At 72.6% G+C, this 56,928-nt stretch carries 50 protein-coding genes and 1 pseudogene (1 of these 51 only partly in view); 28 read left to right on the top strand and 23 right to left on the bottom strand.

The window, feature by feature from the left end; genetic code table 11:
- The 5 genes in view from E1266_RS04810 to E1266_RS04790 are tightly spaced (at most 11 nt apart) and all read left to right on the top strand, a layout consistent with a single transcriptional unit that may run on beyond the window.
- Positions 1-3,379, top strand: the 3' end of a protein-coding gene (locus tag E1266_RS04810) for a non-ribosomal peptide synthetase (protein WP_132044100.1). The gene continues 4,340 nt to the left of window position 1, outside the view; 3,379 of the gene's 7,719 nt are visible here — the last part of the coding sequence; the start codon falls outside the window, past its left edge; the stop codon is at positions 3,377-3,379.
- Positions 3,376-7,317, top strand: a complete 3,942-nt coding sequence (locus E1266_RS04805) for an amino acid adenylation domain-containing protein (protein WP_243718233.1) — start codon at positions 3,376-3,378, stop codon at positions 7,315-7,317. The genes E1266_RS04810 and E1266_RS04805 overlap by 4 nt, the downstream gene beginning before the upstream one ends.
- Positions 7,318-7,328: 11 nt before the next feature.
- Entirely contained in the window at positions 7,329-7,538 is a 210-nt protein-coding gene (locus E1266_RS04800) for an MbtH family protein (protein ID WP_132044096.1), read from the top strand.
- Entirely contained in the window at positions 7,535-8,257 is a 723-nt protein-coding gene (locus E1266_RS04795; RefSeq protein ID WP_243718232.1) for a GNAT family N-acetyltransferase, read from the top strand. Before E1266_RS04800 ends, E1266_RS04795 begins: the two co-directional genes overlap by 4 nt.
- Positions 8,254-8,994 carry an alpha/beta fold hydrolase gene (locus E1266_RS04790; protein ID WP_132044094.1) on the top strand — a complete coding sequence of 247 codons (741 nt, stop codon included), beginning with the start codon at positions 8,254-8,256 and terminating at the stop codon, positions 8,992-8,994. The genes E1266_RS04795 and E1266_RS04790 overlap by 4 nt, the downstream gene beginning before the upstream one ends.
- A gap of 115 nt (positions 8,995-9,109) precedes the next feature.
- On the opposite strand, the gene E1266_RS04785 is transcribed toward E1266_RS04790, so the two are convergent.
- Together E1266_RS04785 and E1266_RS04780 are read right to left on the bottom strand one after the other, a co-directional pair.
- The gene (locus tag E1266_RS04785) at positions 9,110-10,168 is read right to left on the bottom strand and encodes a S1 family peptidase (RefSeq protein ID WP_243718231.1); all 1,059 of its coding nucleotides are present in this window, start codon (positions 10,166-10,168) and stop codon (positions 9,110-9,112) included.
- Positions 10,169-10,494: 326 nt separating this feature from the next.
- Entirely contained in the window at positions 10,495-11,571 is a 1,077-nt protein-coding gene (locus E1266_RS04780; RefSeq protein WP_132044092.1) for a S1 family peptidase, read from the bottom strand.
- Between the two features lie 304 nt (positions 11,572-11,875).
- On the opposite strand from E1266_RS04780, the gene E1266_RS04775 reads away from it, so the two are divergent.
- The 4 genes from E1266_RS04775 to E1266_RS04760 all read left to right on the top strand — a co-directional run bounded on the left by E1266_RS04775 (position 11,876) and on the right by E1266_RS04760 (position 15,494).
- Positions 11,876-12,862 carry an ABC transporter ATP-binding protein gene (locus E1266_RS04775; protein WP_132044090.1) on the top strand — a complete coding sequence of 329 codons (987 nt, stop codon included), beginning with the start codon at positions 11,876-11,878 and terminating at the stop codon, positions 12,860-12,862.
- 76 nt (positions 12,863-12,938) lie between these two features.
- Complete coding sequence (locus E1266_RS04770; RefSeq protein ID WP_243718230.1) at positions 12,939-13,562, top strand: histidine phosphatase family protein; 624 nt, start codon at positions 12,939-12,941, stop codon at positions 13,560-13,562.
- A gap of 82 nt (positions 13,563-13,644) precedes the next feature.
- Positions 13,645-14,433 (top strand): SDR family oxidoreductase, encoded by a 789-nt coding sequence (locus tag E1266_RS04765; protein ID WP_132044088.1) that lies wholly within the window; start codon positions 13,645-13,647, stop codon positions 14,431-14,433.
- Complete coding sequence (locus tag E1266_RS04760; protein WP_132044086.1) at positions 14,430-15,494, top strand: diacylglycerol kinase; 1,065 nt, start codon at positions 14,430-14,432, stop codon at positions 15,492-15,494. Before E1266_RS04765 ends, E1266_RS04760 begins: the two co-directional genes overlap by 4 nt.
- A gap of 12 nt (positions 15,495-15,506) precedes the next feature.
- Here E1266_RS04760 and E1266_RS39815 read toward each other — a convergent pair whose 3' ends face one another.
- Positions 15,507-18,467, bottom strand: coding sequence for a helix-turn-helix transcriptional regulator (locus E1266_RS39815; RefSeq protein ID WP_279436301.1), 2,961 nt, complete (start codon positions 18,465-18,467; stop codon positions 15,507-15,509).
- A gap of 78 nt (positions 18,468-18,545) precedes the next feature.
- Complete coding sequence (locus tag E1266_RS04750; RefSeq protein WP_132044084.1) at positions 18,546-19,814, bottom strand: glycosyltransferase; 1,269 nt, start codon at positions 19,812-19,814, stop codon at positions 18,546-18,548.
- Between the two features lie 168 nt (positions 19,815-19,982).
- Here E1266_RS04750 and E1266_RS04745 point away from each other — a divergent pair, with 168 nt between their 5' ends.
- Together E1266_RS04745 and E1266_RS04740 are read left to right on the top strand one after the other, a co-directional pair.
- Positions 19,983-20,603 (top strand): histone deacetylase, encoded by a 621-nt coding sequence (locus tag E1266_RS04745; protein ID WP_132044082.1) that lies wholly within the window; start codon positions 19,983-19,985, stop codon positions 20,601-20,603.
- Positions 20,604-20,627: 24 nt separating this feature from the next.
- Positions 20,628-21,077, top strand: coding sequence for a peroxiredoxin (locus E1266_RS04740; RefSeq protein WP_132044080.1), 450 nt, complete (start codon positions 20,628-20,630; stop codon positions 21,075-21,077).
- Positions 21,078-21,080: 3 nt separating this feature from the next.
- Here E1266_RS04740 and E1266_RS04735 read toward each other — a convergent pair whose 3' ends face one another.
- On the bottom strand, positions 21,081-22,724 hold the full coding sequence (locus tag E1266_RS04735; RefSeq protein ID WP_132044078.1) for a CocE/NonD family hydrolase: 1,644 nt from the start codon (positions 22,722-22,724) through the stop codon (positions 21,081-21,083).
- 162 nt (positions 22,725-22,886) lie between these two features.
- On the opposite strand from E1266_RS04735, the gene E1266_RS04730 reads away from it, so the two are divergent.
- Positions 22,887-23,966, top strand: a complete 1,080-nt coding sequence (locus E1266_RS04730) for a mechanosensitive ion channel family protein (protein ID WP_132044077.1) — start codon at positions 22,887-22,889, stop codon at positions 23,964-23,966.
- Between the two features lie 76 nt (positions 23,967-24,042).
- Here the strand turns inward: E1266_RS04730 and E1266_RS39210 are convergent, their stop codons facing one another.
- A complete protein-coding gene (locus E1266_RS39210) occupies positions 24,043-24,891 on the bottom strand; it encodes an ATP-binding protein (protein WP_243718229.1) in 849 nt (282 codons plus the stop codon).
- 150 nt (positions 24,892-25,041) lie between these two features.
- On the opposite strand from E1266_RS39210, the gene E1266_RS04720 reads away from it, so the two are divergent.
- Positions 25,042-25,449, top strand: coding sequence for an organic hydroperoxide resistance protein (locus tag E1266_RS04720; RefSeq protein ID WP_132044075.1), 408 nt, complete (start codon positions 25,042-25,044; stop codon positions 25,447-25,449).
- A 1-nt stretch (position 25,450) separates the two neighbouring features.
- Here the strand turns inward: E1266_RS04720 and E1266_RS04715 are convergent, their stop codons facing one another.
- Genes E1266_RS04715 through E1266_RS04705 form a run of 3 tightly spaced genes read right to left on the bottom strand, consistent with a single transcriptional unit; the run spans position 25,451 to position 27,284 of the window.
- Positions 25,451-26,077 (bottom strand): GPP34 family phosphoprotein, encoded by a 627-nt coding sequence (locus tag E1266_RS04715; RefSeq protein ID WP_132044073.1) that lies wholly within the window; start codon positions 26,075-26,077, stop codon positions 25,451-25,453.
- Between the two features lies 1 nt (position 26,078).
- Entirely contained in the window at positions 26,079-26,357 is a 279-nt protein-coding gene (locus E1266_RS04710; protein WP_207945421.1) for a hypothetical protein, read from the bottom strand.
- A 12-nt stretch (positions 26,358-26,369) separates the two neighbouring features.
- Positions 26,370-27,284: an SPFH domain-containing protein gene (locus E1266_RS04705; RefSeq protein ID WP_132044071.1), complete on the bottom strand. Its 915-nt coding sequence runs from the start codon at positions 27,282-27,284 to the stop codon at positions 26,370-26,372.
- A gap of 134 nt (positions 27,285-27,418) precedes the next feature.
- On the opposite strand from E1266_RS04705, the gene E1266_RS04700 reads away from it, so the two are divergent.
- The 3 genes from E1266_RS04700 (at position 27,419) to E1266_RS04690 (ending at position 29,620) form a co-directional block, all read left to right on the top strand.
- On the top strand, positions 27,419-27,856 hold the full coding sequence (locus tag E1266_RS04700; RefSeq protein ID WP_165965933.1) for a limonene-1,2-epoxide hydrolase family protein: 438 nt from the start codon (positions 27,419-27,421) through the stop codon (positions 27,854-27,856).
- A gap of 66 nt (positions 27,857-27,922) precedes the next feature.
- Positions 27,923-28,366, top strand: coding sequence for a hypothetical protein (locus tag E1266_RS04695; RefSeq protein ID WP_132044069.1), 444 nt, complete (start codon positions 27,923-27,925; stop codon positions 28,364-28,366).
- Between the two features lie 213 nt (positions 28,367-28,579).
- Positions 28,580-29,620: a right-handed parallel beta-helix repeat-containing protein gene (locus E1266_RS04690; RefSeq protein ID WP_132044067.1), complete on the top strand. Its 1,041-nt coding sequence runs from the start codon at positions 28,580-28,582 to the stop codon at positions 29,618-29,620.
- Between the two features lie 66 nt (positions 29,621-29,686).
- Here the strand turns inward: E1266_RS04690 and E1266_RS04685 are convergent, their stop codons facing one another.
- Together E1266_RS04685 and E1266_RS38725 are read right to left on the bottom strand one after the other, a co-directional pair.
- Positions 29,687-30,751 (bottom strand): glycoside hydrolase family 43 protein, encoded by a 1,065-nt coding sequence (locus tag E1266_RS04685; protein ID WP_207945416.1) that lies wholly within the window; start codon positions 30,749-30,751, stop codon positions 29,687-29,689.
- Positions 30,724-31,110 carry a hypothetical protein gene (locus tag E1266_RS38725; protein ID WP_207945415.1) on the bottom strand — a complete coding sequence of 129 codons (387 nt, stop codon included), beginning with the start codon at positions 31,108-31,110 and terminating at the stop codon, positions 30,724-30,726. Before E1266_RS38725 ends, E1266_RS04685 begins: the two co-directional genes overlap by 28 nt.
- A gap of 266 nt (positions 31,111-31,376) precedes the next feature.
- Here E1266_RS38725 and E1266_RS04680 point away from each other — a divergent pair, with 266 nt between their 5' ends.
- From E1266_RS04680 to E1266_RS04670, 3 genes are all read left to right on the top strand, one after another.
- Complete coding sequence (locus E1266_RS04680) at positions 31,377-32,051, top strand: hypothetical protein (protein WP_132044065.1); 675 nt, start codon at positions 31,377-31,379, stop codon at positions 32,049-32,051.
- 76 nt (positions 32,052-32,127) lie between these two features.
- A complete protein-coding gene (locus E1266_RS04675; RefSeq protein WP_132044063.1) occupies positions 32,128-33,129 on the top strand; it encodes a sigma-70 family RNA polymerase sigma factor in 1,002 nt (333 codons plus the stop codon).
- A 60-nt stretch (positions 33,130-33,189) separates the two neighbouring features.
- Entirely contained in the window at positions 33,190-33,594 is a 405-nt protein-coding gene (locus E1266_RS04670; protein ID WP_132044061.1) for an SgcJ/EcaC family oxidoreductase, read from the top strand.
- A 91-nt stretch (positions 33,595-33,685) separates the two neighbouring features.
- Here E1266_RS04670 and E1266_RS04665 read toward each other — a convergent pair whose 3' ends face one another.
- Together E1266_RS04665 and E1266_RS04660 are read right to left on the bottom strand one after the other, a co-directional pair.
- Entirely contained in the window at positions 33,686-34,852 is a 1,167-nt protein-coding gene (locus E1266_RS04665; RefSeq protein WP_132044060.1) for an epoxide hydrolase family protein, read from the bottom strand.
- Positions 34,853-35,018: 166 nt separating this feature from the next.
- Positions 35,019-36,005, bottom strand: coding sequence for a hypothetical protein (locus E1266_RS04660; protein ID WP_132044058.1), 987 nt, complete (start codon positions 36,003-36,005; stop codon positions 35,019-35,021).
- A 29-nt stretch (positions 36,006-36,034) separates the two neighbouring features.
- Here E1266_RS04660 and E1266_RS37785 point away from each other — a divergent pair, with 29 nt between their 5' ends.
- The 3 genes from E1266_RS37785 (at position 36,035) to E1266_RS04645 (ending at position 38,874) form a co-directional block, all read left to right on the top strand.
- Positions 36,035-37,663 (top strand): hypothetical protein, encoded by a 1,629-nt coding sequence (locus E1266_RS37785; protein ID WP_165965932.1) that lies wholly within the window; start codon positions 36,035-36,037, stop codon positions 37,661-37,663.
- A 103-nt stretch (positions 37,664-37,766) separates the two neighbouring features.
- Positions 37,767-38,000, top strand: a complete 234-nt coding sequence (locus tag E1266_RS04650) for a hypothetical protein (RefSeq protein WP_132044056.1) — start codon at positions 37,767-37,769, stop codon at positions 37,998-38,000.
- Between the two features lies 1 nt (position 38,001).
- The gene (locus E1266_RS04645; protein WP_132044054.1) at positions 38,002-38,874 is read left to right on the top strand and encodes a hypothetical protein; all 873 of its coding nucleotides are present in this window, start codon (positions 38,002-38,004) and stop codon (positions 38,872-38,874) included.
- 142 nt (positions 38,875-39,016) lie between these two features.
- Here E1266_RS04645 and E1266_RS04640 read toward each other — a convergent pair whose 3' ends face one another.
- Positions 39,017-39,313, bottom strand: a complete 297-nt coding sequence (locus E1266_RS04640; RefSeq protein ID WP_165965931.1) for an ATP-binding protein — start codon at positions 39,311-39,313, stop codon at positions 39,017-39,019.
- 237 nt (positions 39,314-39,550) lie between these two features.
- Here E1266_RS04640 and E1266_RS04635 point away from each other — a divergent pair, with 237 nt between their 5' ends.
- From E1266_RS04635 to E1266_RS04620, 4 genes are all read left to right on the top strand, one after another.
- A complete protein-coding gene (locus tag E1266_RS04635) occupies positions 39,551-40,402 on the top strand; it encodes a DUF5753 domain-containing protein (protein ID WP_132044050.1) in 852 nt (283 codons plus the stop codon).
- Positions 40,359-40,553, top strand: a complete 195-nt coding sequence (locus E1266_RS04630; protein ID WP_243718228.1) for a DUF397 domain-containing protein — start codon at positions 40,359-40,361, stop codon at positions 40,551-40,553. The genes E1266_RS04635 and E1266_RS04630 overlap by 44 nt, the downstream gene beginning before the upstream one ends.
- A gap of 218 nt (positions 40,554-40,771) precedes the next feature.
- Entirely contained in the window at positions 40,772-41,572 is an 801-nt protein-coding gene (locus E1266_RS04625; protein WP_347876702.1) for an MBL fold metallo-hydrolase, read from the top strand.
- A gap of 231 nt (positions 41,573-41,803) precedes the next feature.
- Positions 41,804-42,796, top strand: coding sequence for an endonuclease/exonuclease/phosphatase family protein (locus E1266_RS04620; protein ID WP_132044046.1), 993 nt, complete (start codon positions 41,804-41,806; stop codon positions 42,794-42,796).
- Between the two features lie 267 nt (positions 42,797-43,063).
- Here the strand turns inward: E1266_RS04620 and E1266_RS04615 are convergent, their stop codons facing one another.
- The 4 genes from E1266_RS04615 to E1266_RS04600 all read right to left on the bottom strand — a co-directional run bounded on the left by E1266_RS04615 (position 43,064) and on the right by E1266_RS04600 (position 46,457).
- Positions 43,064-43,675, bottom strand: coding sequence for a maleylpyruvate isomerase family mycothiol-dependent enzyme (locus E1266_RS04615; RefSeq protein ID WP_132044044.1), 612 nt, complete (start codon positions 43,673-43,675; stop codon positions 43,064-43,066).
- Positions 43,676-43,742: 67 nt separating this feature from the next.
- Positions 43,743-44,717: an RNA polymerase subunit sigma-70 gene (locus tag E1266_RS04610; RefSeq protein ID WP_243718226.1), complete on the bottom strand. Its 975-nt coding sequence runs from the start codon at positions 44,715-44,717 to the stop codon at positions 43,743-43,745.
- 70 nt (positions 44,718-44,787) lie between these two features.
- Entirely contained in the window at positions 44,788-45,858 is a 1,071-nt protein-coding gene (locus E1266_RS39205; protein WP_132044040.1) for a DUF6348 family protein, read from the bottom strand.
- Positions 45,859-45,932: 74 nt separating this feature from the next.
- Positions 45,933-46,457 carry a MarR family transcriptional regulator gene (locus tag E1266_RS04600; RefSeq protein ID WP_132044038.1) on the bottom strand — a complete coding sequence of 175 codons (525 nt, stop codon included), beginning with the start codon at positions 46,455-46,457 and terminating at the stop codon, positions 45,933-45,935.
- A gap of 39 nt (positions 46,458-46,496) precedes the next feature.
- Between E1266_RS04600 and E1266_RS04595 the strand changes: the two genes are divergently transcribed.
- Entirely contained in the window at positions 46,497-47,426 is a 930-nt protein-coding gene (locus E1266_RS04595; protein ID WP_207945420.1) for an EamA family transporter, read from the top strand.
- A 28-nt stretch (positions 47,427-47,454) separates the two neighbouring features.
- Here E1266_RS04595 and E1266_RS04590 read toward each other — a convergent pair whose 3' ends face one another.
- From E1266_RS04590 to E1266_RS04570, 5 genes are all read right to left on the bottom strand, one after another.
- Positions 47,455-48,876 carry a tryptophanase gene (locus E1266_RS04590; RefSeq protein ID WP_207945414.1) on the bottom strand — a complete coding sequence of 474 codons (1,422 nt, stop codon included), beginning with the start codon at positions 48,874-48,876 and terminating at the stop codon, positions 47,455-47,457.
- Complete coding sequence (locus tag E1266_RS04585) at positions 48,873-50,105, bottom strand: tryptophan dimethylallyltransferase family protein (protein WP_132044036.1); 1,233 nt, start codon at positions 50,103-50,105, stop codon at positions 48,873-48,875. Before E1266_RS04585 ends, E1266_RS04590 begins: the two co-directional genes overlap by 4 nt.
- A 45-nt stretch (positions 50,106-50,150) precedes the next feature.
- Complete coding sequence (locus E1266_RS04580; RefSeq protein ID WP_132044034.1) at positions 50,151-53,078, bottom strand: BTAD domain-containing putative transcriptional regulator; 2,928 nt, start codon at positions 53,076-53,078, stop codon at positions 50,151-50,153.
- 89 nt (positions 53,079-53,167) lie between these two features.
- A complete protein-coding gene (locus tag E1266_RS04575; protein WP_132044032.1) occupies positions 53,168-53,857 on the bottom strand; it encodes a DUF4352 domain-containing protein in 690 nt (229 codons plus the stop codon).
- A 17-nt stretch (positions 53,858-53,874) separates the two neighbouring features.
- Complete coding sequence (locus E1266_RS04570; protein ID WP_132044030.1) at positions 53,875-54,747, bottom strand: RNase H family protein; 873 nt, start codon at positions 54,745-54,747, stop codon at positions 53,875-53,877.
- A 185-nt stretch (positions 54,748-54,932) separates the two neighbouring features.
- On the opposite strand from E1266_RS04570, the pseudogene E1266_RS04565 reads away from it, so the two are divergent.
- Positions 54,933-56,926 (top strand): annotated as a pseudogene (locus tag E1266_RS04565) (N-6 DNA methylase).
- Positions 56,927-56,928 lie beyond the last annotated feature (2 nt).

Raw genomic sequence — 56,928 nt, 5'->3', positions numbered from 1 at the left:
CCTCTTCGACCCCGACACCGCCCTGTCCGTCGCGGACCGCTTCGTGCGGCTCGTCCGCGAGCTGGTCGCCGACCCCGACGCGCCCATCGGCGCCGCCGAGATCCTGGACCGCGCCGAGCGCCGCACGATCCTGCGCAAGTGGGCGGGCGGCAAGGGCGGCGGCACCGAGCGGACGACGATTCCGGCGCTGTTCGAGGCGCAGGCGGCGGCGCGTCCGGACGCGCCCGCGGTGACGTGCGACGGCGTGTCCTGGACGTACGGCGAGGTGAACGCGAAGGCCAACCGCCTGGCGCACTGCCTCATCGAGCAGGGCGCCGGCCCCGAGCAGTTCGTGGCGCTGTCGCTGCCGCGTTCGGCGGACCTCGTGGTAGCGCTGTTGGCGGTGCTGAAGACGGGTGCGGCGTACGTGCCGATGGATCCGGACTATCCGGAGGACCGCATCGCGTACATGGTCGAGGACGCCCGGCCGGTGCTGACCATCGGCCCGGACGACCTCGACGCACCCGGACGCCCCGACACCAACCCCGGTGTCGCCATCGACCCAGAGCACCCGGCTTACGTCATCTACACCTCCGGTTCGACGGGTCGGCCCAAGGGCGTCGTGGTGCCGCACCAGAACGTGGTGCGCTTGCTCCGCTCGACCGAGCAGTGGTTCGACTTCGGCCCGGACGACGTGTGGACGCTGTTCCATTCCTACGCGTTCGACTTCTCCGTCTGGGAACTCTGGGGTCCGCTCCTCTATGGCGGTCGTCTTGTCGTCGTCCCCTACGAGACCTCACGTTCGCCGCAGGACTTCCTGAAGCTGCTGGTGGACGAGCGCGTCACCGTCCTGAACCAGACCCCTTCGGCCTTCTACCAGCTCATGGCGGCCGACAGGGACGACCCCGGTTCCGACCTGGCCCTCCGCTACATCGTGTTCGGCGGCGAGGCCCTCGAACTGGGGCGTCTCGAAGACTGGTACTCGCGGCACGCCGAGGACGCGCCGGTGCTGGTCAACATGTACGGGATCACCGAGACCACGGTGCACGTCTCCTACCTCGCGCTCGACCGCGCGTACGCCGCGACCGCGCCGGGCAGCGTCATCGGCGTCGGCATCCCCGACCTCAAGCTGTACGCGCTCGATGCCCACCTCCAGCCCGTCCCGCCCGGCGTGGCCGGTGAGCTGTACGTGGCGGGCGCCGGGCTGGCGCGCGGCTACCTGAACCGGCCGGGCCTGTCGGCCGAGCGGTTCGTCGCCGACCCGTTCGGCGGCCCCGGCACCCGCATGTACCGGACCGGCGACCTCGGCCGCTGGCGCCGCGACGGGACCCTCGAATACCTGGGCCGCGCCGACCAGCAGGTGCAGCTGCGCGGCTTCCGCATCGAGCTGGGCGAGATCCAGGCCGTGCTGACCAGGCACGAGGCCGTCCGGGACGCCGCCGTGCTCGTCCGCGACGACCGCCTGGTCGCCTACGTCGTCGGGACCGCCGCCGGGACCGGCGCCGACTCCGCCGAGCTGCGCCGCTTCGCCGGGAGGTCGCTGCCCGACTACATGGTCCCGGCGGCCGTCGTCGGGCTGGACGCCCTCCCGCTGACCTCGAACGGCAAGCTCGACCGGGCGGCGCTGCCCGCCCCCGACTTCGCGGCGAAGGTCTCGTCCCGCGCGCCCCGGACGCCCGGGGAGGAGACCCTCGCGGGCCTGTTCGCCGAGGTCCTCGGGCTGGAGCGGGTCGGAGTCGACGACGGGTTCTTCGACCTCGGCGGCGACTCCATCATCGCGATCCAGCTCGTCTCCCGAGCGCGCCGCTCCGGCCTGGTCATCACCCCGCGCGAGGTGTTCCAGCACCAGACCGTCGAGGAGCTGGCGGCGGTGGCGCGGCCGGCCGGCGAGGGCGAGGAGATCGAGGCCGAGGCGCCCGGCGCCGCAGTCGGCCGGGTCCCGGCCACCCCGATCATGCGCTGGTTCCAGGAGCTGGACGGCCCGGTCGGCGGCTACAGCCAGCGGATGCTCCTCCAGGTCCCGCCGGACCTCGGCATCGACCGGCTGACCGCAGCGCTCCAGCGCGTCCTCGACCACCACGACATGCTCCGCCTCCGGGTGGCCGGCACCGAGTTCGAGGTCACCGAGCCCGGCACCGTCGACGCGGCGGCGCTCGTCCGCCGCGTGGACGTCGGCGGCCTGGACGCCGGCGCGCTCCGCTCCGTCCTCGCCGCCGAGGCGGAGGCCGCCCGCCGCCGCCTCGACCCGGCCGCGGGGACGATGGCGCAGCTCGTCTGGTTCGACGCCGGCGAGCGCGACTCGGGCCGCCTGCTGCTCACGGTCCACCACCTCGCCGTGGACGGCGTCTCGTGGCGGATCATCCTGCCCGACCTGGTCACCGCGTGGGGCGGGGGAGACCTAGACCCGGTGCCGACCTCGTTCCGCCGCTGGGCGCAGCGCCTGTCCGCCGAGGCGTCCGACCCGGCCCGCACCGCCGAGCTGCCGCTCTGGGACGACGTCCTCGCCACCCCCGACCCGGTGCTCGGCGCCCGCCCGCTCGACCCCGCAGCCGACACGTTCGGCACGGCGCGGCACCGCACGCTCGACCTGCCCGCCGACGTCACCGCGCCGCTGCTCACCGAGGTCCCGGCCGCCTTCCACGGCCGCGTCAACGACGTGCTGCTGACCGGCCTCGCGCTGGCCGTCGCCGAATGGCGCCGCGACCGGGGCGTCAGCGACGAGACCGCCGTCCTCATCGACCTGGAGGGGCACGGCCGCGAGGAGATCGTCCCCGGCGTGGACCTGTCCCGCACCGCCGGCTGGTTCACCTCGATCCACCCCGTGCGGCTCGACGCCGGATGGGTGGAGCCCGCCGACGTCCGCGAGGGCGGGCAGGCCGCCGGGACCGCGCTGAAGCGGGTCAAGGAGCAGCTCCGCGAGATCCCCGACAACGGCATCGGGTACGGCCTGCTGCGCTACCTCGGCCCCGCGGCGGGCGAGCGGCTCGCCGGGACGCCGCAGATCGCGTTCAACTACCTCGGCCGGTCCGCGGTGCCGGAGGCCACCGACTGGGGGCCGGCCGCGCAGGCCGACGCCGACGCCCTCGGCGCCGGGCAGGACGGCGCGCTCGGCCTCGTCCACGCCATCGAGGTCAACGCGCACACCCGCGACCTGCCGGACGGCCCCGAGCTGTCCGCGACCTGGAGCTGGGCGGGCGGCCTGTTCGACGACGCCGCGATCGACGACCTCGCCGGTCGCTGGTTCGCGGCCCTGCGCGGCCTCGTCGCGCACGTCGTGGACGGCGCGTCCGACGGGCCCGTCGGCGGGTTCACCCCGTCCGACCTGTCGCTGGTGGACGTCAGCCAGGAGGAGATCGACGAGCTCGCCGCCGAGCTCGACGGCGAATGGGAGCTGGATTGAGCAAGTCGCAGCTTGAGGACATCCTCCCGCTGTCCCCGTTGCAGCAGGGGCTCTTCTTCCACGCGCTGTACGACTCGGAGAAGGACGTCTACACCGCGCAGATCGTGTTCGACCTGCGCGGCCCCCTCGACGTGGCCGCGCTGCGCGCCGCCGCTGCGACGCTGCTGCGCCGCCACGCCAATCTGCGGGCCGGGTTCCGGCAGCGCAAGGAGGGGTCGCCGGTCCAGGTCGTCCACCGCGAGGTGCGCCTCCCCTGGAACGACGCAGACCTGTCCGCCCTGCCCGAGGACGAGCGCGACGCCAGGGCGCGGGACCTCGCCGACGCCGAGCGGGCCCGGCCGTTCGACATGACGAGACCGCCGCTGCTGCGCTTCCTGCTCATCAAGCTGGCGGACGGCCTGCACCGCATGGTGTTCACCAACCACCACATCCTGCTGGACGGCTGGTCCACGCCCGTCCTGCAGACGGAGCTGTTCGCCCTCTACCTGGCCAAGGGCGACGACACCGGGATGCCGCGCGTCGCGCCGTACAAGAACTACCTGGCCTGGCTGGCCGCCCAGGACCGGCAGGCCGCGGAGGACGCCTGGCGCCGCTCCCTCGACGGCGTCCACGAACCCACGCTCGTGGCCCCGGGCGCACCCGAGCCCGGTGCGGAAAGCCCCGGACGGGTACGGACCCGCCTCACCGAAGACCTCACCGCGGCGCTCAGCGCGCGCGCCCGCGCCCAGGGGGTCACCCTCAACACCGTCCTGCAACTGGCCTGGGGCACGCTGCTCAGCCGCCTCACCGGCTCGACCGACGTGGTGTTCGGCGCCGCCGTGTCCGGCCGCCCGCCGGAACTGCCGGGCGTCGAGCAGATGATCGGCCTGTTCATCAACACGCTGCCGATCCGCGTCCGCGTCCGCCCCGCCGACACCGTCGCCGAGGCGCTGACCCGGCTCCAGGACGAGCAGGCCGCGCTGATGCCGCACCACCACCTCGGCCTGTCCGACATCCAGCGGCTCAGCGGCACCGGCACGCTCTTCGACACGATGACCGTGCTGGAGAACTACCCGTTCGACCCGGACGCCGCCGGCACCGCCCTCGGCGGTCTCACCCTCCACGACGTGGACGGCTACGACGCGTCCCACTACCCGCTGACCTTCGCCGCCGTGCCCGGCCGCGGCCTGTCGCTGCGCATCGACCACCGCGCCGACCTGTTCACCGAGGACGACGCGCGGCGCCTGATGCGCCGCTTCGTCCGCATCCTGGAGGCCGTCGCCTACCGCCCGGACCTCCCGCTGGGCTGCATCGAGGTCCTGGACGGCGACGAGCGCGCCCGCGTCCTCCAGGAGTGGCAGGGCCCCGGCACCGGTCGCGAGCCCGGCACGCTCACCGCGCGCTTCGCCGCCCGGCTCGCCGAGACCCCGGACGCCACCGCCGTCCGCGCGGCGGGCGAGTCCATCACCTACGCCGAGCTGGACCGCCGCGCGAACCGGCTCGCGCACCGCCTGGCCGGGCTCGGCGTCGGCCGCGACACGCCCGTCGCCGTCCTCCTCGAACGCTCCGCCGACACCGTCGTCGCGTCGCTGGCGATCCTCAAGGCGGGCGGCGCGTACGCGCCGATCCACCACGGCTACCCGCCGGAGCGGCTGGCCTGGGCGGTCGCCGAGGTCGCCGCGCCCGTGCTGGTCGTCAACACCCCCATGCGCGACCGCGCCGCCGCGCTCGGCACCGCCGCCCGGATCCTCGTCGTGGACGACGACCCGGAGACCGCGGCGCAGCCGGACACCGACCCCGGCGTCCCGTGCCACCCCGAGCAGCTCGCCTGCGTGCTGTTCACCTCGGGCTCGACGGGCGTCCCGAAGGGCGTCATGCTCCGCCATCGCGACGCGCTCGACCTCGCGACCGACGGGCGGCTGCGGGGCGGCGCGCACGACCGGGTCCTGGTCCACTCGCCGCACGCCTTCGACGCGTCCATCTACGAGGTGTGGACGCCGCTGCTGCACGGCGGCACGGCCGTCGTCGCGCCGCCCGGCCACCTGAACGGCGCGGCCCTCGAAGAGATCATCGCCGCGGAGGACCTCACCGGGCTGTTCCTCACCACGACCCTGTTCAACCTTGTGGCCGACGAGCGCCCGCACGCGTTCGCGCGGCTCCGCGAGGTGCTGACCGGCGGGGAGGCGGGCTCGCCGGCCGCGATCCGCAAGGTCCTCGCCGCCTGCCCGGACACCGAGGTCGGCAACGTGTACGGCCCGACCGAGGCCACCACGTACACCACCATCGCCGGGCTGCGCGCCCCGCTCGCCGACCCGTCCGAGACGTCCGCCGTGCTCGGCCGCCCCATCGACGACATGCGCGTCTACGTGCTGGACCAGGGGCTGCGTCCCGTGCCGCCCGGCGTCGCCGGCGAGGCGTACATCGCGGGCGCCGGGCTCGGCCGCGGCTACCTGCGGCGGCCCGCGCTGACCGGTGAGCGCTACGTCGCCGACCCGTTCGGCGCCCCCGGCGACCGCATGTACCGCACCGGCGACCTCGTCCGGTGGCGGCCGGACGGCACCCTCGAATACCTCGACCGCGTCGACTTCCAGGTCAAGGTCCGCGGCTTCCGGATCGAGCTCGGCGAGATCGAGGCCGCCGTCGCCGCCCACCCGGCCGTCGCGAACGTCGCCGTCATCGCCCGCGAGGACACCCCGGGCGTCAAGACCCTGGTCGCCTACGTCATCGCCCGCGATCCCGCCAGGGGGGACGACCCCCCTGAACCCCCCGGTGGAAAGCGCGGGATCGAGGGCTTGCGCGACTTCGTGGCCGCCCGCGTACCCGAGTACATGGTGCCCGCCGCGTTCGTCCGGCTCGACACGTTCCCCGTCGGCCCGACCGGGAAGCTCGACCGCCGCGCCCTGCCCGCGCCCGACTACGGCGAGGCCGCCGCCGGGCGCGACCCCCGCACGCCCGAGGAGGAGCGGCTCTGCGCGATCGTCGCCGGCGTCCTCGGCCTCGACCGCGTCGGCGCCGACGTCAGCTTCTTCGACCTCGGCGGCGACAGCATCGCCGCGCTGAAGCTCGTCACCCGGGCCCGCCAGGAGGGCATCGAGCTGACCCCCCGCGACGTGTTCACCCACCAGACCGTCGAGGCGCTGACCAGGGTCGGTGAGCCCGAGGACCGGCTCGGCTTCGAGGTGCTGCTGCCCATCCGGACGTCCGGCACCCGCCCGCCGGTGTTCTTCGTCCACCCCGCGGGCGGCCTGGCCTGGGGCTACCTCCAGTTCCAGCGCCACCTCGGCCCCGACCAGCCGATCTACGGGCTGCAGGCCCGCGCGTTCACGCGCCCGGACCTGCCGGGGTCCGTGGCGGAGATGGCCGAGGACTACCTGGAGCAGGTCCGGGCCGTCCGCCCGTCCGGCCCCTACCACCTCGCGGGCTGGTCGCTCGGCGGGCTCGTCGCCTACGAGATGGCCGTGCGGCTGCAGGCCGCCGGCGAGCGCGTCGGCCTGCTCGCCCTCATCGACGCCTACCACGGCCAGGACCTCGAGTCGGAGCGGCGCGAGGTCCTCCCCGAGCTGCTGGAGGCCATCGGGGTGGACGCCGGGATGATCGCCGAGGACGGCAACCCCGACATGGCGCAGATCATGGCGGTGCTCGCCGCCCGCGACGACGCCCTCGCGACCCTCGGCGAGGACGACCTGGTCAACGTCTACCGCAACTACGAGAACGGCCTCCGGCAGGCCGAGGAGTACCGGCCGGGCCGGTTCCGCGGCGACATCGTCTTCTTCACCGCGCTGCAGGGCCGCACCGCCGACTCGCCCACCGGACGCGCCAACTGGGGGCCGCTCGTCGAGGGCGAGATCGAGGACTACCCCCTCGACATCGACCACCACCTCCTCATGGAGCCGGGCCCGGCCGCCGAGATGGGCGCCGTCCTGGCCGCAAAACTCGACAAACTACAGAGCACGGATTGAGAGGGACCCACATGACGAACCCCTTCGAGGACCCGGACGGCACCTACCTCGTCCTCGTCAACGACGAGGGTCAGCACTCGCTGTGGCCGTCCTTCGCCGAGGTCCCCGCCGGCTGGACGGTCGCCAAGAACGAGGACACCCGGCAGGCGTGCCTGGACTACATCGACGAGAACTGGACCGACATGCGCCCCAAGAGCCTCATCGAGGCGATGGGTGAGTGACCGGGGTGAGTGACGGCGGCACGCCGGCGCTCCGCGGGGACGAGATCGGGATCCCCGGGGTCATCGAGTGGACGATGGAGATGCTGGACGCGGCCGACCTGCGTCCCGCGCCGCTGCCCGGCGTCGAGATGACGTTCACGCTGTCGCGGCTGCCGTCCCCCGAGGTCAGCCGGGCGATGTACGCGGCCGTCGGCGCCCGCGTCTGCTGGACCGACCGGTTCGGCTGGTCGTACGCCGACTGGCAGGCGTGGGTGGAGCGTTCCGAGCTGTCCACCTGGATCGCCATGGCCGAGGGCACCATCGCGGGCTTCTTCGAGATCGAGGCGCAGCCCGGCGGCGACACCGAGATCCACCTCGTGGGGCTCACCCACGCCTTCGTCGGCCGCGGCTACGGCGGCCACCTCGTCGAGCAGTGCACCCGCCGCGCCTGGCAGCGCGGGAAGCTGTGGGCCCTGGACGCCGGCCCCGCCACCCGCGTGTGGCTGCGCACCAGCAGCCTCGACCACCCGAACGCGATGGCCAACTACCGGCGCCGCGGCTTCACGGTGGCCGCGCAGACCGTGGTGGACAAGCCCGTCCCCGACCCGCGGCTCGCGCCGTGGCCGCTGCCGCACGACCCGCGCGCAGTCGCCGGGGACCGCGCCGCCGACCGAGCCGGGGACCGCGTGGCCTCCGGGGACCGGACCTCCCGCCGCCCGAAGGAGGAGTTGATCACGTGACGTGGTTCCGCTGCCCGGAGAACCGCCCCTGGGCGTCGATGCGGCTGTTCTGCCTGCCGCACGCGGGCGGGTCGGCGGTGTTCTACCGGCCCTGGGCGAAGGAGGTCAGCCCGGCCGTCGAGGTCCACGCCGTGCAGTACCCCGGCCGCGCCGACCGGATCGCCGACGCGATGGTCGGCGACGCCCACCAGCTCGCCCGCCTCGTCGCCGGCGCGATGGCGCCGCTGATGGACCGCCCCGCCGCCCTGTTCGGGCACAGCATGGGCGCCGTCCTGGCCTACGAGGTGGCGCGGCTGCTGCAGGAGCGGGGCAGCGCCCCGGTGCACGTGTTCGCCTCCGGCGCCCGCCCGCCGCACGACCGCGGCGAGGACCGGGTCTCCGGCAAGGACGACGACGCGCTCGTGGCGGAGATGGTGAAGCTCGGCGGCAGCGACGCCGAGGCGCTGCGGGAGCCCGAACTGCGCGAGCTCGTCCTGCCGTACGTCCGCAACGACTTCAAGCTGATCGAGGACTACGCCCACCGGGCCGCGGGACCGCGGCTGGCCGTCCCGGTCACGGCGATCATCGGGGACGCCGACCCGCACGTGACCCGTGAGCAGGCCGCCCGCTGGGCTGAGGTCACCGACGGGCGCTTCGCCCTCAAGGTGCTGCCGGGCGGCCACTTCTACCTGACGGAACGGCAGCGGGACGTCATCGCGGAGGTCCACCGGACCCTGGAGGTCCCCGCCGTCCCCTGACCGGGGGAGCTGGGCCGGCGAGACGGCGGCGGGCCGCCCCCACGGGAGTCCGTGCCGGGGGCGGCCCGCCTCATTCATCACTGGTGCCGGCCTGCGGCCGGCCGGCGGATGCCGGTCAGTAGACGCTCAGGCCGTAGCGGTTGAGCACCTCGGTGACGGGCTGGAAGAACGTCGTCCCGCCCCAGCTGCAGTTGCCGCTGCCGCCGGAGGTCAGGCCGAGCGCGGTGGATCCGGCGAACAGGGAGCCGCCGCTGTCGCCCGGCTCCGCGCACACCGTGGTGCGGATCATGCCGTAGACGCTGCCCTGGGCGTAGTTCACCGTCTGGTTGAGCGCGGTGACCCGGCCGCTGTGGTAGCCGGTGGTGCTGCCGCTGCGGTACACGGTCTGCCCGACCGTGGCGTTGCCCGCGCTCGTGATGTCGCGGGTGCCGCTGCCGTAGAGGCTGACGGCGCCGCGCGTGTCGGTCGGCGTGGAGGTGTAGCGCACCACGCCGTAGTCGTTGCCGGGGAAGCTGCTGGCGTACCGGGTGCCGAGCACGCGGCCGGAGCCGTCGGTCCAGGTGGACCCGATGTTGGTGCAGTGCCCGGCGGTCACGAAGTAGTACGTGCTGCCGCTGCGGGCGTTGAAGCCCAGCGAGCAGCGGGAGCCGCCGGTGCGGATGGCCTCGCCGCCGAGCGTGAACTTCTTGAACGTCCCGGCGACGCGCTCGGTCCGGACGGCCGCGCCGTGCTTGGCCGCGGCGGCCCGCACCTTGGCGAGCGCGGCGCCCTTGACGCTGCTGTCCATCGTGAGCAGGACCTGGTTGGAGTCCGCGTCGACGGCCCATGCGGTGCCCGGGACGGTGGCGTCGCGCTTGAGCGCGTCCATGACCCGGTTCAGCTCGGCGCCGCTGCGCGCGACGGTCTTCGGGACGGCGCCGGCGGCCCGCACGGTCTGCGCGGCGTCGGCGTCGGTCACGGTGACGACCAGCTTGCCGGCCTCGATGAACGAGCCGGCGGTCTGGGCGCCGAGCTTGCTCGCCAGCGCCGACGCGACGGCGCCGTGGTCGGCGGGAGCGGCGGGTGCGGCGGGGGCCGCGAACGCGGCGGGTGCGGTGGCCAGGGTGGCGGCCACCACTGCGGACGTCGCCGTGGTGACGGCGATGACGCCGGCGCGCGTGTTACGGATCTTCACTTGTGCCTCCAGCGGGGGGTCAGGCGCACCCTTGTGGTGCGCCGGAGGTCCCCGACATGGTGTAAGAACCGTCAATGCGGATGTAAGACGCAGATAGTGACCAATTCAGGACGATGTGGTTGGCATCCTGACAATGGCCCCCGTGGTCAGACCGTGAAACGCCTTCATGTTGTGGATCAAGAGCGGACGCGAACCGGCTCCGGCCCCCCGCCGGGGGGAACCGGAGCCGGCGCGTGCGTCCCGCCGCCTGGGAGCTCCGGCGGGCCGCGGTGACCCTGCGGTGAGCAGGGCGGACGGGGTCGGCTGACGTTCGGGTCAGCGTCCGGTCAGTAGACGTCCACCCCGTAGGCCGAGAGCGGCTCGGTCACGGGCTGGAAGAACGTGGTGCCGCCGGACGAGCAGTTGCCACTGCCGCCGGAGGTCAGGCCGAGCGCGGTGGACCCGGAGAACAGCGGGCCGCCGCTGTCGCCCGGCTCCGCGCAGACCGTCGTCCGGATCAGGCCGCTGACGCTGCCCTCGGCGTAGTTCACCGTCTGGTTGAGCGCGGTGACCTGCCCGCTGTGGACGCCGGTGGTGCTGCCGCTGCGGGTCACGGTCTGCCCGACCGTGGGGGTCCCCGCGTCGGTGATGTCGTGGAACCCGCCGGCCACCCTGACGCCGCCCTGCGTGTCCTCGGGGGTGGAGGAGTACTTGACGATGCCGTAGTCGTTGCCGGGGAAGCTGCTGCCGTCGTTGGTGCCGAGCACCGTCCCGGACGAGTCCGTCCAGGTGCCGCCCACCTCGGTGCAGTGCCCCGCCGTCAGGAAGAAGTACTCGCTTCCGTTCGTGACGTTGAAGCCCAGCGAGCAGCGTGAGCCGCCGGCGAAGATGGGGTCGCCGCCCAGCGCGAACATCCGGAACTTCCCGGCCACGCGGTCGGTGCGGACCGCCGCGCCGTGCTCGGCGGCGGCGCTGCGTACCTTCTTCAGCCCGGCGCCCTTGACCGTGCTGTCCATGGTCAGGACGACCTGGTTGGCGGCGGGGTCGACGGCCCAGGCGGTGCCCGGGACGGCGGCGTCGCGCTTGAGCGACGCCATGACCTTCTGCAGGTCGGCGCCGCTGCGCGCGACGGTCTTCGGGACGGCCCCGGCGGCCCGCACGGCCTGTGCCGCCTTCGCGTCGGTGACCGTAACCACGAGGTCGCGGGTGGACTGGTCGAGGTAGGCGCCCGCGCTGCGGGAGCCCAGTTCGCCCGCCAGCTTCGCGGCCACCGCGCCGGTGTCCGAGGTGGCGGCGGCGGGGGCGGCGGCCGTGCCGTGGGACGCGTTCGCGCCGGGAGCGCCGACGAGTGCGGTCGCCACCAGCCCGGACGCGGCCACGGTGACGGCGGCGGCGCCGCCGAAACGGGATGGACGGATTTTCACTGTGCCTCCAGGGGGGATTGGGCGCACCCGGATTGGCGCGCCGGAGGTCACCGCACATGCTGGAAGAAACCTGAACACCCGCGTAAGGCAACAAAGTGACTAATCGGTCGGGCACGCATTGTCACAATGGGTGCGAGATCCGTGGCGTTTCAACGGGGAGGACAGTCCCTTTTGCCCGATCGAATGATGGACTGTCCGTCCACTGGGCCTCCCCGGACGGCCGGGCCCGACGTACAGTCGGGGCGACGGGGGCCGGACGTAAGACGCGGATCCCCCGTCCCCGGTTCCCCGCACGGGAGTGCGCATGGGTGTCGAGATCCGGGTGGAAGGGCTCAGGAAGTCGTTCGGGCGGCAGGTCATCTGGGAGGACGTCTCCCTCACCATCCCGGCGGGCGAGATCTCCGCCCTGCTCGGGCCGTCCGGGACCGGTAAGTCGGTGTTCCTCAAGAACCTCGTCGGGCTGCTGCGCCCCGACCGCGGCCACATCTACGTGGGCGGCGGCGACGTCCCGCGGCTGCGCGAGAGCGACCTGTACGCGCTGCGCCGCCAGTTCGGGGTGCTGTTCCAGGACGGCGCCCTGTTCGGCTCGATGAACCTCTACGACAACATCGCGTTCCCGCTGCGCGAGCACACCAAGAAGGGCGAGTCCGAGATCCGGCGCATCGTGCTGGAGAAGATGGAGATGGTCGGCCTGTCCGGCTCGGAGCGGAAGCTGCCCGGCGAGATCTCCGGCGGGATGAAGAAGCGCGCCGGCCTGGCCCGCGCGCTCGTCCTCGACCCCGAGATCATCCTTGCCGACGAGCCGGACTCCGGCCTCGACCCCGTCCGCACCGCCTACCTCAACCAGCTGTTCGTGGACCTGAACACCCAGCTCGGCGCGACGTTCCTGATCGTCACGCACGACATCGGGACCGCCCGCGTGCTGCCGGACAACCTCGGCCTGCTGTTCCGCCGCGGCCTGGTGATGTTCGGGCCGCGGGAGATGGTGCTGTCCAGCACGCACCCGGCCGTGAACCAGTTCTTCAACGCCCGCCGCCAGGGACCGATCGGGATGGCGGAGGAGAAGGACCTCGCCGAGGTGGCCGCCGAGTCGGCCCCGCAGTCGATGCCGGCGCCGATCCCGCCGCAGCTCATGCCGAGCGACGGCGGCCTGCGCCCCGCGATGCGCCGCCCCGGCGAATGGCTGCGGGAGCACCGGGTGACCCCGCCGCCGGGCTCGTTCATCGACGACGAGGGCCGCAACTGGCTCACCGACTGGGACGCCCTGGCCGCGCAGCGGCAGCGACGCTGACGTCCGGCGGCAACGACGCCGAAGCTGGCTCGGGCAGGGGCCGCGGCTGGCTACCCTCGGACAAGGCGGACACCGCATGAGAGCCGGGGGTAGCAGCGTTTTGGACACCACCCTCTACGTCGTCCGGCACGGCCGGACCGAGTGGCACGCGGAGCACCGGTACGCGGGGGTGAGCGACGTCGCGCTCACCGCGACCGGCCGCGAGCAGGCCGAACGGCTCGGCCGGTGGGCGGCCGGGACGGGGCCGGCCGCCGTGTGGGCCTCGCCGCTCACCCGGTGCCGGGAGACGGCGGCGCCCGCCGCGTCCGCCCTCGGGCTCCCCGTCACGGTCGACGGCGATCTCGCGGAGGTCGACTTCGGCGCCGCGGAGGGCCGCACGTTCGCCGAGATGCCGCCCGCCGACGTGGAGGCGTTCCTGGCGGACCCGGTCGGCGGGGCGTTCCCCGGATCGGAGGACCCCCGCAAGGCCGTCGAGCGCGGCATGACCGCGCTGCGGCGCGTCGCCGCCCGCCACCGCGGCGAGCGGGTCCTGGTCGTCACCCACAACACCCTGCTGCGGCTGACGCTGTGCGGGCTGCTGGGCATCGCGCCGTCCGCGTACCGCGCGGTGTTCCCGCAGGTGCGCAACTGCGCGCTCACCGAGCTGCGGATGTCGGGGGACTCCGCCGCCCTGATGTCCTACAACGTCCCGCTTCCATGAGGAGCGACCGGCGGAGATATTGAAACACGTTCTACCTCCTGCGTAGGCTGTGCGGCACGGCTGACGGCCCGGAGGTGGCGCGGTGATCCTGGATCGGTTCCGTATCGACGGCAAGGTCGCGGTGGTGACCGGTGCCGGGCGCGGCATCGGCGCCGCGGCGGCGGTGGCGCTCGCCCAGGCGGGCGCCGACGTGGTGATCTCCTCTCGGACGGAGGACCAGCTCCGCAAGGTCGCGGCCGAGATCGAGGCGGCGGGGCGGCGGGCGCTGGTCGTGCCGGCGGACCTCAGCGAGCCGGATGCCGCGGCCGAGCTGGCGGACCGGGCGGCCGAGGGTCTCGGCCGCCTCGACATCGTGGTGAACAACATGGGCGGCGCGATGCCGGCCCCTTTCATGAACACCAAGCCGCGGCATCTTGAGAACGCGTTCCAGTTCAATGTGAGTACCACGCACGCGCTCACCCGCGCGGCCGTCCCGCACCTGCTGGAGTCGGGCGCGGGCAGCGTCGTCAACATCTCCTCGGTGATCGGGCGGATCGCCGGGCGCGGATACCTCGCCTACGGCAGCGCCAAGGCGGCCCTCGCCCACTACACCCGGCTCGCCTCGTTCGACCTGGCGCCGCGCGTCCGCGTCAACGCGATCGCCGTCGGCTCCGTCGCGACGTCCGCGCTCGACGTCGTCATGACCAGCGACGAGCTGCGCACCGAGATGGAGCGCAAGACGCCGCTCGGCCGCGTCGGCGCCCCCGAGGACATCGCCGCCGCCGTCCTGTACCTCGCCTCGCCCGCCTCGGCCTACGTCACCGGCGCCCTCCTGCGGGTGGACGGCGGCATCGAGGCCCCCAACCTCGACCTCGGCCTGGAGGACCTGTGACGTACCGCGTAGTGCAATGGAGCACCGGCAACGTCGGCCGGCACGCGATCGCCGGCATCGACGCCCGGCCCGACCTCGAACTCGCGGGCGTGTGGGTGTCCAACCCGGCGAAGGTCGGCAGGGACGCGGGGGAGCTCGCCGGTCTCGGCCGCGACCTCGGCGTCACCGCGACCGGCGATGAGGACGCGCTGCTCGCGCTGCGGCCCGACTGCGTCGTCTACACCTCGATGGCCGACGTGCGGCTGGCGGAGGCGATCGACGACCTGTGCCGCATCCTGCGGGCCGGGGTCAACGTCGTGTCCAGCAGCCCGGTGTTCCTGCAGTTCCCGGACGGCGTCGTCCCGCCCGAGATGTCCGATCCGGTGCGCGAGGCCGCCGCCGCGGGCGGGGCGTCGATCTTCGTCAACGGCATCGACCCGGGGTTCGCCAACGACGTGCTCCCGCTCGCCGTGACCGGCATCAGCGAGCGCATCGACCAGGTCCGCTGCATGGAGATCCTCAACTACGCCACCTACGACCAGGGCACGGTCCTGTTCGACATCATGGGCTTCGGCGGGTCCCTCGACGAGACGCCCATGCTCCTGCAGCCGGGCGTCCTGACGATGGCGTGGGGCAGCGTCGTCCGGCAGATCGCCGCCGGGCTCGGCGTGGAGCTGGACGAGGTCGCCGAGTGGCACACCCGGCTGCCCGCCCCCGAGACCCTCGCCGTCGCCGCCGGGACGATCGCGAAGGGCACGGCGGCGGCCCTGCGGTTCGAGGTCCGCGGGATGCGCGGCGGCGAGGCCGTCGTCGTCCTGGAGCACGTCACGCGGCTCCGCGACGACCTCGCCCCCGACTGGCCGCAGCCGGCGGGCGCCGGCTGCTACCGGGTCGAGGTCCGCGGCGAGCCGAACTACACCGTGGACCTGCGGCTCCTCGGCACCGACGGCGACCACAACACCGCCGGCCTGAAGGCGACGGCGATGCGGCTGGTGAACGCCGTACCCGCCGTGGTCGAGGCGCCTCCGGGCCTCTTGACGGCCCTGGACCTGCCCCTGATCCCCGGCCGCGGACTCCTCTAGGTCCGCCGGGGGTCAGATGCCTTCGCGGTGGGCCACGGCGGCGGCCTGCGTGCGGCTCGTCACGTTCAGCTTGGCGAGGATGTTGGACACGTGCACGCTCGCGGTCTTGGGCGAGATGAACAGCGCCGCGGCGATCTCCCGGTTGTTGCGGCCCTCCGCGACCAGCTTCAGCACCTCCCGCTCCCGCGCGGTCAGCGCGCCCAGCGGGCCGGGCGCCGCGGGCGCGGGACGCGCGGAGCCCAGCCGGGCGCGGGTGCCGAGGTCGCGCAGCGCGGCGAGCAGCGGCGCGGCCCCGAGCCGCTCGGCGATGCCCGCCGCGGACCGCCACTGCACGGCGGCGCCGTCCCGGTCGCCGTGCTCGGCGAGGGCCTCGGCGAGCCGCCACCGCGACCGCGCCACCTCGTAGACGAACCCGCCGTCCGGCTCGCCGTAGGTGAACAGGTCGGCGGCCTTCCGCCACAGGTCCACGTCGTGGACGCCGTCCACCCGGCGCCGCTCCGCCTCCGCGCGGGCCAGCCACGCGTGCGCTTCGAGGCCCATCCAGGCGCGGCGCCGCCCGTTGGTCGTGTACGCGACGGCCTGCCGGACCCGGGCGAGCAGGTCGTCCGCGGTCTCGGCCGCCTTCCGCGCGGCGGCTTCGTCGCCGGCGGCGCGGGCGCGCGCCGCGATCTCGGCCTGCGCCTGCAGTCCCGCCGCGGCGGGCCGGATGACGCCGACCGAGGTGCCGTAGATGGTGCTGAGGATCTTGTCGAGGTGCTCGGTGGCCGTCTCCGGATCGCCGCGCCACAGCGCGTGCTCGGCGGCGAGGCCCCGGGCGAGGTAGTTGAGGAAGAGGTCCTCGTCCAGCAGCGGGGTGATCCAGCGGAGCCGCTCGTCCGCGCGCGGACTGCCCTGCGCGACCTCGACGAACAGCCCGTACGCGGAGATCTGCGCCTCCAGCGGCCGGACGACCTGCACCGCGAAGTCCTCGGCGAGCCGGTTCGCCTCCGCCCAGTTCCCCGCCGTGTAGTGGATCAGGTACCGCAGGGACCGCAGGACGACCCCGAAGGTGCTCCAGCCGAGGCCGTTCTCCAGGGCGTACTTCACGCCCTCCTCGGCGGCGCGCGTCGCGCCCGCGAGGTCGCCGCGGTCGAACTTGGTGCGGGCGTAGTGGAACGCGGCGCGCCCCGCCACCAGCGGGCTCCCCCCGTCGGCGGCGGACAGGTCGCGGGCCCGCGCGAACACCTCCGCGACGTCCGGGTCGGCTTCGCCCGCCTCGCGGAAGATGCCGAGCGTCACCAGCAGGCTCGCCTCGGCGCCCGTGGCCCCGGCGGCCCGCGCGTCCGCGATGGCCCGCTCCGCCACGCCCGGCATCTCGCCGTCGTCGTCCCGGTAGAGGAGTATCCGCGCGTAGGTGGCGAGGGCCTCGGCGCGCTCGACCGTCGGCGGGTCGGCGGGCAGCATCGCGACCGCCTCCCGCGCCACGGCCACGGACGGGCCGTAGTCGTCGAGCTCTCCGAGGTGGGTGGCGAGCTGCTCGCGGATCCGGCAGCCGAGCCGCGCGTCCGCGGGATCGGCCACCTCCAGCAGCCGCCGCAGCCGGTGCACGGCGCGCCGCAGGTCGCCGGCCTCCGCGGCGGCCCGCGCGGCGTCCAGCGCCAGCCGCACCCGGTCGGTCCCGGCGGCGTCCTCCGGGCGGGGGACCGCCTCCCACAGCTCCAGCGCCCGCTCGTAGTGCTCGAACGCCTCGGCGGGCGCGCCGAGGCGCCCGGCGTCCCGCGCGGCCCGGACCGAGGCGGCGAACGCGGCGGGCAGGTCGTGGGCGGCGAGGCTGTGGTGGGCCAGCTCCGCGGCGGGGCCGCGCGTCCCGTCCGGCCGGTCGGCGAGCAGCCGCGCGAACGCGGCGTGCAGCCGGGTCCGCTCGCCCGGCAGCAGGTCGGCGTAGACGGCTTCGCGCAGCAGCGCGTGCCGGAACGTGTACCCGTCCCCGGACGGGACGAGCAGCTGGTGCGAGACGACCTCCCGCAGCGCCCCGCCCGCCGCGGTCTCGTCCAGCCCGGACACGCGCCGGACGAGCTCGTCGTCGATGCGGCGCCCGGCCACCGCGGCGACCCGCACGACCCGCCGCCCGGCCTCCGACAGCCGGTCCACCCGCGACAGCAGCAGGTCGGCGAGCCCGGACGGGAGCCCCGCGGACTCCGCGCCGGCTGAGCCGAGCCCGGCGGAGTACAGCTCGGCGGCGTAGAAGGGGTTGCCCTCCGACCGGCGGTGCACCCGCGCGGCGACCTCCCCGTCCACCGGCGCGGACCCGCGGGACAGCTCGGCGAGGTACTCGGCGGTCTCGCCCGGCCCGAACGCGGGCACCTGGACGCCGGTCGCGTTCGGCAGCCGCAGCAGCTCCGCCACCACCGGCCGCAGCGGATGGCGCCGGTGCAGGTCGTCCGACCGGTAGGTGCCGACGAGGCACACCCGCTCACGCTGGAGGACGCGGCCGAGGAACGTCAGCAGATGCCGGGTCGACCGGTCGGCCCAGTGCAGGTCCTCCAGCACGAGGAGGACGGGCCGCTCGGCCCCGAGCTCGCCGAGCAGCCCGAGCACGGCCCCGAAGAGCCGCTGCTGGCCCAGCTCGGACGCCGCCTCCGGGTCGCCGCCGCCGTCGGGCAGCAGCCCGCCCAGCACGGGACGGGCGGCGACCGCGGCGCGGACCTCCTCCGCCTCCGGCCCGCCGCCGTGCGCGGCGGCCCACAGCGCGTCGGTGAGCGGGAGGTAGGGCATGGTCTCGCCCAGCTCGGCGCACTGCCCGACGAGGACGGCGCACCCCCGGTCGCGGGCGGCGCGGGTGAGCGCGGACACCAGGTGCGTCTTGCCGACCCCGGCGTCGCCGCTGACCAGCACGAGGCCGGCGCCGCCACCGGCGGCCCGCTCCAGCGCGGCGGTCAGCTCCGCGAACTCGGCCGCCCTGCCGATCAGCATCGGGCCGTCCCCTCCGGTCATCCGGCCCAGTATCCCACCGGCGGGACATGAACGGGCCCCGGATCCGGCGGGGGATCCGGGGCCCGTGCGGGCGGGGCGTTAGCCGACCAGGGCGGGGGTTCGGTCGGTCTCGCGCTCCGCCGCGTCCTCGGCGGCCGGCTCGGGAACCGGCTCGGGCTCGGGGACGGGCAGCACCTTCAGGTAGGCGCGGAGCGTCTCGGCGGCGATCCGCTCCAGCGAGTAGCGGGAGCGGGCGCGGTCGGCGGCGGCGATGGAGTAGCCGTGCAGCGTGGTCTCCTCGGACAGCAGCCGCCGGATCGCGCGGCCGATCACGACCGGCCGCCCCGCGGGGACGTGCAGGCCGGTGATCCGGTCGAGGACCTCGTCGGCGCTCGCGCCCGCCGGGGCGGTCACGACGGGGACGCCGCAGGCCATGGCCTCCAGCGGTGTCGAGGGGCAGGGCTGGCGGGGGGTGAGGCAGAGGGCGAGGCTCGCGGTCCGCAGCAGCTTCGGCACCGACTTGCGGGGCATCCTGCCCAGGAAGATCACGCGGTCGGCGACGTGCAGCTCCTTGGCCAGCAGCGTCAGCCGGTGCACGGCGGGGTCGTGGTCAAGGTCCTCGCGGGCGGGGCCGCCGGCGATGGCCAGCTCGGCTTGCGGGACGTGCACCAGGGCCCGCAGGGCGGTCGCGACGTCCCCGGCCTCCAGGTCGTCGCAGACCATCACGAGGCGGCGCCGGTCGCCGCGCGGCATCGAGGGGCCGACCTGCGAGAACAGGTCGCCGTCCACGCCGTAGGGGACGACGGAGACGGCCGGGCGGGGGATGCCCATCCGCACCAGCGCGGTGGCCTCCTCGGCGTGCCCGGCGAGCACCAGGTCCGCGCCGCGGCCGATGGCCTTCTCCAGGCGGTCGCGGTGGGGGTGCACCGGCGTGCCGGCGCGGCGCTCGGTGGCGGCGACGCCGTGGTAGCTCTGCGCGAAGGGGATGTCCAGCTCGCGGGCGACGGCGCAGGCGGCGAGGCCGCCGATCCAGCCGTGCGCGTGGACGATGTCCGGCCGGCCCGCGCCCGACCAGCGGCGGCGCAGTTCGTCGGCGAAGTCGCGGACGTGCTTGAGCAGCTCGTCGTCGGGGAGCGGGCGGGCAGGCCCGGCGTCCAGGTTGACGAGCGCGGCGCCCGGCGCGAGCCGGATCCGGCCGCGGGCGGCGGGGTCCTGCCGCCGCGTGTAGACCGTGACCTGGTTCGGCTCGCCGTCGGCGGTGAGCGGACGGGTCAGCGAACGGGCGAGGTCCCGAACATGGATTGACTGCAGGTGTTCGCCGTCAAGGTCGGAGGCGGACACGAGCGCGATGTGAAGCTGGCGGTGCATACGGATCCTCCGGGACATCACAGGGGAAGCTCGGAGGTATCTGCGTCGTAGACACCTGCTCGAAAGGTTCTATAACCGCCCGGACTCCTCGTCAAACGTCGCGAATCGGCGCTCCCCGCCGTCCGGACCCCGCGGGAACACCCCCCACCTGCTGGAATACTGGACAGGATGGACGACGAACCGATCTGGTACGTGGCCTACGGCTCGAACCTCTTCGGGGAGAGGTTCCGCTGCTACCTCACCGGCGGCCGCCCGCGCGGCGGCGCGCGCCGCCAGGCCGGCTGCCGCGATCCCCGGCCGGCCCGCGCCGAGCGGGCGATCACCGTGCCCGGCGGCATCTACTTCGCGCACGACTCGCGGACCTGGGGCGGCGGGATGGCCTTCTACGACCCGGACCTGCCCGGCCGCGCCGCCGCCCGCGCCTACCTGCTGACCCACCGCCAGTTCTGCGACGTCATGTCCCAGGAGATGCACCGCGGCGTGGGCGCCGACCACGACCTGTCGGAGGCCGTCACCCGCGGCCGGCAGCGCGTCGGCCCCGGCCGGTACGAGACCGTCCTCAAGGTCGGGGAGTGCGCGGGCCGGCCCATGCTCACGTTCACCGCGCCGGAACCGGCCCCGCCGAACGCGCCGACCGCCCCCTACCTGACCATGCTCGGCAGCGGGCTGCGCGAGGCGCACGGCTGGTCCGCCGACCGCGCCGCGTCCTACCTGGCCGGACGTCCCGGCGCCCGCGGCGCCTGGACGCCCCGCGACATCGCGGGCCTCCTCGACCCGCCTGGCCGGTAGGTCCGGGGGCGGTAGATTCGTCCCATGAACGTCGGTGACGTCGTTGACGACTTCGAGCTGCCCGACGAGACGGGCGAGCCGCGCACGCTGACCGGTCTCCTGGAGAAGGGCCCGGTGGTGCTGTTCTTCTACCCGGCCGCGATGACCCCCGGCTGCACCGCCGAGGCGTGCCACTTCCGCGACGTGGCCGCCGAACTCGCCGAGGCCGGCGCCCACCCGGTCGGCATCAGCGCCGACCCCGTCGCCAAGCAGAAGGAGTTCGCCGACCGGAACACCCTCGGGTACCCGCTGCTGTCCGATCCGGACGGCCGCGTCCGCGAGCGCTTCGGCGTCAAGCGCGGCATCGCCCTCCTGCCCACCAGGCGCCAGACCTTCGTCATCGACACCGACCGCCGCGTCCTGGCGGTCGTCAAGAGCGAGATCCGCATGAACACCCACGCCGACAAGGCCCTGGAGGCCCTGCGCGCCCGGTGACCCCTACGGGCGGACGACCGGGAGGTTGATCGTCGAGGGGTGGGCCGGGGAGTGGAAGATCTCCTGGTCGGCGGTGAGCATGTCGGTGGCGGTGCCGATCGGCGCGCCGGTGCCCGGGTTGCGGGCGACGCGCGGGTAGGCGCCGCTCGCGACCTGCACCCGGACGCGGTGCCCGCGGCGGAACCGGTGCCCGGCCGGCCACAGCTCGATGGCCACGTGCCGGACGCCGTCGGCGTCCGGCAGCGGTTCGCCCGCGACGAGGCGCCGCATGCCCTCGCACAGGTTCAGCGACTCGCCGTCGGGGGTGACGTCGCACAGCCGGACCACGAAGTCGGTGTGCTCGCGGTTCGAGCGGATGTACAGGTCGGCGGTGACCGGGCCGATGATCTCCAGGTCGTCGTCGAGGACGGCCGAGGTGTAGGTCAGCACGTCCCGGCGGCGCTCCAGGCGCCGCTGGTCCGTGGACGGGCGGGTCTCCCCGAGCAGCGTGGGGCCGCCGAGGAACGGCGTCGGGTGGTTCGGGTCGTACCGGTAGGCGTCCGGTTCGGACCCGGGCGGCTCGTCCGGCGCGAGGGCGCCCGCGGGCTGCAGGTGCCAGCGCTCCTCCCGCATGCCGGGGACCGGCCAGTCGGGGAACTCGCGCCACTCGCCCGCGCCCGTGATGTACAGCCGGACGGGCTGCTCCCGCAGCTCGGACGGGTCGTCCAGCAGGTGCGCGCGGAACCAGGCGATCGACTCGCCGACCGAGCCGCGCATCATCCGCTGGTCGGCGTGGAACCACGGCCCGATGGTCAGGTACGGGCGCCGTCCCGCGGCGCGGAGCGCGGCGTAGTCCCGCAGCTGCCACGGCAGGAAGATGTCGTACCACCCGCCGGTCATGTTCGCCGGGGCCGTCACCCGTGAGACGGTGGGGCTGAAGTCGCGCTTGTCCCAGAACGAGGTGTCGGGGCCGTTGACGAGGAGCTCCTGGAAGAACCGCTGCTGCTCGCCCGTCGCGAGCCGGTCGAGCTCGGCGATCGGGCGGCCGGACAGGGTGGCGCGGCGGGCGCGGCGCGGCGACATGATCCCGGTCGTGATCCCGGACAGCGAGCTCTTCATCCGCGCGGTGAGGTCCACCCAGATGAGCGTCGACTCCAGCGCGAACGTTCCGCCGACGTTCACGGCGTCGCGGAACGTCGAGGCGGTGACCTGCATCGACAGGGCGCGCAGCTCGGGGCCCGCCTCCGCGGCGACGGCCCACTGCACGTAGCCGAGGTAGCTCGGGCCGTGCATCGCGAACGTCCCGCCGAACCACGGCTGCGACTTCAGCCACTCGATGGTGGCGAGGCCGTCCTCCCGCTCGTCCAGCGCCTCGAAGACGCCGCCGGACCCGAAGCCGCCGCGGACGCTCTGCACGACGGCCTGGAACCCGTGCGACGCGAACGCCTGCCCGCACATGAGCCCAAAGGGGCCGCGCCGCCCGTAGGGGGACCGGACGAGGACGGTGGGCGCCCGCTCGACGTCCGTCGGGGAGTACCGGTCGGCCAGGAGGGTGACGCCGTCGCCCGCGGGGACCTCGAGATCGCGCTCGACCGTGACGCGGTGGGGGCCGTTCCGCAGTCCCAGCGCCGTGACCCCCAGCCGGCGCATCATTCCCACGCCTACCATCTGATCAAGCGTAATCGTCCCGGGGGTCGCGCCCGCCTCCGGAGTCCGTGATGTGCCTCGCACGCTCCGGGTCTTCTATACGATCGAGGGCGCGCAAAGCGGCATAACGGGATCTGACGGGCGAGTTCGCCATGCCCGCGCGAAGGGAGAGATGCACGCGTCATGGGTGATGTGAGCTGGGAACGGGTCATCGCAGCCGGGGTCGTGCTGGCGTCCGCACTGGCGGTCGCCGTCGTGCTGCGGCTGCTGACCGGCCGGCTGTTCAAGCGGGCCGGCGACACCAGGGCCACCTGGGACGACCTCGCGGCCCGGCTGATCAAGGACCTCGCGGTGCCCCTCTCGGTCCTGCTCGGCCTCTGGGTCGCCGCGAAGGTCGTGCAGCTCCCGCGCGGCACGCTCGACGTCACCGCGAAGGTGCTCACGGCGGTGGCCATCTTCGTGGTCACGCTGGCGCTGGCGCGGCTGATCGCCGGCGGTGTCAGCTCGGTCGCGCTGGCCAGGCAGGGCGTCGCCGGCAATGTGACGATCTTCGCCAACATCACCCGCGTGGTCGTCCTCGGCGTCGGCATCCTCGTGATGCTGCAGAGCCTCGGGGTGTCGATCACGCCGCTGCTCGGCGCCCTGGGCGTCGGCGGCCTCGCGGTCGCGCTCGCCCTCCAGGACACCCTCGCCAACCTGTTCGCGGGCGTGCACGTCCTGGCGGCCAAGACGATCGAGCCCGGCGACTACATCAAGCTGGCCACCGGCCAGGAGGGTTACGTCGTCGACATCAACTGGCGCAACACCACGATCCGGACGCTGTCCGACAACATCGAAGTCATCCCGAACATGAGGTTCTCCGACACGATCCTCACCAACTACCACCGGCCCGCGCAGGACATGTCGATCCTGGTGTACGCGAAGGTGGCCTACGAGGTGGACCTGGACCGGTTCGAGGAGCTGCTCATCGAGGTCGGGCACGACGTGATGAAGGAAGTCCAGGGCGGGGTGGCCGACTGCGACATCTTCGTCCGGTTCAACGACTTCAACGACGCCACGGTCGGCTTCCACGTGATCCTGCGGTCCTCGGAGTTCGGCGACCAGTTCCGCATCAAGCACGAGTTCCTCAAGCGGCTGCACCGGGTGATCCGCGAGGAGGGCATCGCGCCGCCCTACTGGCACCACCGCGTGGTCATCGAGGACAAGAACGGGCAGGCGGGCGGGGCCGCCAAGGGCGAGCTGGCCTCCGACGGGGCCTTTTGAGCGGACGCTCGGACCGGGCGCACCCGCGGGGTCGCACGCGCCTGGTCACACGCGCCGGGTCGCACGGGCGCGCGGGTCACACGGGCGGGGGAGCGGTCTCGTCGAACAGGGCGAGGAACTCGGTGCGGCCGAAGCGGCGCGCCGTGTCGACGGCCGAGGGCGAGCCCGCGTGCGGGTCGGCGCCCGCGTCCAGCAGGGCCCGCACCACCCCGCCCTCCTTCCCGGCCACCGCGCCGGCGAGGGGCCGCTGCCCCCGGTCGTTGGCGCGCTCGGGGTCGGCGCCGCGCGCCGCGAGCGCCCGGACGGTGTCGGGGTGCCCGTGCCGGGCGGCGAGCATGAGCAGCGTGTCGCCCTTCTCGTCGGCCAGGTTCGGCGGCGCCCCCGCGTCGATGAAGCCGGCGAGCCGGACGGTGTCGCCGCTGCGCGCCAGGTCGAACAGGCGGGCGGTGAGGCCGTCCGCCTCCGGATCGGCTCGCGTCGGGAGCGGGGTCCCGTTCCCGGCCGTGAGCAGCCCGCCGAGGCTGTCCTTGCCGTACCGCAGGTTCTTCTCCAGCGACACGAGGGCCCCGTCGTGCATGAACGAGCGGAAGCGGACGTCGTCGGCCAGCATGCTCATGATCATCAGGCCGCGGCCCTGCTCGTCGGCGGGACCGGGGCGCGGCAGCACGCCGGTGTCGAAGCCCGTCCCGGAGTCAATCACTTTGATCAGGCAGCGCGAGTCCTGGATGGTCGCCCGCACGGTGTAGTCCGCGCCGTTCTCGGCGTGCTTGATGACGTTCGTGCACGCCTCGGTGAGCATCACCTCGATGTCGTCCCGGATCTGCTCCTCCACGCCGAGGGCCCTGAGCGCCGCGTCCAGCAGCCTCCGGGTGGCCGGGACGCTCGCCGCGTCCCGCGGGAGCAGGAGGTCGAGGCTGATCTCCACGTCATCTCCGTCCAATGTGCGTCCCACTGATTCGTGCCCTTTCGGACACGCATAAACATGTCGGACTCTGTTGGCCCTTGCGGCGGCACCCGGCGGCTGCGGTATGTTGATTGTGTCCAACTCAATTGTCAACAACTGAAAGGGGCGCCCATGGACGTCCACTACACCGCCGTGGCCACCGCCAACGGGCGGGACGGCAAGGCCGTCAGCTCCGACGGCCGCCTCGACCTGTCCCTCGCCGTGCCGCGCGAGATGGGCGGCAGCGGCGAGGGGACCAACCCCGAGCAGCTGTTCGCCGCCGGCTACGCCGCCTGCTTCGCCTCCGCGCTCGGCGCGGTGGCCCGCGGCACCCGCCAGGACGTCCGGGACGTCTCCGTCACCGCCGAGGTCGGCATCGGCGGCGACGTCGAGAGCGGCTTCGGGCTGACCGTCGTGCTGCGCGTGGAACTGCCCGACGACCTGGAGAACGGGCGCGAGCTGGTGGAGCGCGCGCACCAGGTCTGCCCGTACTCGAACGCCACCCGGGGCAACGTCCCGGTGGAGCTGGTCATCGAGTAGCTCAGCCGCCGCCGTCGGCCGCGTACTGCTCGCCGATCACCCTGCGGACCGCCGCCGGCGCCGGGCCCGTCCGGGCCGTCAGCTCCCGGATGCGCCGCTTGTGGCGCCGCCGGTCCGCGCGGGGCAGGACGGTCGTCAGCTCGCCCGCCGCGGCCAGCGCTACCGCGGCCGCGTCGTAGCTGTGGACGTGCGCGACCGGCCGCCCCCGGAGCGCCGACGACGCCCCGCCCCACAGCTGCTTCACCACCCGCGGGTCCTTGACGGTGACCTGCTGCCGGGGGAACAGGCCCAGCACCCGGTGCTCCCGCACGCGGATCCACCCGTCGCGGACCAGCTCGTCCCGGACCCTGTCCACCAGCTCTTTGCCGTCCTTGCGCACCCAGTACTGCCACGACCTGGGCCGCGACCCCGCGATCTGCGCGAGCACGCCGTACGGGTCGTCGCCCGGCGTGCCCGGGACGGGCTTGCGGCGCTCGTCGCCGAGCCGGCCGTCGAGGTACAGCTCGGTCAGGGCCGCCCCGCGCAGCACGTGGCCGAGTTGCGCGCGGCCCTTGCTCATCCGCTGCTTCCGGAGGTCGTAGGCCAGCAGGTACATCCGGGCCGGCAGCGATTCTGGAACCTTGACCATCTCAATCCCCGTCCCCGCCGTGCGGCGGGCCTTCCGCGTCCGCGGCGGCGTCTCCGTCGCCGGTGTTCCCGCGGCCCGCGTCCCGTGCCGCCTTGCGGGGCCGTCCGGGCCCGCGCATCCCGCTCGCCGACGCCGGCATCCGCCCCGCGTCGGCGAGCGCCCGCCGCAGCAGGAACTCGATCTGGGCGTTGGTGCTGCGCAGCTCGTCCGCCGCCCACCGGGCCAGGGCGTCGTGCACGGCGGGATCGAGCCGCAGCAGGATCTTCTTGCGTTCAGTCACGTGGGCCCGGGGTCACTGGTAGAGGCTGCCGGAGTTCACCACCGGCTGGGCGTCGCGGTCGGCGCACAGCACGACCAGCAGGTTGCTGACCATCGCGGCCTTGCGCTCCTCGTCCAGCTCGATGACGTGGTCCTCCTCCAGCCGGTCGAGGGCGAGCTGCACCATGCCGACCGCGCCCTCCACGATCCGCTGCCGCGCCGCGACGACCGCGCCGGCCTGCTGGCGGCGCAGCATCGCCTGCGCGATCTCCGGCGCGTACGCCAGCCCGGTGATCCGCGACTCGATGATCTCGACGCCGGCGGACGCGACCCGCTCGGACAGCTCCTCCGACAGCTTCGCGGTGATCTCGTCGGCGTTGTCGCGCAGCGAGGTCCGCTCGGCGTCGTCGTAGGGGAAGCTGCCCGCGATGTGCCGGACGGCCGCCTCCGTCTGGAACGCGACGAACTCCACGAAGTCGTCGACCTCGAACACGGCCCGCGCGGTGTCGGCGACCTGCCACACCACCACGGCCGAGATCTCGATCGGGTTGCCGTCCAGGTCGTTGACCTTGGCGAGCCCGGTCTCGTGGTTGCGGATCCGCGTCGACACCTTCTGCCGCATGGTCAGCGGGTTGACCCAGCGCAGGCCGTCGTTGCGCACCGTGCCCTTGTAGCGTCCGAGCAGCTGCAGCACCCGGGCCTCGTTGGGCGCCACCGGCGTCAGGCCGGCCGCGACGACCAGCCCGGCCACCAGGAGCAGTGAACCGGCGGTGATCCCGCCCGCAATGGCGCCGGCCCCGCCGGCGAGCGCCCCCGCGGCGGCCGCCGCGGCCCCCAGGGCGATCAGCACGACCGCCAGGCCCAGCAGCGTCCAGCCGCTGCGGTCCGCCGCCGGACGCTCGGTGATCTTCGGGCGCGGCATCTCCACCTTGGTCGTCTCTTCGGCCATCCAGTCTCTCCTCTTTTGGGGTGTTATCAGCAACCTATCAGAGTGATATCACTTTTCTCACCCCGAGCCGCGGGCGGTCGGCGGCGGGGCCGGCACAGGGCTACGGTTGGTCCATCGACCTCGGAGGAACCTCCATGAGCGAGACCAAGATCGTCACCGGATTCCTGTCCGCCCTCGAAGACCTCGACATCGACCGGGCCCTGAGCTACGCCGCGCCCGGGATCGTCTACCAGAACGTCCCGCTGCCTCCGGCCCGGGGCCTGGCCGCCGTCGAGAAGACGCTCCGCGCCATGTCCCGCTACGGCAGCGGCTTCGAGGCCCGCATCCACAACATCGCCGCCAACGGCCCCATCGTGCTGACCGAGCGCACCGACGTGCTGGAGGCCGGCGCCTGGCGCGCCGAGTTCTGGGTCTGCGGCACCTTCAAGGTCGAGGACGACCACATCACCCTCTGGCGCGACTACTTCGACTGGGCGACCTTCCTGGGCGCCTCCGCCAAGGGCCTCGGCGGAGTGCTCCTGTCGGCCCTCAACGCGCGCCCCAAGGCGTCCCGCAAGACCACGGCTGCGTAGTCGCGCCGGCGGCGCTGAGTACTTGTACTCATGTGCCCGGCGTGATCCCGGGGCACCCTGGTCGTCATGAACGTCGATCAGCGGTCCCTGCCGGGCGCCCTGGGCGCGGCGCACGGGGTGCTCTGGGCGCAGGCCGTGCTGTCCGGTCTCGCGTGGCTGCTGCCGAACGCCGGGGTCGCACTGTGGGTGTCGGTGCACGGCGTCCCCGGCGACGGCACCGCGCCCTACCTGCTGATCCCGGTGCTCTTCTCGCTGCCCCTGCTGCTGCTCGCCGTGCCCGGGCTGGTGCTCGCCGCGCGGCTCCCCTCCGGCCGCCGGGGCGTGCACACGGGGGCCGTCGTGTACGAGGCGCTCTGGATCGTGCTCGGAGCCGCGGCATTCACGGGACCTTTGCGCGCCCCATTGGGCGGGCCGTCTCCGGTGATGCTCTTTTTGTTTATTTCGATGCTCGCGGCGGCGTACGTCCTGGTGGTCCTGCTCGCCCCGAATGGACGTTCGCGCTTCCGCTGAGACGCCCGACCGCGGCCGCCGGTTGTCCGGCGGGTTTCCCCGAAGCCGTCTGCGCTCCCGAAAGGGACGGCAAAATCGCGGCCGATTCCCGGCCGTTTACCTTTCCCGCCCCCATCGCATCACCTGGGCGGTCCAGGATGGGCGAAGAATTGCCCGGCCACGACAGTGGGCGGGCGATTTCCAGTCGGCAGCATTAGAAACGGGGGAAAAGGGATGAGGCGGACTCTCGCGGTCTCGCTCGGCACGGCGGTCGCGTTCGCGGCCTTCATGCCGGCCGGTCACGCGGCCACGGGCGCGCGGATTCACGTGGTGAAGCCGGGGCGCTCGATCCAAAAGGCCGTCAACAAGGCTCGGCCCGGCGACGTCATCCAGCTCAAGGCGGGGCGCTACGACGGGGGAGTCCTCGTCCGCAAGCCGCTGACGATCCGCGGCGCGGGCAACAAGACCGTGCTGCGCCCTGGCCGCAAGGACTACTGCGCCAAGGCCGGGCAGCCGGGAATGGGCATCTGCGTGATCGGCCGCGCGGGGCACCCGGTCCGGAACGTGACCGTCAAGAAGCTCAGCGTCCAGCGCTTCAAGGAGACCGGCGTGCTCGGCCTCCACACCGACCGGCTCACGGTGGAGCACGTCCTGGCCAAGTGGAACGGCGAATACGGCATCGCGGAGTTCAACTCCACCCGCGGCCGTTTCGTCCACAACTGGGTGCAGCACTCGGGTGAGCACGCGGGCCTGTACGTCGGGGACATCGCCAACGCGCACGGCACGGTCGTCGCGGACAACCACGCCTCGGGCAACGCGATGGGGCTGCTGATCCGGCACGCCCGCAACGTCAAGGCCCACGGCAACACGTTCGTCGGCAACTGCGCCGGGGTCCTGCTGGTGGACGACGGCCAGCCCGGCGGGCAGGGCCACAACGCGCTCTGGAAGAACAAGATCTCGAAGAACAACCGGAACTGCCGGCCGTACGGCCCGGTCCCGGCGCTGAAGGGCACCGGCATCCTGCTCTTCGGCGGCGACCACAACAGCATCAAGAAGAACGAGGTGACGTACAACCGCGGCAGGCTGCCCTACTCCGGCGGCATCGTCCTGTTCCGCGGGGTCCCGCCGCAGAACCGGCCGGCCCGCTTCAACGTCGTCGAGGCCAACCGCGTCCTCGGCAACGCGCCGTACGACCTGCTCGACAACAGCGGCAGCCGGACCAACAAGTTCCGCGCCAACCACTGCAGGACCTCCAAGCCGCGCGGGCTCTGCTGACCCCGCCTTGCTTCCGGGGACCACGCCGCGACCGGCGTGGTCCCCTCTGCATTCGGCCCCCCGGCGTCAGCCGGTCACGCGGAAGGTGGCGTCGCTCCTGGCCACGGCGTCGCCGATCGGGTCGAGGCGGAGCAGGTAGTCGTAGTGCCTGATGTACCGGTCGGGGTAGTTGTACGACTGGAACGACGCAGCCGACGCGTCGGCCAGGCCGGGGACGCGGCGGAACGTGGCGTCCGCGGCGAAGGTGCCCGAGCCGTCGTCCCTCGCGAGGACGAAGTCGAACCCGTAGTGCCGCAGGTAGTACCCGGGGAAGTTGACCGATTCGAAGGAGACGTGCCCGGAGGGGGCGGCGAGGCCGGGCACCAGCCGGAACCGGGCGTCCTGGGCCGGGCTCACGTTCGCGTCGATGCGGACGTCGAAGTCGGCGTGCCGGACGTAGCGGTCCGGGAAGTTGTACGACTGCAGCCGGCTCGGCGGAGTGCTCTGCCACCGCCCGGTCACGCGGGTCTCCTCGGCGGCGGTCAGGTTCAGCACGAAGCCGTGGCGCTTGCGCGTACCGCCCAGGTCGTAGCCGCCGGGCCGCACGAAGTCGCGCGTGCTGCCGAGGTTGGACGACGTCAGCGGCATGTAGCCGCGGCCGGTGGCGTACTGATCGAGCCACAGCGTCCACTCGTCGCGGTCGTTGAACTTCGCCCACATCGGCCCCTCGACGTCGCCGCCGGTGAGGCCCAGGTGCGACAGGTCCCCGAGCCGCGTCCACGAGCCGAGGATCGAGTCGGACGCCTCGATGGTGAGCTGGCCGTCCCCGGAGGCCCGGTAGTACCGCCACCCGCCGGTCCGGTCCGGCACCTCGATGATCTGGGTGTCGATGAGCCCCTGGGTCCCCGGGCGGTCGATGTAGATCTGCGGCGCGGTGACCGTGCGGAAGTCCGTGGTGCGCGAGTACCAGATGCGGTGCTTCCTGATCCCGTTCACCGTGGAGTTCGTCGCCCAGTAGAGGACGTAGCCCCCGGCCGCGGAGTCGTAGATCGCCTCCGGCGCCCAGGCGTTGCCGGCCCCCGGGATGGCGCCCGCCACGTTGAGCAGCCGCGGCGACGACCAGTTCACCAGGTCACCGGACTCCCAGACCACGATCGAGGTGCTGCCCCGGTTCGCGGCGTCGTCCCAGGAGGTGCCGGAGGCGATCCGCAGGTCCGTCGCGATGATCCAGTACCGGTCGCCCGCGGGGGAGCGGACGACGACGGGGTCGCGGACGCCCGCGTGCCGACCGTGGAGACGAGGACGGGCGAGCCGTTGTTCAGGTCGGTCCAGTGCAGGCCGTCGTCGCTGTGGGCGAGGTAGATCTGCTCGCCGTTCGCCGACTCTCCGGTGAAGTGCGCCATGAGGTACCCGGTGAACGGGTCCGCCGCGGCGGCGATCCCCGTCCAGGACGCGGCGAGGAGGCAGGCGGTGGCGAGTATCGCGATGACGCGGGACAGGATTCCGGGCATGCGGGGTCTCCCAGTGGTGCGTTGGGGCGGAACCACACCGATCTCTCCCGCAAGAATGTGAGCGATAACACGAACGCTGTCAAGACCGCGCCCCGGAAGTCGTAGGGCTTTCCTAAGCGCCGACCCACGTGAAGAGCGCCGAATGACGCCTCAAATGTTTACGCAAACACTCGTCCGAGCTGTGGGCTAACACAAGGGTCCCGCCGCTTGATCACGGGCAGTTCCCGTTTTCCGCCATGATGGTCACCCATCGAAACGGGAGATGCATGACCTCGACTACGGCCGTGCCCACCGATGCCGACCGGCGCGCGCGGCGCTGGCTCGCCGCCTGCGCCCTCGCCTACGGCCTCACCCACCACATCGGATTCGGCCTCGCCTGGCTCGGCACGGTCGGCGACACCCGCTGGGCCGACTGGGCCGACGTCCTCACCCCCTACGCCGTCCTGCTCACCGCCGCCGCCGCGCTCCACGCCGGCCGGGCCGACCACCGCGGCTGGGTCCTCTACCTCGTCGGCGCCATCACCTACGTCGAGGGGCACGGCATCCACCTCGCCGCCAACTCCGTCGGCAACGACACCCCCGGGATCGCCGTCGTCCACCTGTGGGACGAGGTCGCCGGCCACTACATCTGGTACGCCGGAGCCGCCCTCGTCGTCGCCGCCATCGCCCGCACCCTCGCCCGCCGCCCGGCCCCGCCGCCGCTCACGGCGCTGGTCCTCGCCCTCGTCGTCGCCGTCACCTGGACCACCAACTCCCTCGAAGGCGGCACCGCCTTGATGGGCCTGCTCGTCGCCGCGGCCTTCACCGTTTGGGGCCTGCGCACGCGGCACCACCTCGGAGGCACTCTGATCCCCGCGTTCGCGCCCGCGTTCGTCGCGCTCACCGCCTGGGGCGTCTGGCACCGCGGCTTCCCCCAGCCCACCGAACTCGGCTGGCTCTGACCCGGCACCGCCGCGGCCGGCCGATGGAGGCGGCGATCAGCCTGGGGAAAGCCGTCCGGTCGGCCATACTCGTGCCATGGACCGGGGGGAACCGACTGCCGAGGCCGAACTGGTGCTGGCCGCCCAGGGTGGGGACCGGGAGGCGTTCGGCCGCCTCGTCGAGCCCTTCCGGGACGAGCTGCGGGCGCACTGCTACCGGATGCTCGCCTCCGTCCACGACGCCGAGGACGCCGTCCAGGACGCCCTCGACCGGGCATGGCGGAGCCTGGGCGGCTACGAGGCGCGCGGATCGATCCGGCCCTGGCTCTACAGGATCGCGACGAACCGGGCGCTGACGCTGATCGAGCGGCGCGGGCGGCGGGAGCTGCCCACCGACATGAGCCCGGCGGGCGCCCCGGCGGTCGAGACGGCCTGGGTGGAGCCGTACCCCGGGCGGTGGATGGCCTGGACGGACGACCTCGATCCGGAGGCCCGCGTCCTCGCGCGGGAGAGCGTGGAGATCGCGTTCGTCGCCGCTCTGCAGCACCTGTCCGCCGTTCAGCGGGCCGCCCTGCTGCTCTGCGATGTGCTCGGATACCGCGCCCGCGAGGCCGCCGACGTCCTGGACACGACGACGGCCGCGGTCAACAGCGCGTTGCAGCGGGCGCGGAAGGCCGTCCCCCGCACCGGCCAGCAGCGGACGCTGGACACGATCGGGGAGGCCGCGCAGCGGGACGTCGTCCGCCGGTACATGGCGGCGTGGGAGGCGCGGGACGTCGACTCCATCGTGGCGATGCTCACCGAGGACGCCAGGTACTCGATGCCGCCGCTGGCCGCCTGGTACGAGGGGCACGCGGGCATCCGCGCCTTCCTGGTCGAGGGCCCGCTGACCGGGCGCTGGCGTTTCCTGCCGGCGCAGGCGAACGGGCAGCTCGCCTTCGGCACCTACATGTGGGACGAGGCCAGAGCGTCGTACGTCCCGATGGGCCTGGACCTGCTCGTGCTGCGCGGCACCCGGATCTCCGAGGTCGTGTCCTTCTTGGACGCCGACTTCTCCCTGTTCGGCCTACCCATGGAACTGGCCGGCCCGCCGCGATGATTTCGCGGCCCGGCCCGGGTTGTAGTCCTGACGGACATATCGAGCCGGAAGGACACGACAATGCAGACCGACCAGGAGCAGATCCGCGCTCTTATCGAACGCTGGGCCGAGGCGGTCCACGTCGGCGACATGGACCAGGTCCTGCGGGACCACGCCGAGGACATCGTCATGTTCGACGTCCCGCCGCCCTACGAGGGAGTGCGCGGCCTGGACGACTACCGCCGGACGTGGCCGCCCTTCTTCGAGTGGCAGGCCCAAGGCGCCGCCTTCGAGATCGAGTCGCTGGACGTGATCGCGGGCGATGACGTCGCCTTCGCCTACGCCCTGCTGCGGTGCGGCACCAAGGAGGAGTTCGAGACCGACCCGGACAACCGGCTGCGCCTGACCCTCGGCCTGCGCAAGCAGGACGGCCGCTGGGTCGTCACCCATGAGCACCACTCGTTCCCGCACGTCTCCGCGAGTTAGGACGGATCCGAGGAGCCGTCTGATCGACGAGGGGGCCGGAGAGCCCGGATGACCGCCCGTCCCGCCGGGCGGTCATCCGGTTGCGGGCCCGTCAGCGCAGCGGGCGGAAGAACTCCCGGACGTCGCCGGTGAGCAGATCGGGCCGCTCCATCGCCGCGAAGTGGCCGCCCTCGTCGAAGTCGGACCAGTGGACGATGTTGTTGCCCTGCTCGGCGTACCGGCGGATCGCGATGTCCTCGGCGAACGCGGCGACCCCGGTCGGGGTGGTCGGCGGCGCGGTGTCCCAGCCGCCGGCGGCGTGCATGTTCTCGTAGTACATGTTGGCGGCCGATCCGATGGTGTCGGTGAGCCAGTAGAGCATGACGTCGGTGAGCATCCGGTCCCGGTCGATCGCGGCCTCGGGCAGAGCGTCGGAGGGGTACGTCCACTCCTTGAACTTCTCCACGATCCACGCGAGCTGCCCGGCGGGGGAGTCGGTCAGCCCGTAGGCCAGGGTCTGCGGCCGGGTCGCCTGGATCTGGAAGTAGGCGCTGCCGTCCGCCGTCCAGTTCGCGAGCCGCTCCAGCCGCGCGAGCTCCCGCTCGTCCAGCCCGGCCTTCTCCTCGTCGGACACCTCGCCGTACGGGATGAACCCGTAGGTCGCGGCGTTCACGTGCACCCCGGCGACGCGTCCCGCGTCGATGCGGCCCAGCTCCGGCGCGACGAACGCGCCCATGTCGCCGCCCTGCGTCCCGTACCGCTCGTAGCCCAGCCGGCCCATCAGCTCGGCCAGCGCGCGGGCGACGCGGTCGGTGCTCCAGCCCGCCTCCCGGGTCGGCCCGGAGAACCCGAACCCCGGCATGGACGGGATGACGACGTGGAAAGCGTCGGCGGGGTCGCCACCGTGCGCGCGGGGATCGGTGAGCGGGCCGATCATGTCGAGGAACTCGACGACCGACCCGGGCCAGCCGTGGACGAGCAGCAGCGGCAGCGCGTCCGGCTCCGGCGAGCGGACGTGCAGGAAGTGGATCGGCTGCCCGTCGATCTCGGTGATGAACTGCGGGATCTTGTTCAGCTCGGCCTCGTGCGCGCGCCAGTCGTAGGAGGTCCGCCAGTACTCGGCGAGCTCCCGCAGGTACTCGGCGGGGACCCCGCGCTCCCACGGCTCGCCGGGAACCGCGGCCCCCCACCGCGTACGCGCCAGCCGCTCCCGCAGATCATCCAGCTCCGCCTCCGGAACCTCGATCCGGAACGGCCGAATCTCACCGGCACCACCCATGACGCCCTCCTCAACGGAACGGATCGTTCTGTTCTCATGATACCAGAACGGAACGATCTATTCCGCAAAGCGATTCGCATGGATCGGTTGTACCCGTGGGGGCCGTCCAGCTAGCGCTGGTGGCCGCCGACGCGGACCGCAACGCGGGACGGGCGGTCGTTCGCGGTCACGAGCGTCCGAGCCGGAAGGCGGCCGCGGTGACGGCCGCCACCGGAATACAGCAGACCGCCACGGTGAGCACGGCCACGCTCGCGGCGCCGTTCCACAGCTGCGCCTGTTCGGAGGGGAGCCGGTAAACGGCCGCCGCGAGCAGCGGACCGGCCAATGCCGACGCGGTGGCCGGAGCCCAGGCATGCGTGCGGTGGGCGGCCATGCCCGCGACGACACCGGTGAGCACCACCGTCGCGACCACGACCGGGAGCATGCCCGGCAGGTGATAGCCGAGGTTCTCCGGAAGGTCCGGCATCCCGGGCCGCATCTCGGCGAGAGAATCCACCCCGAGCAGTTCCACCATGCCCGCGTAGACCACGCTGCGGGGTGCCGCCGCGGTGAACGCGAGACCGGCCGCCCACTGGAGGACGACGTAGGCGGCCAGCCCTCGCCCGATGACCGGAACCGCCGCCACGGCCAAGGCACCGGCGGCCCCGAGCAGGATGCCCGCCCCAGCCGCGGAGATCACCTCGGCCCGCAGGAAATCGCCGCTGAGCCCGGCCAGAAGCGGAAGGGCCGCGAGAGTCCCGGCAGCAGCGGCGGGGACGGCTGTCAACGGCATCCCCTGGGCGGCGTCACGCCGTCCGGTCACGCTCGCGACGGCCAGCGGAACCGCCACTGCGCAGTACCAGGCGACCAAGGTGACCTGCACACCCGCCACACGTTCGTTCCCGGCCACGAACTCACCGTCGAGCGTGGTGATGCCGGCGATCTCCGCCACGGCGACCTGTCCGAGCCCGAGCAGGGCGGCCACGGCGGCGGCAACCCCGGCGATCACGACATACCGCACGCCGCACATGCTATTTCGCCGGGCCGTCAGCGCGGGACGATGCGTCCGGCAACCCGTCGACGCACTCTTTCGACGCACCTCTCCCAGGACGACGGCGGCCCGGACGGTGCCGGATGCGGTCAGAGGCTCGGTGCGCGCCAGTGCACCACGCATAATCGAGGTGACTCTCGGGAGGCGCCTGCATGGGCGAGACGCCGGCCACCGCCATTAGAAAGGCCGACGTCAGGGCGTTGCGGCAGTATCTGCGTGATCAGTGGCGCGGTGACCCCGGCGAGCTGGACGGTCCGCTGGGCGCGCTGGTCGGACGGTGGAGCGCGGCGGCGGTGCGGGCCGCGCTGAGCCGATGGCTGATCCGGCACCGCGCAGCCGAGGGGATAAGCGCGGGGGACGCCTGGCTGTGGCTGGACTCGATGGGCATCACCGGTGACCCGGTTCCCGTCGCCACCCTGGCGGCCGAGGCGGACGTCAGCACCAAGACGATCAACCGGCGGCTCGACCGGATCGACGGGCGGGTCGCCCGGCTGATGAACGGGGCGCCGCCCGACCCGGGCGACACCGCGCCGACCGCAGGGAGCGCGCCGGGCGCGGTGCTCGCGTTGCGGTCGCAGGCGCTGATGGCGCGGGAGCCGGAGCGTGAACTGGATGCCATCTACGCGCACCAGCGGCGGTCTCCGGAGTTCGGCCGCGGCGTTCGCCGGGCGCCGGTCACCTCCGACAAGGACAAGCGGTACCGAGACTCCTTCCGTGTGACCGAGCGGCTGAAGACCATCGCGCACCGTCCCGCGCTGCCACCCGAGCGCAGCCGCACGACGGTGTGCACGGCCGACGGGGTCACCCTCACCGACGATCCGCACCAGGCGGTGGCGCAGCTCGAGCAGTCGGTGGACGCGCACCGGCCGGAACTGTGGGAGTTCCTGGTCGCCCATACGAGTCGGCTGGTTCCCGACGCGGCGTCGGCCGGGGCCGAGACCAGGCTCCGGTTCCTGCGCGCGGCCTACAACCTCCTGCGGGACGCGGAGAACCTCACGGCGCTGCGCTACGCCCAGGCGTGGGAGGCGGAGGAGATCGAACACCACGGGCCGAGGCACCTGAACGTCCTGGTGGCCCGCGCCGGGCAGGCCCACCTCCACCAGATGTTCGGCCATTATCAGACCGCCTTCGACCTCTATCGCGGCGTGGTGGAACGGGCGACGCTGTACCCGCCGTCGGGCGAGCGGGAGAAGATCCTCCAGAACGTCAACGACTGGCTGGGGCAGGTGATCTTCTCGGGGGTGCTGCGGGGCGGGTCCCGGGACGTCCTGCGGGCGGCGCTGGCGCGGATGGAGGCGATCGCCGACGAGGTGCCGGGCAACATGGAGATCCAGTTCGGGCTGGCCCGGCGCCGCTTCGAGTTGGGCGTCGCGGAGAGCACGGAGAACGCCCGCATCGTGGCGAAGCCGGTGGCGCGGCGAACGGCGCGCGCGGTCATGCGCGACTACGAGGGGCTGCTGGCCATCACGGACGGGGCCGTCATGCTGAACCGCAAGCTCGCGGCGGCTGACCTGGGGGTGCTGTGGGGCATCCGGGACCGCGACATCGGCACGGTCCGGTACTTCGTGTCCCAGTTCGAGTCCGTCCAGTCCGAGCAGGGCGGGTACGCGAACCTGCTGTACCGGATCGACCAGCGGATCAAGGCGTCGGCGAAGGTGTGGCCCGCGCTGGAGGAGATCCCCCCGATGCGGCGGATCGCGAGCCCGTTCCGCAGCCCGGGAGCCATACCGCGTCGTGCGACGGGCCTCATGGTCTATCCGCGGCTCGGACACCGCCGCTGAGCCGGGGAGTGTCCCACATTCGCGAAGTTCTGCGCCGTCGCTGGTTCCGGACGGGGGCGGCCTGTGAAATCTGCACCAGGTCTTCATGGACATGGGAGCAGCGATGAGACGGACGACATCGTTGGCAGGGGGGCACCGGGCGGCGCGCTGCCGCAACGCGGCGGTGACGGCGGCGTCGGGAGCCGCGATGGTCGAGCTCGCCGGCGCCGTCCAGCCGGGCTGGCTCGCGGCAGGTGCCGCCGCCGTGCTCGCGGCCCTCGGTGCGATCCTGGACCGTTTGGCAGAGCCGCTCGGCGAACCTGCGGACACCGAGAACGGCGATCAGGGGGCGCACTGAAATGCGGAACGGCAACGCGGACCCGGCCGCCATCGAACGGCGCCTCCTGCTGGCGGGGGCCGTTCTGGCGCCGGTCGCGCGCCTTACGGGCGCCCAGGACGCCGCAGTCGACATGCTGGCACGGGCGGAACGGGCAGTCGACGCCACCGAGATCGGCGCGGCCCGCCGGTTGCTGGGGCAGCTCGCGGCCGGAGGCGGGCGGGGTCTCGGGCACAGCGGCGAACTGCGGCGACGTTACCTCGCGGTCCGGGCGGTGACGCTGCGCGACAGCGGACGGGGCCGCGCGGCGGTGCCGGTCTACGGGCGGCTGGTCGCGCTCGGCCGCGCGGCGCGCGATTCCGGTCACTACGGGACTGCCGTGATGGGCGCAGTGGTGTCGCTCATGAACGAGGGACGCACCGGATGCGCCGAGCGGGTCCTCCGGGCGGAGTACTCCGGCCTGGCCGCCATCGACGACCGGCGGATGGAGATCGAGGTCGCGTTCTGGCAGGCCCGCATCCTGGAGGACCGCGGGCACCTCGCCGCGGCCCGGGAGCTGGTGGCCCGCCGGGTCCTGGCGCAGTCGGCGGCGCACGAGAACCCGGACATGCAGCTGGCGCGGCACGTGTTCGCCTGCCGGCTGGCCCTCGGCACCGCCCGGCCGGACTGGGGCGCGGCCGAGCGGTACCTGGACCTGGCACGGGAGCGGCTGGACGGGCGGACGCGAGCTCTGCGGGTGGGGCAGTACCTCACTGTGCAGGCGCTCTTCGAGCACCGCGCCGGGGCGTCCGACCGGGCACGGACGCTCGCACGGAATGCCGCCGGCACCTTGACCCGAGCCGGGATCCGCAGCCCGCACTTGACCGTCGTCCTGAACGCCCTGGACGCACACTGATCGTCCACCCGAACCGGCGCGGCGCCACCGGCATGATGGTCACCGCATGGGACGGCCGCCGGCGACGACTTCGGTCGCGGAGGCATGTCGCCCCGACGGGACGTTCCATGAGGACGGCATGCCGCAGGTCGACCGGCCGGGATCAGGGCTTGAGGCGGGCCCAGACCCATTTGCCGCCGGAGGGGTCCGGGGTGTGACCGCACTCGGTGGCGAGAGCGGCCACGATGGGGAGGCCCCGGCCGCCGTTGTCGTCCCAGTTCTCCTCGGAGACGTCCAGCGTTTCGAGTGCCGGCTCGATCAGCGGGTGTACTCGTGGAGGGGTCGGGCTGGCGTCCCATACGGCGATGAGGACGCCGGCGGGGTCGCGGCTGCACTGGTAGCGGATCTCCTTGCCGGGTGTCGCCGCCACGGCGTTGGTGACCAATTCAGAGGCGATCAAGAATGCATCGTCCGAAATGTGCATGCAGCCCCACGTGTCCAGTCGCGTTCGCGTCATCGTTCGAGCCAGACCCGGCGCTGCGTTCGACGCCAGCATGGGGATCAGCAGGCAGTCCGGCGTAGCGATCATTTCCGCCCGGTCCTTCCTGGAGAAGTTCACGATCTGTGTCTCCAGGATTACGGATCGTCGCTAGGGTGCGGTGTATACGTAAACTCCCTAAACACCGGGAGGTCTTCGATGACCGCCGCCGACGAGATCGACCCCACGTCCTCGCTGCATGCTTGGTTGGCGTATGACCTGCGACTTTACCGAAGAAGGCATCGTATGACCGGTGCCGAGGTCGGTAAGATCATCGGCTACGTCCGTTCTCATGTTTCAAACCTCGAAGCGGGCAGGGTGCAGCTCGATATGAAGCAGGCCGGACGGTTGGATGAAGCGTGGGACACCGGGGGCCACTTCCAGCGGCTCGTCACATTTGCCCGCAAAGGTCATGATCCGAACTGGTTTTTGCAGCATGGCCAGTACGAGGCGGCGGCGAGCGTGATCCGGATCTACCAGGGGCAGATCATTCCGCCACCCCTCCAGACCGAGGACTACATGCGCGCCCTTCTGGCGGAGAGCGATGCGGAGGACCTCGAACAGGCGGTCCAGTCGCGGATGGCTCGGCAGGGTGCCATCCTCTCTCGGACGTCCCCGCCCTATGTTTGGGTGTTGCTGGACGAGGACGCCATAACGTCGGAGATCGGTGGACGCGAGGTGATGTTCGACCAGCTCAGCCACCTGCTTGAACTCGGGAAACTGCCCTACGTTTCGGTACGCCTGTTGTCCAAGTCGGCCGGTGCGCACCTGGGGCTCGACGGCCCGTTCCGCCTCATCACCGTGAAGAACCGTCTGGTCGCCTACGTCGGCGCTCGGCGGGGCGGGCGGCTGATCGAGGACGCAGCGGAAGTACAGGAACTCGCCGTAGATTACGAACGAATCGGGTTCAAGGCCCTATCTGAGGACGCCTCCCGAGCCCGTATCGCTGAGTTCCTGGAGGTGGCGAGTGAAGATCAATTGGCGGAAGAGCTCCCGCAGCGGAGCGATTAACGATGAGGCATGTGTCGAGGTGGCCGGAGTGATCAGTGGTGTTGCCATCCGGGATTCCAGGGATCCCGATGGCGGGCGTTTGACCGTGAGTGGCGACCAGTTCGGGCACCTGCTCCAGCAAATCAAGGTCGGAGCGCTCGATCGGACCTGATGGGTTAGGGCCGATCTTGGGGTGGGTTGTTCGCTTCAAGATCGGCCGACTCGGCCGGGGATCGGCCGGTGGAGAGGGGCGGGGGATCGGGAACCTCCTGTCGGCCCGGCTCATGCACGGTCTTGTGCACGGTGTGCGGTGACGGCATGTCCCTCTCCGATGCCGAGCAGCGCGTCCTCTGCTGCCACGGTCTCGGGAGGCCGGGCGCCGTCACGAGTGTGTGGATCATCCGTTCTAGACTTCGCGGGGTGACGGGTGAGCTTTTCGGCTTGACGGTTCTTGGGTCTGCGACGCCGTACCCGAGTGTGGGCAATCCGTGTTCCGGCTACCTGGTGTCCGGTGCGGGTGCCCGGGTGTGGGTGGACGCGGGCACTGGGACGCTGGCTGAGCTGCAACGGTACGTCCGCCTGGACGAGTTGGACGCGATCTGGATTTCGCACTTGCACGCCGACCACAGCGCGGACCTCCTCACCGCCTACTACGGCGCGCTCTATGCCGATATCCAGCTCACCGCACCAATTCCCCTGTACGGCCCGCCGGGCACCGCCGACCGGCTGGCGCATTTCCTCACCAACACCTCCGTTCGCAGCCCGGTCGAATCCGCGTTCGCCATCGAGGAGTTGCAGGACGGGCATTCGGCGCGGGTCGGCGCGCTCACGCTGACCAGCCGGGCGGTCTCGCACGGGATGCCGGCCTTCGCGCTGCGCGTCGAAGCCGAGGGCGGGTCACTGGTGTACTCCGGGGACACGGCTCCCTGCCCGGCGCTGATCAGCCTGGCCGAGGGGTGCGACGTGCTGCTGTGCGAGGCCGACAGCGCCGAGGTTCCGACCACGGGGGAGCAGGTCCACCACACGCCGGAGAACGCCGGTGACACCGCCCGCGCCGCCCGGGCGGGCCGCCTGATCGTCACCCACGTCGGACGTTCCCTCACTCCTCGGCAGGCGGTGACCGCCGCCTCTGCCCGCTTCGACGGCCCCACCGGCTACGCCGCTCCAGGCGAGACCTTCCTGGTGGGCTGAGCAAACGCCGCGGGCGAGCGGGCGCAAATGATTTCCACGCTGGTTGTCGCACGGCTCCGCAGCGTCATATGGCTGGCCGAATTGCAGTCGGTGGGCGGTCGCAAAACTCGTCGATGACCATGATCGGCCAGTAACGTGACGGCCCACCGTTGAATCCGCACACTCATCTTGCCCATCGGGGACGCATTCCGATTCAGCAGGTGGGAGCTCCCAGTGCGAAGAGCAAGGGCGATGCTGGCCGTCGCCGTAATGATGATCATGGCGTCCGGCCTTGCCGGCATTCCCGGGTATGCGGAGAGTGCGCCACCGGTCACGTCCGGTTCCACGACGCGGGTCATCGAGGCGGCCGACGGGAAGCCGATGGTCCTGGAGTACACGCCCGCGAACGTACAGCGACTGCAGCCATCGGCGTCCAGTCGTGCTGCCGCGCTCCTGGAGATCCCCATCCACCACTACAACATCTGCGCCGGAAACGACTCGTGCGTTGAAAATCCGGTGCTCAAGGACCGGGCAAAGAACCTGGTGGCCTTCTTCAAGGCCACCGACAACCCCTGGTTCATCTCGCTCAACGAGGTCTGCCGGCAGGATTTCGAAGACCTGAGCAACAGGACGGGCAGTGCGGGCACGATGGTCGTCAGCCTGCCCAAGAACACCAATGATTGCGATGGCGAGCTGTTCGGTAGTGCGATCCTGCATCCGGGTGGTGTCAAAGTGGACGGCATCGCGCGCTACTTTTCGGCGCGCGATGAGGGCTTGGACTGCAAAGTCGACGAGTGCCGCGCCATGCTCTGCCTCAAACTGCAGACCTATGCCGGGAGCATGACGGTCTGCACGACCCACCTGGAGAATGAGGAGGAGTGGGCGAGACCGCAAGCCGCTGAATACCTTCTGGCATCCACCGCGTACGCGGCTGGGCAACCGAGAGTACTCGCCGGCGACTTCAACTTGCTGCCCGATGATCTTCGCGACGCGGTGCCCGCGTACTTCGAGGGCATGCACGACCTGGTGGCCCAGGACAAGGGGACGATGCCGACCTGGAAAGACCACGACGACGATCCGGAAACCTACCCCCGGGCGGCGACTCCCGACGGGCACGTCGACTACATCTGGATCGACCGCACGGGTAAGCCCGGTACGAAGGCGCCATACTGCCCGAGCGACTCCCTCGCCAGCGATCACTGCTACACCTCCGGCTCCTGGGCGCACACTCTGCCGAGCAGGTAAGGGAGTGGTCCGGGCGCGGACGGACGGTAAGGCGGCGGACGACGGGGACCAGTTGCCCCAAGCCCGCCTTGAGGCGCGGGCGCCCGGCCGCGCACCGGCCCGCACGCACCCCTGAAGAAGGCGCCGCCTGACGGCAGGTCGTCGTCAGGCGGCGTCCTCTCCTTGAACAACGGCACGGGCCGCTGCAGCGCCCCGCGCCCGCGGCGCGGCGGAGACGCGCTGACGTCTACGGCGTCCACCCGTCGGACCGCCCGTCCTGCCGAACCGTCACCGGCTCGTTTGCGGGACCTCGTGCAGGGATCGCCGTCCGGTGGCCACGAGGAGGATGTCCTTGGACGTCATCGCCACGACGGTGGGTCCGTCACCGACGACCGCGTCGGAGTCGGTGGCGGTCAGTTTCCGCCCGCCGAGGTCGACTCCGAAGTACTTCAGCTGCCGGGGCTTGGTCGACGCCAGGACCAGCGCGAGGCGCTCGGCCGGTGCCGGGGGCAGGCCGAGCGGTTCGGTGATGTCGAGGCCGTGGATGACGTCGTGGCTGAGGGCACCGGCCTCGCCGCCGCCCGGTGGCCGCCAGGGGTGGTCGACGTTGCGCCGGAGAAGGTCGAGGAGTTCGGCGTCGCTCATCTTCTGCGTCGTCGAGCGGGCCTCCCGCTCGGCGTACCGGTTGAACGAGAACCCGGCCCGGACCAGACCCGCGAGAACTCCGATCGCCTTGGTCCGGTACGGCATGGTCATGTGGGCGAGCACCTCACGGACCCGCCACCCGTCGCACAGGGACGGCATGTCCCACTGCTCCGGCGTGAGGTCACCGAGGATGCCGGCGAGCCGCTCCCGCTCCGCACGGGTCTCGCCGATCAGGCGGGCCGAATCTGTCTCCATTGCTCTGTCCTTCCGCGTCGTCCTGTCTTCACCGACTTGTACGACGCGTCCCGCGTGAACTCATCGCTCACACGCTGACCTGCTCCGAACCCCGGAGAACCTCGGGCAAGTCGAACTCGGCGAACCGGTCGTGAGTACCGAGGAACGTCACCATCCGGGCGATCCGTCCGTCCTGGATATCAACCGCGATCAGCGCGAACGGGTGGAGGACGCCGTCGTCCCCGGGCCGGTACTGCCCGAACCCGGGCGCGCCGTTCATGCGGCACGGCACCAACCGCGCGCCCGCGCAGGAGTCGCTGTCCCCCATGACCGTGGCGATCTTCCCCGCGCCTTCCAGCCGCCACAGGAACGGCGGCATCGAGGCCACCGCGTCCTCGCGCAGCACCGCGGTCAACCCGGCGACGTCATGGGACTCGAAGGCGGCCACGTAGCGACGCAGCAGATCACGCTGCCCGGCGTCCTCGGGGTCGTAGACGTCGAACGGGTCGGGCCGGTCGGCGTCCAGCGCGGCCCGCGCGCGCTGCAGCGCGCTGTTGACCGCGGGCACCGTGGTGTCGAGGATCTCGGCGGTCTCCTGGGCGCTGAACACGAGCACGTCCCGCAGCACCAGGACGGCCCGCTGCCGGGGAGCGAGACGCTGGAGCGCCGCGATGAACGCCAGCCGGACCGACTCCCGCCCCGCGACCACCTCACCGGGGTCCTGCCCGGCCAGCACACGTGAGTCGGGCATCGGCTCCACCCAGACCTCTGCGGGCAGCGGCGCCCCGAGCTCCGGGCCCGCCGACCCGACGTCCATCACCAGGGCCCGCCGCTTCGCCGCCCGGAGCATGTCGATGCAGACATTCGTCGCGATCCGATGCACCCACGTGCTCAGCCGCGCCCGGCCCGGGTCGTACTGCTCCCACCTGGACGACGCCCGGATCAAAGTCTCCTGAACCGCGTCATCCGTATCGGCCGCTGACCCGAGAAGCCGGTAGCAGTAACCGGTGAGCGGCCCGCGCAAAGCCTCCAACTCCTCGACCGCGAACTCACCTCCCCGCACGACCCACCCCCCATCAAGCCATTTCCCCAGTTTGCCGTACCCCTCCGTCAAAGAGCTTTCGAAGCAGTCGCTATGCACCGCCGACAGGTACCAGGAGACCGAAGATCCGCACCGCGACGCTCCCGTCGGGCAGGGGTGCCGGGCTGTTCGCGGCCACCGCCTCCCCGCGGGGCCACGGCTCACCGTCCAGGAGCACCTCATTGGACTGCAACCGGCCGACGTGGTGCGCAATGAACAGGCGCAGCCCATGCACCTCCCGGGTGAGCGGCTCCGACCGCAGCCCATCCAGCAGCAGGTTCAGCAGCGGACCGGCCGAGGGGACAGGCCGGTCGGCGAACAGGTTGAGCTGAGCCCCCAGAATCAACTCGAACGCGCCGCCCGCGTGCTCGTACCGTTCCCGCTCCACCTGGTCAGGGGCCGCCCCGGGACGGAGCAGACCCTCGATGATCGGGTGCAACGCCCCGCGCTCGAACTTGTGCACCGCCCTGCCGACCGCCTCGCGCCAGGTGGCGCCGTGTCCGGCGAAGCTCTCCACCAGTCGCGGCGCGGCCAGCGCCGGATGCGTCACCGCGAAGTCGACCTGGGCCATCACCACCCCGGCCGGAGCGGGATGCACGAACAGCTTCGCGTCGACCTTCGTGTCGTCCCCGAGGAGGACGTGGTGTCCGCGTAGGAGGTCCTCGAACGCGGCACGCGGCGAGGGCACGCCGCCGTCACCCGGTATGACCGGCCCAAGATCGGCCCTGAGGGCGGTGTCACCGACGACCAGGTCCGACAGGGCCGACCCGCCGTGCAACGCGTTGTTGACCGCGTTGAACTCGCTGCTCCGCAACGCGACCCGCTCGATCTCGCCGCGGTCGGCCCGCTGAGCGCGTGCCAGTGCCGAGACGAACACCGGCTCGTCCGGGAGGCTGATCCGGCCGCCGGGAGCCACCGCGCCGTCCGAGAAGGAGACGTCCGGCAGCAGCCGCCGCGTGAAGGCCATCGGCAGGAAGATCAGAAGCCGTTCGGCCAGCCACGGCTCGACACCGGCCCCGGTCAGCCGGTGCCACACCTCGTCATCACCGGGCGGCTCCGCCCCCGCGCAGAACGCGGCGACGCCCACCTCCACGGCATCGTCGAACGCCAGCGATTCGATCATTGTCGAACCCTAATGCGGCAAGCACGTCCCTTCAGGACTTAACGAGCCGACGACCGGCCGGGGGAGCGGCGGCCTCAGCCGCCGGAGGATGGGGGCTGGGGTTCCATACGGGCGAGCCAGGAGGTGAGGAGGGTTTCGAGCGCATCGGCCTGGTTCGGGGTCAGTAGGTCCAGGAGCCGCTGCTCGTTGCGCATGTGGTCGGTGAATGCGCGGTCTACCAGTTCGCGTCCGGGTTCGGTGAGGGCGACGATCCGGCTGCGCTGGTCGTCGTCGGAGCGGCGGCGCGTGACGAGCCCTGCCCGCTCCAGGCGGTCGAGTCTCTTCGTCATGGCGCCGGTGGTGACCATCGTGTGGGCGGCGAGCTCCCCGGGCACCCGTTCGTAGGGCTCACCGGCACGGCGCAGCGCGCACAGGACGTCGAACTCTCCCTCGCCGAGACCGTAGCGGTCGTACACCGCGCAGAGTTCCCTGGTGAGATGGCCGGCCAGTCGGTGCAGCCGGCCGATCACCCCCTGCGGGGAGACGTCCAGGTCGGGACGTTCGCGGCGCCAGTCGGCCTGGATGCGGGCCACGTGGTCCAGAGGTTGCCGGTCTTCCATGGATCCAATATAGCTTCCCTGGAAGCTATTCTATCTTCCGTGGAAGCCAACTTGCGCTGGGCGGCGCTGACCGCGGTGGCGCCGGTGGCCTGGGGGACGAACTACTTCGTCACACGCGGATTCCTCCCTCCCGACCACGCGCTCTACGGGGCCGCCGTTCGAGCGCTGCCCGCCGGGCTCGTCCTGCTGGCCTTCAGCAGGCGGCTGCCGAGCGGCGCATGGTGGTGGAGGTCCGCCGTACTCGGGCTGCTCAACGTGAGCGTGTTCTTCGCCCTCGTCTACATCGCGTCCCAGCTGCTTCCGACGAGCGTCGCCTCGACGGTCATGGCGACGTCCCCGCTGACGATGATGCTCATCGCGTGGCCGCTGGTGTCCGAGCGGCCCCGGGCCGCCCATCTGGCCGGTGCCGCGATCGGGCTCGCCGGGGTGTGCCTCATGCTGCTCGCGGGGACGGAAACGGTGCACGTGGGAGGAGTCCTGGCCTCGGCCGCCGCGATGGTGATGTCGTCCTTCGGATACATCCTGACCAAGCGGTGGAGTTCCGATGTCGATGTGCTCGCCTCGACCACCTGGCAGCTCGTCGCCGGCGGTCTCTTCCTCCTCCCGGCCGCCGCGGTGGTGGAGGGTCCTCCGCCCGCGGTCTCCATGCCGACGCTCCTCGCGTTCGCCTACGTGGCCCTGGTCGCCACCGCACTCGCCTTCGTCGCCTGGTTCGCCGGGCTGCGGCACCTCCCCGCGGGCACCGTCGGTCTGATCGGCCTCCTCAACCCCGCGACCGGCGTCCTGCTCGGCACCGTGATTGCCGGTGAGGCGCTGACCGTCCACCAGCTATGCGGACTCATCCTGGTCCTGTCCGGAGTAGCACTCGGCCGCCCCGTACGCGCCAAGCGACGCGGCGACCATCAGGTGACCACTCATCCCGTGCCGGACGGACGGCCCGCACCAGAGCCCGCCTCCCGCGAACACTGATGGATGCTCGTGATTCCGCACCCGCTGTTCAGCGCAGCTCATGTTCTCTCTCCTCAGAGGACGCATTCGAGCACGTCTCGACCGGTTCGAGCCGGACGCGGAAATGCCGGAGGACGGGGGCCTGCTCGGTGATGCGGTAGCCGTGGACCTTGCCGGGGTCTGCGGCGATCCGCGCGAGGACGTCGCCGACGTGGTCGAGGTGCCCGCGCGTGTACACCCTGCGCGGCAGGGCGAGCCGGACCAGTTCGTGCGGCGCGCTTGAGATCGGTTCACCGTGCTCGTCTTCCCGCCCCAGATACAGCGAGCCCAGTTCGACGGAACGGATGCCGCCTTCCAGGTAGAGCCGGCAGGCGAGCGCCTGGCCCGGGAAGCGGTGCGCGGGGATGTGCGCCAGCAGGCGTCCGGCGTTGAGGTAGATGGCGTGCAGGCCAGGCGGTTCGACGATGCCGACCCCCGCGGCGCGGGCGCGCGCGGCCAGATGGGCGGCGGCGTGCTCGCGGGACGCGAGGTAGGCGGGGTCGAGCACCTCGGACAGCCCGACCGCCATCATGTCCATGTCGCGGCCCGCCAGCCCCCCGTACGTGGGGAATCCCTCGGTGGCGATCAGGAGCGGCTCGCACTGCCGGGCGAGCGCGCTGTCGCGCAGTCCCAGGAACCCTCCGATGTGGACGATGCCGTCCTTCTTGCCGCTCAGCAGGCAGCCGTCGGCCAGCCGGAAAGCCTCCTGCGCGACCTGGCGGGGAGTCCTGCCGCGGTAGGCGGCCTCTCGCCGGGTGACCAGCCAGGCGTTCTCGGCGAACCGCGCCGCGTCCAGGAACAGCGGGACGCCGTGGCGGCGGCACACCGCGGCGGTCTCGGTGAGGTTGGCCATGGAGACCGGCTGGCCGCCGCATCCATTGTTCGTGATCGTCATCAGCACCAGCGCGACGCGGGACGCCTCCGGGCCGTCGAGGACGGTTCGCAGCGCCGCGAGGTCGATGTCGCCCTTGAACGGTGCGGTGCCGTCCAGGTCCCGCGACTGGGGGCATGGGAGGTCGCGGGCCTGCCCGCCGGTGAGCTCCACATTGGCGCGGGTCGTGTCGAAATGCGTGTTGCTGAGGGTGATCTTGCCGGGCCCCACCAGGGTGGAGAACAGGACGCGTTCGGCGGCGCGGCCCTGGTGGACCGGCAGGATGTGCGGATAGGACGTCAGCTCCCGGGCCGCGTCGCGGAAGCGGTGGAAGGACCCTGACCCGGCGTAGGACTCGTCGGCCGCCATCGCCGCCGCCAGCTGGCCGGCCGACAGGGCTCCGGTGCCCGAATCCGTGAGGAGGTCGATGGTGACCTCGTCGGCGCGCAGGTCGAACAGGTTGTAGTGCACCCGGCGCAGGGCCGTCTCGCGTTGCGGCCGGGTCGTGTGCGGCAGGGGTTCGACGGCCTTGATGCGGTACGGCTCCATCGGCCCGGTCACCCGCCGACCATCGTGGGCCCCGGTTCACCGAGTCCGGCGGCGTTCCGGCGAGGGGGCTTGACCCCGTACGCCTCTGAGGACAGGTAGACCGTCACGCGAGGCGGGCACCGGTCGGCATGGGTCAGCGTCAGGTAGGCGATCAGCCCCACACCGGCGTCCAGTGGGCGGGACGTCATGCCGGCCAGCGCCCGGTCCAAGGGCCGGCCGTCGATGCCGTGCCGGTGCAGTGCGGCCACCGCGCGGTCCCTGGCCTGGTGGTCGTCATTCACGTAGTCCCGCACGGGGACGTGCAAGGAGTAGCCGCTGGGCCGGTCGGGGAATGCCCGCGTGAAGGAGAAGCAGGAGACGAGCGGTCGTCGTCGGAGCCGGCGCCCGGCGGCGACGAGGTCGACGAACTCCTCCACCCGGCCGGGGTGGTCTCCCGGCACGGCGCGGGAGACGGCGGCGGCCTCGGCGGCGGAGAACTCCCGGTGCGTCGCGTAGACCTTGACCCGGGGAGCGGGCCAATCTCCCAGGTCCAGCGCGAAGAACAGGAAGCCGTCGGAGTATCGCCGCAGCGCGGGGAACGCGTCCCCGTACCCCAGGCGGGCGAGCGCCTCGGCCACGGTGTCGGCCGAGCGGCCCGGGCCGTTCGCCGCCGGGTTCAGATAGACCTTCGCCCGGGGGCGGCCGGCCGGGAACTCCAGGGCCAGCCACATCGCGAACGGCCCGTGCGGGGCGGCGGGAAAGAAGAGGTCGGCGAGCAAGCTCAGGCGGTCGCATGACAGGACGCCGCGTTCGGCCAGCCGCTCGGCCACCCGGCGCCCGACGCGGCCGCTCCGGGCCATGTCGTCGGTGTAGCCGGGCTCCAGCAGCACCCGCGGGACCGGCGGCGCGCCGGGTGTGAAGGCCAGCGAGAACTCCGCCGGCGAATGGTCGTCGGACACGAGGCTCCGCGCAGGCGGCGGATCCAGCAGGGAGAACCGCGTGAGCGGTCCCGCCGCGGTGTCCAGCAGAGACCGGGCCGCGTCCCCGGCGGTTCCGGCCGCCTCGCACAGCTCCGCCAGCTGCCGCTTCAGATGCTCGCCGAGCCGGGGCTCGGTGCCGCCCGGCGAGCACTCACCGTCCCGGGGCACGGGACCTCCCAGGTCATGGGCCGGGCCGCTGCCCGGTACGGGGTCGCGCCGCCCTGTCGTCCCGCCGGCGTGCTGGGCGGGGACGCCGGCGGCCGGCGCGCTCTTCGGTGTCACAGGGCGACGATGGCCGGGCGGGCTGTCACGCCGGTCGCCCGGCGGTCACGCGCCGGTCACCTCCCGCCGGCGCCCAGGCGGAGCGGCGGAGATCTCGTCTGTCACGGCCAGCACCAGGCCGGCGACGTCCTCGGCGGTGTCGCCGCGGCTCCAGGCGTCCGCGTACGAATCCTCGGCCAGCGCGCCGCGGACCAGCCGCACGGTCTCGGCGTGCGCGGCCTGGAACGGCGATAGGCCGATCATCGCGACCCCCGTCGCCGTGCGCATCCGGTGCGCGGCGCCCAGCAGCACGGCCGCGTGCCGGTGGTGCCCGACGGCGGCGGCGGTCCACGCCAGGGCCTCCACGTCCCACACCGGCCCCCACTCGTCCTCGACGGCGCGCTGCCGGACGACGGCGTCCCGCAGGAGCGGCAGGGCGCGGACGGGGTCGCCGTGCCGCAGCTCGGCGAGCCCCCCGGACCACAGCGCCCAGGACTCGAGCCATTCGGCCCGCGCGGTCTCGGCGTCCGTGCGGAAGACGTCGCAGGCGTGGAAGGCGGCGTCCCGGCCGCCGAGGAAGACGGCGGACATGGCCCAGAACATGGTGGCCATGAGGGCGTCGCCCGGCCGGCCCTCCGCCCGGAACCCCTCCCGGGCATGGGCCAGCCTGCCGAGTGACACCGGGTCGCTCTGGATGAGCAGGGCGTGCACGCCCTCGATGTAGGCGGACTCGGGCGAGCCGGGGCCGACCTCCGCGCGGCACGCCGCCATGGCCGCGGGCACCGCCGCCCGGTCCCCCTGCACGATCACCAGGAAGGCCCGCATCGCCGCCGCGTGTGCCCTCACCCCCGGCGGCGGCCGGTCCGGCCGTGCCGACAGCCGCTCCAGCCAGTGGCGGCCCTCCCCGATGGTGCCGCTGAAGAACCACGACCGCGCCCGGATGAGCTGGACCGCGATCTCCAGGCCGAGGCCGGCGTGCTCGGGGTCACCGCCGCAGAACTCCAGGGCGGCGCGGAGGTCGGGCAGTTCGCGGCGCAGCCGGCGCAACCAGGCGATCTCGTCCGGGCCGCACCACCCGGCGGCGGCGCGCACCGCGAGGTCACGGTAGTGCCGGCAGTGCCGGAGCCGGATCTCCGCCTGGCCGCCCCGCTCCCGGAGGCGCTGCCACCCGTACCCGCGGATGGTCTCCAGCAGGCGGTAGCGGGTCCTGCCATCGCTGTCGTCGCCCGCCAGCACGATCGACTTGTTGACCAGGCCCGCGAGCAGATCCATCACCTCGTCGCGGGCGACGCCCTCGCCCGTGCAGACCGCCTCGGCGGCCTCCAGGTCGAACCCGCCCGCGAAGACCGACAGGCGCGCCCACAGCAGCCGCTCGCCGGCCGTGCAGAGTTCGTGGCTCCAGTCCACCACGCCGCCCAGCGTCTGCCGGTAACGGCCGCCGCCGCCGGTGCGGGGCATCGCGAGCAGCCGGAAGCGGTCGTCCAGGCGGTCGAGGATCTCCGCGACGCCGAGCGAGCCGAGCCGCACCGCCGCCAGCTCGATGGCGAGCGGGATGCCGTCCAGGCGGCGGCACAGCTGAACGACCGCGTCCCGGTTGCGGCTCGTGACGGCGAAGCCCGGCGCGCACGCGGTGGCCCGGTCGGCGAGGAGGCGGACGGCCTCGGCACAGCCGGCCGCCCCGGCAGCGCCGTCCCGCTCGCCGCCCTCCTCATCCGGGACGGCGAGGCCCGGCACCACGAGCACGTGCTCGCCCGGCACCCCGAGCCGCTCCCGGCTCGTCGCGAGGATCCGCAGGCCCGGGGCCGCCCGCAGCAGCCGCAGCGCCAGCGCGGCGACGGCCTGGACCAGGTGCTCGCAGTTGTCGAGGACGAGGAGCACGCGCCGGTCGCGCAGGTGATCGGCCACCGCGTCGGCCGGGGCGCGCGCCGACTGGTCGCGCAGGCCGAGCGACTCGGCGACCGTCCGGTCCAGCTGCTCGGCATCGGTCCGCGGCGCGAGGACGGCCAGGTCGGCGAGCCACGCCCCGTCGGGGAACGACGCGGCGGCTTCGGCCGCGACCCGCAGCGCCAGCCGCGTCTTGCCCACGCCGCCGACCCCGGTCAGTGTGACGAGCCGGGCGCTCCCGAGCGTCCGCCGCGCCTCCGCGAGCGGGCCTTCGCGCCCGACGAAGGTGGTCGTCTCGGCCGGCAGGTTTCCCCGCCGGTGCTCTCGCGGCCCCGCGCCCGGGCCGGCCGCCGGGCGGAGCTCGGGGGCCGCGGCCAGGATCCGCCGGTGGAGGTCCTGCAGCTCCGCTCCCGGATCGATGCCCAGCTCGTCCGCGAGCAGCGCGGCGACCGTGCGGTAGCACTCCAGCGCCTCACCCTGCCGGCCGCTCTGGTAGAGCGCCCGCATGCGCTGGGCCCAGAAGCGCTCGCGCAGCGGATGCGTCCCGATGAGGTTGCGCAGTTCCGGCAGCACGTGGGCGGCGCGGCCCAGCGCCAGGTCGGCGTCGATGCTCAGCTCCAGCGCGTCCAGGCGCTGTTCGGTCAGGGTGGGGAGGACGTCCTGCAGCAGGTCGGGCGGCAGATCCGACAGGGGCGCGCCCCGCCACAGCTCGAGCGCCTGCCGCAGCAGGACCGCCGCGCGGTCGGCCGCGCCCGCCTCCAGCTCGGCGCGCCCCTGGCGGACGAGCACGCCGAACCGGTGCAGATCGAGGGCGTCCGGCTCGACTTCGGCCAGGTATCCCCGGGGGTGGGTCAGCACGATCTCGGGCCCGCCCTCACCGAGCGCGCGCCGCAACCGCAGGACGTAGTTCTGCAGGGTGTTCCGGGTCTGCGCCGGCGGCTTCTCGCCCCACAACCGGCCCACCAGCGTGTCGACGGGCACGACGTGACCGGCGTCCACGAGCAGGGCGGCCAGCAGGAGACGGAGCTTGGCCGCGCCGATGGGCAGCGGCACCCCGTCCCGCCGGACCTCCAGGGGCCCGAGCACCCCGAACTCGTGCCGCGCCCGCATCACACGATGGTAAACGATCCGCCATGGTGTCGTCACGGAACGTGACCGTGCCGGGCCGCCCTGGACCGAGCCGGCATGAGGGCGAGCCGTCATCCGCCGCCGAGGGGGACCGTCACCCCGCGGGAGAACATCGAGTCGTGCAGGTCGATCGCCTTCAGCCTCGTGCCGCGGGGGACGTCGTAGATGAGCGTTCCCTTGACCGCGTTCCCCGGGTTGATCTGCTGGAGGAAGGACTTGGTGTCCTGCCCGGACCACATCGACGCCTCGGGGTCGGCCTCGAACTCGCGGTTCCTGGTGTCGATGAGCGTCTGGTTGTGGTGGGTGAATCTGCGGGCCTCGTCGCCGATGTTCTTCACCGTCACATGGATGAAGACGAACTGTCCCTGGGCGGTGTCGCCGACGTACTCGTTGCCGACCTTCTTCACGCCCTTCCTCACCTTCGTGACAGTGAAGGCGAACTTGCCGTCCCGGTATTCGCGGCCGATGCCGCTCGTGATCTTCTTGGGCCGCTTCTCGTCCTTGGCCTTCTTCTCGCCGGCGTCGCCGCCCGCCGGCGCGGAGGCCGCGGGGGAGTCGCCGGACGTGGCCGCCGGGTCGGCGGCGCCGCCGCTGGAAGCCACGATCGCCCCGCACGACACCATCAGGAACAGCGTGGCCGCGCCCCCGATGGCGCCGTAGAGGCAGCCGCCGCCGCGACGCTTCCGCGGTGGCACGGCGTACGGGGGCATCGGCGGGCCGGGACTGTGGTAGGCGTGCGGGCCGTGCTGGTCGGGGTTCATCTCTTTCTCCCAGGAGTTCAGGCGGCGATGCCGCCGGTGCCGTGCCACGCGTGCAGGAACGCCTCTACGAGGCCCTCGGCGCGGGCGGTGGAGTCGAAGGTCTCGGTGGCGCGGCGCCGGGCGATGGACGCCAGGGAGTCCGCGGTCTCGTTGAGCGGGTGGCCGGAGTGGCCCCGGACGTGTTCCAGCCGCAGCCCGGGCCGTCCAACGACCTGCCGGGCCAGCCGGACAAGCGAGGGGTCCGCGCCGGAACGGCGGGGCCGCACGTCGTAGCCGTCCGGCAGCAGGCCGGTGTCGCCGCGCCGCCACGCGCGCAGGAATCGCAGCGCCGACAGGCTGTCGACGAGGAGCACCAGGTCGCGGCCGTCCTCGACGCGGTCGAGCAGCAGGCCCACGGCCCGCAGTTCGCTGACCAGCACCCGGCGGGGCCCGGTCGGGTCCTGCGGGCCGAACGTCCAGCCCCGCATGCCCCAGCGGCCGTCGCTGACGACGTAGCCGACCCCGCAGGTGCCCCGCTTCCAGCTCGCGTCGGTCGCGGCGACCAGCGGTCCCGGAAGTCCGCTCCAGCCGGGTACCTGCCCCTGCGCCGGGGCCCGCCCGTCGCGCCGTGCCGGACGCGGCGGCATCTGCGGGCACGTCGCGGGGTGCCGCCCGGCGCCGATGTAGTGCTCGGCCTCGCCGAGGAGCATGTCCGCGATCGCGTCGTCGCCGTGCCGGACGGCGGCGAAGCACAGCCACAGCAGCCGCCGCGCGACCCCGCAGCAGCCGCACCACGCGGCGCGGGTCGCGCAGGCCCGCAGGCGCTGGGTCCGCTCGGCGAGGCCGGGGGGCGTCCGCCGCTGCGCGTCGTCGAACTCGCGCAGGGACATCGTCGGCACGTGCATCGTCATCAACTCCGCTGCTCTCAGGGGGATGCGGATCGCTGTACACAGAAAACCACAGATCGAGCTGTGAACGCAATCAACCTGTAAATAGTCATGCGCTTCTGTGTGTGATGGCGAGGGTCGGGCTGTGCTGGTGAATCAGATCAACCGCTGGAAGGCGCTAGGCTGAGATCACGGATGCCTGTCCGCTGATGGGAGTGCCGGTGTCGAACGATGCGACGGTGACCGCGGCCGATATCGCACGGCTGGCCGCGGTCGGCCGCGCCGCGGTGAGCAACTGGCGCCGCCGGCACGACGACTTCCCCCAGCCCGTCGGCGGGACGGCGGTCAGCCCGACGTTCTCCCTCGCCGAAGTCGAGGCGTGGCTCCGCGGCCAGGGCAAACTCGCCGACTCGCCGGTCCGGGAACGCGTCTGGCAGACCCTCCGCGGCGCCGCCTACGGGGACGTCGAACTCGCCGACGTCCTCACCTTCGCGGGCGCCTACCTCCTCTACCTGCGCGCCGATCCCGGCCACTGGCGCGACCTGTCGTCCGCCCCTGACGAGAAGATCGCCGAAGCCCTTCCCGCCGCCGTCCGCGCCCATACCGACCTGTTGCCGGACGCCCTGCCCGCCGACCCGCCCCGCCCGTCCGGGCCCTCTCCCAGCTCGTGGACGAACTGGGCGTCGCGGAGACCTTCGAGTTCCTCCGCACCCGCTACCTGGAGCACCACAGCCGCCGCGTCTACCTCACGCCCGAACCCGTCGTCCGGCTGATGCTCGACCTCGGCGGCCCCGCGCGCACCCTCCTCGACCCCGCCTGCGGCACCGGCGCCTACCTCGGCATGGCGAACGACCGGTTCAAGGACGTCGAGGAGCTCCTCGGGCAGGAGATCGACGACACGACCGCGCGGATGTCGGCCGTCCAGCTCGCGCTGCGCGGCGCCCCCGCCGAGATCCACTCCGGCGACTCGCTCCTCGCCGACGCCTTCGCCGGCCGGACGGTCGACCTGGTGGTCACCAACCCGCCGTTCAACGACCGGGGGTGGGGCTACGAGCAGCTGACCGGCGACCCACGCTGGGAGTACGGGCTACCACCCCGCATGGAGTCGGAGCTCGCGTGGCTGCAACACGGCCTCGCCCACGTCCGTCCCGGCGGTGCCGTCGTGATGCTCATGCCTCCTGCCGTCGCGAACCGCCGTTCCGGACGCCGCGTCCGCGCCGAGCTGCTCCGCAGGGGCGCGCTGAGGGCGGTCATCGGCCTGCCGGCCGGCGCGGTGCCGAACATGGCCGTCGCGCTCACCGTGTGGGTTCTGCGCCGTCCGTCCCCTGGTGACCAGCCCCCGGACGACGTCCTCATGGTCGACACGTCGGCCGATCCCGCCGACTTCGAGAAGGTCGCCCTCAACGCCTGGAGGAAGTACCTCAAGGGCAAGGACGACGGCACCGACTCCAGCGTCGTCGTGCGCATCATCGATCTGCTGGACGACGAGGTGGACCTCACCCCTGCGCGATACCTTCCGCAACGAAGCGCCCCCACGTCGGAGGGGTCGTTCACCGTCGCACGTGAACTGCTGTCAGCGAAGGCCGAAGAGCTCCAGCGGACGGCCGCCGAACTGTCGTTCCTCACCCAGTCCGAGGCACGCGATGACGTCCCGATGACGACGATCGGGGAGCTGGCCAAGGCGGGTGTACTGGACGTCCTGCGCGGCCCTACCAAGGTGAAGACCGGCGAGGGGGACGTCCCCGTCCTGACCCTCGAAGACCTGGCCGAACACAGAGCCCCTAGGGCGACCGCAGCGGAGACCCCGGACGACCTCCGTCTCCGCACTGGCGACATCGCCGTTTCTCTGGCCGCCCGATATCCCGCAGTGCGCGTCATCACCGAGGACGGCGCCATCCTTGGCCCCGGACTGGCCGTCGTCCGGGTCGACCCGTCCCGCAGTGACCCCGACTTCGTCGCCGGCTGGCTCCTGCTGGGCGCGCAGGGCGCCCGCCTACGCAGCTCGACCTCGTCCGCCCGATTCGACCTCCGCCGCTCCCGCCTGCCCCGCCTTCCCCTGGACGAACAGGCCGAACTGGGCCGCGCCTTCCGCAAGCTGAGCACGCTGCAGACCACCCTCCGCGAAACCTACGAAGCCGGCACGAAAGTCCTCCGCCTCGGCCTCGAAGAACTCGCCACCGGCACCCTCCGCCCCCCGAGCTGACC

Origin of the sequence: Actinomadura sp. 7K534 (assembly GCF_004348575.1) — a bacterium.
Taxonomy (GTDB): domain Bacteria; phylum Actinomycetota; class Actinomycetes; order Streptosporangiales; family Streptosporangiaceae; genus Spirillospora; species Spirillospora livida.
The sequence above is the reverse complement of the archived record's forward strand: the minus strand, read 5'-3'. Positions and strand labels throughout refer to the sequence as shown.

What these genes read in the sequence shown, in the direction of transcription:
- E1266_RS39205 (WP_132044040.1), bottom strand. Translation starts at nt 45,858, where the DNA reads ATGATCGAATCGCTGGCGTTCGACGATGCCGTGGAGGTGGGCGTCGCC.
- E1266_RS04675 (WP_132044063.1), top strand. Translation starts at nt 32,128, where the DNA reads ATGGACCGGGGGGAACCGACTGCCGAGGCCGAACTGGTGCTGGCCGCC.
- E1266_RS04735 (WP_132044078.1), bottom strand. Translation starts at nt 22,724, where the DNA reads ATGGTAGGCGTGGGAATGATGCGCCGGCTGGGGGTCACGGCGCTGGGA.
- E1266_RS04715 (WP_132044073.1), bottom strand. Translation starts at nt 26,077, where the DNA reads ATGGTCAAGGTTCCAGAATCGCTGCCGGCCCGGATGTACCTGCTGGCC.
- E1266_RS04665 (WP_132044060.1), bottom strand. Translation starts at nt 34,852, where the DNA reads ATGGGTGGTGCCGGTGAGATTCGGCCGTTCCGGATCGAGGTTCCGGAG.
- E1266_RS04750 (WP_132044084.1), bottom strand. Translation starts at nt 19,814, where the DNA reads ATGCACCGCCAGCTTCACATCGCGCTCGTGTCCGCCTCCGACCTTGAC.
- E1266_RS04730 (WP_132044077.1), top strand. Translation starts at nt 22,887, where the DNA reads ATGGGTGATGTGAGCTGGGAACGGGTCATCGCAGCCGGGGTCGTGCTG.
- E1266_RS04680 (WP_132044065.1), top strand. Translation starts at nt 31,377, where the DNA reads ATGACCTCGACTACGGCCGTGCCCACCGATGCCGACCGGCGCGCGCGG.
- E1266_RS04700 (WP_165965933.1), top strand. Translation starts at nt 27,419, where the DNA reads ATGAGCGAGACCAAGATCGTCACCGGATTCCTGTCCGCCCTCGAAGAC.
- E1266_RS04800 (WP_132044096.1), top strand. Translation starts at nt 7,329, where the DNA reads ATGACGAACCCCTTCGAGGACCCGGACGGCACCTACCTCGTCCTCGTC.
- E1266_RS04620 (WP_132044046.1), top strand. Translation starts at nt 41,804, where the DNA reads ATGCTGGCCGTCGCCGTAATGATGATCATGGCGTCCGGCCTTGCCGGC.
- E1266_RS04740 (WP_132044080.1), top strand. Translation starts at nt 20,628, where the DNA reads ATGAACGTCGGTGACGTCGTTGACGACTTCGAGCTGCCCGACGAGACG.
- E1266_RS04720 (WP_132044075.1), top strand. Translation starts at nt 25,042, where the DNA reads ATGGACGTCCACTACACCGCCGTGGCCACCGCCAACGGGCGGGACGGC.
- E1266_RS04660 (WP_132044058.1), bottom strand. Translation starts at nt 36,005, where the DNA reads ATGCGTGGTGCACTGGCGCGCACCGAGCCTCTGACCGCATCCGGCACC.
- E1266_RS04615 (WP_132044044.1), bottom strand. Translation starts at nt 43,675, where the DNA reads ATGGAGACAGATTCGGCCCGCCTGATCGGCGAGACCCGTGCGGAGCGG.
- E1266_RS04770 (WP_243718230.1), top strand. Translation starts at nt 12,939, where the DNA reads ATGAGAGCCGGGGGTAGCAGCGTTTTGGACACCACCCTCTACGTCGTC.
- E1266_RS04645 (WP_132044054.1), top strand. Translation starts at nt 38,002, where the DNA reads ATGCGGAACGGCAACGCGGACCCGGCCGCCATCGAACGGCGCCTCCTG.
- E1266_RS04670 (WP_132044061.1), top strand. Translation starts at nt 33,190, where the DNA reads ATGCAGACCGACCAGGAGCAGATCCGCGCTCTTATCGAACGCTGGGCC.
- E1266_RS04690 (WP_132044067.1), top strand. Translation starts at nt 28,580, where the DNA reads ATGAGGCGGACTCTCGCGGTCTCGCTCGGCACGGCGGTCGCGTTCGCG.
- E1266_RS04745 (WP_132044082.1), top strand. Translation starts at nt 19,983, where the DNA reads ATGGACGACGAACCGATCTGGTACGTGGCCTACGGCTCGAACCTCTTC.
- E1266_RS04570 (WP_132044030.1), bottom strand. Translation starts at nt 54,747, where the DNA reads ATGACGATGCACGTGCCGACGATGTCCCTGCGCGAGTTCGACGACGCG.
- E1266_RS04705 (WP_132044071.1), bottom strand. Translation starts at nt 27,284, where the DNA reads ATGGCCGAAGAGACGACCAAGGTGGAGATGCCGCGCCCGAAGATCACC.
- E1266_RS04695 (WP_132044069.1), top strand. Translation starts at nt 27,923, where the DNA reads ATGAACGTCGATCAGCGGTCCCTGCCGGGCGCCCTGGGCGCGGCGCAC.
- E1266_RS04580 (WP_132044034.1), bottom strand. Translation starts at nt 53,078, where the DNA reads ATGCGGGCGCGGCACGAGTTCGGGGTGCTCGGGCCCCTGGAGGTCCGG.
- E1266_RS39815 (WP_279436301.1), bottom strand. Translation starts at nt 18,467, where the DNA reads ATGACCGGAGGGGACGGCCCGATGCTGATCGGCAGGGCGGCCGAGTTC.
- E1266_RS04575 (WP_132044032.1), bottom strand. Translation starts at nt 53,857, where the DNA reads ATGAACCCCGACCAGCACGGCCCGCACGCCTACCACAGTCCCGGCCCG.
- E1266_RS04600 (WP_132044038.1), bottom strand. Translation starts at nt 46,457, where the DNA reads ATGGAAGACCGGCAACCTCTGGACCACGTGGCCCGCATCCAGGCCGAC.
- E1266_RS04650 (WP_132044056.1), top strand. Translation starts at nt 37,767, where the DNA reads ATGAGACGGACGACATCGTTGGCAGGGGGGCACCGGGCGGCGCGCTGC.
- E1266_RS37785 (WP_165965932.1), top strand. Translation starts at nt 36,035, where the DNA reads ATGGGCGAGACGCCGGCCACCGCCATTAGAAAGGCCGACGTCAGGGCG.
- E1266_RS04635 (WP_132044050.1), top strand. Translation starts at nt 39,551, where the DNA reads ATGACCGCCGCCGACGAGATCGACCCCACGTCCTCGCTGCATGCTTGG.
- E1266_RS38725 (WP_207945415.1), bottom strand. Translation starts at nt 31,110, where the DNA reads ATGCCCGGAATCCTGTCCCGCGTCATCGCGATACTCGCCACCGCCTGC.
- E1266_RS04775 (WP_132044090.1), top strand. Translation starts at nt 11,876, where the DNA reads ATGGGTGTCGAGATCCGGGTGGAAGGGCTCAGGAAGTCGTTCGGGCGG.